Below are 50,808 nucleotides of genomic sequence, written 5' to 3'. Positions count from 1 at the left end.
GCTCGTCGGCGGCGATCTTGTAGGCGGAGATGTCGAACGCCTGCGCCATGATCCGGTCGTCGACGCTGAGATGGGGATCATTCAGGCCGTCGAGGGCGGTGAGCCGGTCGAGGAGCTCGTCGGTGAGCCCGCGGATGACCCGGACGTCGATTCCCTCCACGCGGGCGTGCAGCCCGCAGAAGGTGCTGAGGCCCCCCATCGTGCCGGCACCGCCCAGGAACCCGTACCGCTCGATGAGGAGCGTCGAGCGTCCCGCCTTCGCCGCGGCGGTCGCGGCGAACATGCCGGCGGGGCCACCGCCGACGACGACCACCTCGTACTCCCCGATCACCGGGATCTCGGTTTCGGGCAGGGTCAGCGTCGTGCCGGTCATGCGTCCTCCCCGGAGGCGGTGGTGGCGAGTGCGGATTCGCGCGTGCACAGGCCCGCGCCGGGGCGGGCGCAGAGCACCGCGCCACAGCCGAGCGGCTGCACGAGCTGTTCGTACTGGTCGAGCATCCCGCCACCGGTGTTCCGGTCGGTGGGGGCGCGGTATGCGGGCCGGGTGGCGAGCTCGTCCGGCGAGACGAGCAGGTCGACGCGCCCCTCGGACAGATCGATGTCGATGAGGTCGCCGTCCTGCACTCGCCCGAGCGGGCCGTCCTCGGCAGCCTCCGGGGAGACCTCGCCGATTGAGATGCCCTGGTTGACGAGCCCGCTGAACTGGCCGTCCGTGACGAGGGCGACCTCATCGGCGAGACCGCGCGCATGCAGCGCGAAGATGAACGCCGAGGTGAGACCCATGCCGGGGGCACCGCGGACCCCGATGCCGCGGATCACGGCGACGTCGCCGGAGCGCAGCCGGCCGTCGCCGATCGCGCCGATCGCCTCATCCCGGTTGCCGAACACGCGGGCAGGGCCCCGGAAACGGTGGGGCCCGGGGTCGGGGACCGGCCGCTTGGCCACGGCGCCACCGGGGGCGAGTGAGCCCCGGAGCACCGAGATGGCGGGATCCGTGCCGAACGGGTCGGAGAGCGGCCGGATGATCACGCCGTCGGCGGGGCGCGCGGCGGCGGCGTTCTCGGCGACCGTGGTGCCGGCGACCGTCAGCCGGTCGCCATGCAGCAGCGGCAGCAGCTCGCGCAGGATCGTGGCGCCGCCGCCCGCATCCTCGAACTCCTCGATGAGGGCCGGGCCGTTGGGGCGGACGGAGGCGAGGAGCGGCGTCTGACGGCCGAGGGTGCGGAAAAGCTCCCACACATCGACGTCGACCCCGGCCTCCACCGCGATCGCCTGCAGGTGCTTGATGGTGTTCATCGAGCCGCCGACGGCCAGCATCGCCCGGACGGCATCGGCGATCGCCTCGGCCGTGATGATCTGACGCGGCCGGATGTCGCGCTCGAGCAGGTCCGCGAGGGCGACCGCGGAGCGGCGCACGCTGTCCCACATCGGTTCGCTGTTGGCGCGCACCGGCGCTGACCCGGGAACGGCCATGCCGAGCGCTTCGGCGACGATGTGCATCGAGTTCGCCGTGGCCATGCCGGCGCAGACGCCCGGGCCGAGGATCGCATCGTCGGCGAGGTCGATGAGGTTGTCGGTGGAGGCGCCCGTGACGGCGGCCTGCGCGGCGAGGAGGAAGACCTCCTCGACATCGGCCTCGCGCCCCTCCGCCTTCCCGGAGTGCTGGTAGCCACAGGGGATCACGACGGTCGGTACGTTGAGCCGGCCGGCGGCCATGAGGTGACCTGGGGTGGTCTTGTCGCACGAGCTCAGGCAGATCATGCCGTCGAGCAGTGCCCCCTCGACCGCGGTCTCGATGTCGTTCACGATGAGATCGCGACTCGGCAGGATGTACCGGCCCGCCCGGCCCGCGCTGGTGACGAAGTCCGACGGCGCCGCGGTGCGGATCTCGAACGGCAGCAGGCCCTGCCCGCGCAACTCGGCCTTCAATACCGTGACGATGTCGTCGAGGTGCGCGAAGCACGCCGCCAGGTCGGACGAGGTGTTCACGATCGCGACCTTGGGTTTCGCCAGGTCCTCCGCGGGGATGCCGAGGGAGCGCCACTGGGCCCGGCGCGCGATCCCCAGCGCCGAGGTGGGGGAGAGATTACTGCGGAACGTGGACATCGCCGTCTTCCCTGTCGTCATCGACCGTGTCCCTGAAGTGTACGCATTGCGATCAAATGAACGCAATGCGTACACTCGGGGGAATGCGAAAGCGCACCAGATGAGGTCGTCGCGCGGTCTGACCCCGGGCCTCATCGTCGTGCTCGGTTCGCTCATGACGGTCAACCCGCTCGCCGCGCACCTGTATCTGCCAGCCCTTGGCGCCCTGGTCGCCGACCTCCACACCACGGTCGCGGGCGGGCAGCTGGTGTACACCGGCTTCCTCATCGGCGTCGCCGGCGGTCAGCTGATCGTCGGCATGCTCTCCGACGTCGTGGGGCGCCGCCCGGTGTTGCTCTGCGGCCTCGTTCTCGTGACCCTCGCGTCGCTCCTCGCCGCCTTCGCTCCCACGATCGGCACGCTCGTGGCGACCCGCGTGGCGCAGGGACTGGGGGCGGCCGCGGTCGTCGTCGTGGCACGGGCGGTGGTGGCCGACACCGCCACCGGGCGGACCGCGGCGCGCGCGTACAGCATCCTCATGGGTCTCCTCGCCGCCGGCCCGTTCGCCGCACCGCTCCTCGGGACCCTCGCATTCACGGTCGGCGGCTGGCGGGCAGGCTTCGTGCTGCTCACCGTGCTGTGCACTGCCGGCCTCGTCGTCGCGTGGGCGCTCGTGCCCGAGACCCTCGCCCCCGACCGGCGCTCGGCCGCCCGGATCGGCACGATGGTGGGGAACTACGGGCGACTGCTGCGCGATCCCGCCTACATCGGCAACGCGCTCGCGATGTCGTTCGGTTATGCGGCGCTGGCGGTGCACTCGGCGGCGTCGTCATTCGTGGCGCAGGACATCCTGCACACCGGCCCGTGGGGCTACGCGGCCATCTATACCGGGTACGCTGCGGCGGTCCTGGTCGGCAGCATGGGCAACGCCTTCTTCGCCGGCCGGGTGGGGGCGGCCCGGATGATGGCGGTCGCGCAGTCGATCGCGCTGGCGGCGACCCTCACCCTCCTCGCGTTCACGCTGTGGGGGCCCTTCACGATCGCGAGCTTCCTGCCCACGGTGCTGGTCGGGGGTGCCGCGGCCTCGGCGATCCTCTCGAACGCGAGCGCGTTGACCCTGGCACGCGCCGGATTCGCCGCCGCCTCGGGGGCGGCGCTCATGGGGTCGGTGCAGTACGCGGTCGCGGCGGCGGTCGTGCCGGTCGGCGGGATCCTCGGCTCCGGCACGGCGGCGCCGATGGCGGCGGGGATGGTCGGCTGCCTGGTGCTGAGCGCCGGGTGCGCCTGGTTCGGGCACCGCGCGGCGCGTCGGCGCAGCAGCGGAGGCCCGGATGCCGCGGGGGCGATATCGCGCCGCGGCGACGCGCGCAACCGAAACAGGCCCGCAATACCCGGTGGCTAGGGTTTGGGGCATGGGAGACCTCTTCGACGGCTACGGCTCCACTCTCGCGCCGCGGAAGACGCCACAAGGACTCCCGCCTTTCGACGAGATGTTCGGCCAACCCGCGCATCCCGGGGACACCGCGCAGTCCCGTGACGCCTACCGGGAGCTGTACCAGGCGCTCGCGCGGATGACGCAGGAGGAACTCCGGGGCCGCACCGAGTCGCTCGCCAGCTCCTACCTCGCCCAGGGCGTCACGTTCGACTTCGCCGGCGAGGAGCGTCCGTTCCCGCTGGATGCGGTGCCGCGCATCATCGACTACGCGGAGTGGAGCGAGATCGAAGCCGGCGTCAAGCAGCGCGTGCGCGCGCTCGAGGCTTTCCTCGATGACACCTACGGCCGGCAGAACTGCGTGCGCGACGGGGTGATCCCGGCGCAGCTGATCGCGTCGAGTCAGTACTTCTACCGCCAGGCTGCCGGGATCCATCCCGCCAACGGCGTCCGCATCCAGGTCTCCGGCATCGATCTGATCCGCGACGAGCACGGCAAGATGCGCGTGCTCGAGGACAACGTGCGGGTGCCCTCGGGGGTCAGCTACGTCATCTCCAACCGTCGCGTGATGGCGCAGACCCTGCCGGAGCTGTTCGTGTCCATGCGGGTGCGCCCGGTCGGCGACTATCCCAACAAGCTGCTGGCCGCGCTCCGTGCATCCGCCCCGCCCGGCATCGACGATCCGAACGTCGTCGTGCTCACCCCGGGTGTGTTCAACTCGGCCTACTTCGAGCACACGCTGCTCGCCCGTCTCATGGGGGTCGAACTCGTGGAGGGGCGCGACCTCGTCTGCGCCGGTGGCAAGGTCTTCATGCGCACAACCCGCGGCCCGAAGCGGGTCGACGTCATCTACCGCCGCGTGGACGACGACTACCTCGACCCGCTGCAGTTCCGCGCCGACTCGATGCTGGGCGCCCCGGGGCTCATGCTCGCCGCCCGCATGGGCAACGTCACGATCGCCAACGCGGTCGGAAACGGCGTCGCCGACGACAAGCTGCTCTACACGTACACGCCCGACCTCATCCGGTACTACCTGTCCGAGGAGCCGATCCTCCCGATCGTCGACACCTGGCGGCTGGAGGAGCCGGAGGCGCTCGAAGAGGTACTCGACCGGCTCGACGAGCTCGTCGTGAAACCCGTCGACGGCTCCGGCGGCAAGGGCCTGGTGGTGGGGCCGGACGCGTCCCGCGCGGAACTCGATGCCCTTCGCACCAAGCTCCGCGCCGACCCGCGCGGGTGGATCGCGCAGCCGGTCGTCATGCTCTCCACCATCCCCACCCTCGTCGAAGACGGGATGCGGCCGCGCCACGCGGATCTGCGGCCCTTCGCCGTGAACGACGGCGACGACATCTGGGTGCTCCCTGGTGGTCTCACCCGGGTGGCGCTGCCGGAGGGGCAGCTGGTGGTCAACTCCAGCCAGGGCGGCGGGTCGAAGGACACCTGGGTCGTCGGAGGCGCCGCACCCGGGCACGTCGAGTACGGGCAGGGGCACGGCCTCGCCGGGCTGGTCGCCGACCAGGCCTCGACCGTCACGCAGGCGATCCCGATCATCTCGGCGGAGGATGCGGCCGCCGCGGGCGAGTCGCCCGAGGTCAGCCACTCCCCGCAGGACCGTCCGCGCACCCGGTCGGAACAGCAGGAGCAACAGCAACAGCAACGGGACGGGGGTGCGTCATGCTCCTGAGTCGCATCGCCGAATCCCTGTTCTGGATCGGCCGGTACATCGAACGCAGCGACGGCACCGCCCGCATCCTCGATGTGCACCTGCAGCTGCTGCTCGAAGACCCGTGGATCGACGAGGACACCGCGTGCCGGTCGCTCCTCGCGGTCATGGGCTCTGCCCCGCTCGACGACGCCGGCACGGTGTCGCGGGAGGACGTGCTGGCCCGGCTCGCCGTCGACCGGGCGAACCCGTCGAGCATCGTCTACTCGCTCACCGCCTCGCGGGAGAACGCCCGCCGGGCGCGGGAGATCGTCTCCACGGAGCTCTGGGAGTGCCTGAACACCACGAATGCACGGATGCCGCGCCGGCTGCAGCTGGAGAAGGTGCACGAGTTCTTCCAGTGGGTGCGCGAACGCGCAGCGCTCGCCGTGGGCATCGTCGACTCCTCCACGAGCCGCGATGAGGCGTGGCAGCTCGGGTCCCAGCTGGATCACGATCCTCCGCTCCTGCGGCGCGTACGAGGCGTACGTCCGCACCTACCGGGGCATGCCGAGTGCGAAGAACGCCGCCGAGTTCCTGCTGCTCGACCGCCTCTTCCCGCGGTCGATCATCTATTCGATCTCGCGGGCGGAGGAGTGCATCAGCGCGATCGACCCGACCGTCGACCGGGTGGGGCACTCCAACCAGGTGCTGCGTGCGCTCGGCCGCATCCGCAACGACCTGGAGTACCGGCCGACGAACGAGATCCTCGAGGAGCTTCCCCGGCACATGCTGCGCGTGCAGAAGGTGACCCGGGAGGCGTCGGATGCGATCCGGCAGCGGTTCTTCCCCACGCAGGCCGAGCCCAGCTGGATCGGAGAGATCTCATGAAGCGCCTGCGCATCGAGCACGAAACCGGGTTCGTATACGAGGGCGACGTGTCGGCCTCGTATAACGAAGCGCGGATGCTGCCGGGCACGACCGACAGCCAATTCGTGCTGAGTTCGTCGCTCGAGATCGAGCCCTCCACCGCCGTCAACAGCTTCGTCGACTACTTCGGGACGCGGGTGAGCTCGTTCGACGTGCTCTCCCCGCACCGGGGCCTGCGGATCACGGCGCGCTCGCTGGTCGAGGTGCGCCCCCGTCCGATCGAGCACAGCGGTCTCACCTGGGAGCGGCTGGCCACCGAGGCTGCCCGGTCCATCACCACTGTGGAGCAGCTGTCGCAGACGCCGCGGACGCAGCCGCATCCCGAGGTCGTCGAGATCGCCCGCTCCATCGCGGAGCGGTACGACGACCCCGGGCGTGCCGCGCACGAGGTGTGCATGGCCATCGGCTACGCGGTCGAGTACGTCTACGGCGTCACCGGGGTGCACTCCACCGCCGCCGAGGCCTGGGAAGCCAGGAAGGGCGTGTGCCAGGACATGGCGCACATCGCGATCGGGGCGCTCCGGGCCATCGGCATCCCCGCCCGGTACGTATCCGGCTACCTGCACCCGCAGGCGCAGGCCGAGATCGGGGTACCGGTGGAGGGCGAGTCCCACGCGTGGGTGGAGTGGTTCGCCGGTGAGTGGACCGGCTTCGACCCCACCAACAACACCGAGATCGGCGACCGGCACGTGCTCGTCGGCCGAGGCCGCGACTACAACGACGTGCCGCCGCTGCGCGGTGTGTACGGCGGTCACTACAAGGCCGAGCTCGGCGTGAAGGTCACGATCACCCGCGAGGCGTGACCCGCCGCGGCGGCCGATGTGTGACACCGGATGACGGGCGGTTCCGCGGAAGCGGCGGCGTGGCCCTAGCGTCGGTGGCATGAGCACGATCGCCGAGTCCGTCATCCCCGCCGTCACCGCCGAAGAGCGAGCCACCCGCCTCACCGAGGCAGGTGCTGCCTGGAGTGAGCGCATCGACGCGAACCGTGCGTCGGCGCACCTGACCTACCTCGTGAAGGGGCACTCGGAGGGCTCGGTGGCCACCCGTCTCACCGCCGGCCGCCACACCATCCTCGTCGACGAGCCCGCCCCGCTCGCCGGCGACGACGTCGCTGCGTCTCCCGTCGAGGTGGCGCTCGCCGCCCTGATCTCCTGCCAGGTCGTCGTCTACCGCCTGTACGCGCAGGCGCTCGGCATCCAGATCGACGACCTGCAGGTCACGGCCGAGGGCGACCTGGATGCGGCACGCCTGTTCGGCAAGGACGACACCGTGCGCGCCGGCTTCACCGACGTGCGCCTGCGCATCGAGATCGCCGGCCCCGAGTCGGCCGAGCGCTACGAGGAGCTGCGCCGCACCGTCGACGCGCACTGCCCGGTCCTCGACCTGTTCCAGAACCCCACGCCCGTCACCACCACCGTCGTCGTCCGCTGAGGCGGGACCGCTGACAGGGCCGCCGCGAGCGCGGCGGCCCGACGGCGGCTCCGCCTTAGCCCGCCGTGTCGCCGGCCGGGTCGCTCGATGCGGCGGCCTTCGGCGGGTGCGGGACGGGCGGACCGGGCTTCGGCGCCGGCGGCAGGGTCTCGCCCTCCCCGGCGGCGAGGTGCGTCTGCTCCTCGGCGTTCACGCGTCGCCCTGCTCGTCGGATTCCTGCGCCCGCGCGGCGGCGTGCTCGTCAGCGTCCGCTTTGGGTCCTGCCTCGGAGTCGGCATCCGAGGTGGTGTCCGTCGCGGCCGAGCGCACCTCGTCGGTCACGGCATCGGTGGGAGCTGCGTCGTCGGCGTGCGCGTTGTCGGAGTGGCGAGTCGGGATGTTGTCGCTCATGGGATTCCTTTCGTCTTCCCCAGACTCACCGTTCCGGCCGTGCCGGCCAACCCCTGGACACGCGCGTGCCGGACGGTCCGTGGATCGGGGCCACCGGGTTCAGGACGTGCGGCGGGCCGCATCCTCGACCGGTAACGGACTCGTCGCCGCAGCGATCTCGTCGCTGAACTCCTCCGGGGATGCGGTCACCACCCGCACCGGGACCGTCTCGTCGACGGCGAGGCGGAACCGGCTCGCCGGGTGCCGGTGCACGCGGCCGCTCGCGAGCACCCAGACCCCGCCGATGGTGCAGGCGAGGAGCCCCGCGACACCGCCGATGACGATGGCGGTGCGCGGCCCGTAGGCGTTCGCGACCCAGCCGGCGATCGGCGCCCCGATGGGCGTGGAGCCCATGATCACGGCCATGTACAGCGCGAGCACCCGCCCGCGCAGCGCCGGGTCCGTCGTCGTCTGCACGTAGCCGTTCGCCGTCGTCAGCATCGTCACGGTGCAGAACCCGACGAACACGAGCAGCACGGCGTAGAGCGCATAGGTCGGCATGACTGCCGAGACGAGCGAGGCGACGCCGAATCCGCCGGTGGCGATCATCACGACCCGGAGCCTCGCCCGATCCCGCCGCGCGGACAGCAGGGCGCCGGCGAGCGAGCCGATCGCGAGCACCGAGCTGAGCAGGCCGTACCCGTCGGCCTGCTGGCCGAACTCCAGCGCCATGGTCGACGCGAAGATCGGGAAGTTCATGCCGAATGCGCCGACGAGGAACACCATCACGAAGGTGACGATGAGGTCGGGGCGCCGGGCGACGTAGCGGAACCCGTCGGCCAGTCGCGCGGCGCCGGGTGTGCGCACCCGCGGCACCAGTTCGTCGCGATGCATGAGACGCAGCGCCACGAGCATCGCGAGGAAGGTCGCCGCATTGATGACGAACACCCAGCCGGTGCCGACGACGACGATGAGGATGCCGCCGATCGCGGGGCCGAGGAGCCGCGCGGTGTTGAACGACGCGGAGTTCAGGGCGACCGCGTTCGAGGCATCCTTCTGGCTCACCACATCCGTGACGAACGCCTGACGCGCGGGGGAATCGAACGCGTTCCCGACGCCGAAGGCCGCGGCGAAGCACAGCATGATCGTCAGCGTCATGACGCCGGTCAGCAGCAGGATGCCGGCCGTCACGGCGAGCAGCATGAGGAACGTCTGCGTCACCATGAGCAGCTTCCGCCGGTCGAAGCGGTCGGCCACCCATCCGGTGACGCTCACGAGGATCAGCGGCGGCCCGAACTGCAGCGCCATGGTGACGCCCATGGCGGTGGCGTCGTTGTTCGTCAGCTCGGTGAGGACGACCCAGTCCTGGGCGGTCGACTGCATCCAGCCGCCGATGTTGGAGACCAGTGCACCGAGGAACCAGATGCGGTAGTTGTACAGCGACAGCGAGCGGAACATGCCTCCGCCCCCGCGCCGTGCGGGGGCGGAGGTCATCGGTCGGCCACCTGGCGCAGGATCGGCACCGCCGCGGCGAGGGCGGCGCGCTCTGCGGGGGAGAGGTCGGCGAGGGCGTCCTCCAGCCAGGCGTCGCGGCGGCGCTGGGTCTCCAGGATCAGGGTGCGCCCCGCATCCGTGATCTCGATGATCACCTTTCGGCGGTCCTGCACGTCGGGGGTGCGGGTGAGGTAGCCGGCCTCTTCGAGGGCGTTGACGGTGCGGTTCATCGACGGCGGTGTGACCCGCTCGGCCTCGGCGAGCTCACCGAGCGTGCGGGGGCCGCGCTGCAGTGTGGCGAGGACGACCAGGTGCCCATCGGGCATCGAGTCGACGGCGCGCTGGGCCCGGAGCCGCCGGGTCAGGCGGAAGGCCGCCATGCGGAGCTCGGCTGCGAGGTCGGGGGATTCCTGGTGGGACGCCATTTCGATACTTAGCCTAGCTCATTAGCCATGCTAAGTAAATGTCCGCGGGGGGACCGGCGGTTTAGAGGCGGGACCAGGCCTCGGTCAGCACGCCCCGCAGGATCTGCTCGATCTGCGTGAACTCCGCAGGACCCACGGTGAGCGGCGGGGCGAGCTGGATGACAGGGTCGCCGCGGTCGTCGGCGCGGCAGTACAGCCCCGCCTCGAACAGGCCTTTCGAGAGGAAGCCGCGCAGTAGCCGCTCGGCCTCGTCGTCGTCGAAGGTCTCCTTGGTGTCCTTGTCCTTGACCAGCTCGATGCCGAAGAAGTAGCCGTCGCCGCGCACATCGCCGACGATCGGCAGGTCGGTGAGCTTCTCGAGTTCCGCACGGAAGAGCGGCGAGTTCTCCCGCACGCGCTCGTTGAGCTTCTCTTCCTCGAAGATGTCGAGGTTGGCCAGGGCGACCGCGGCCGAGACCGGATGACCGCCGAAGGTGTACCCGTGGTAAAAGGTCGTATCGCCGGTGCGGAACGGCTCATAGATGCGGTCGCTGACGATCGTCGCGCCGATCGGTGAGTAGCCACTGGTCATACCCTTGGCGCATGTGATCATGTCGGGCACATAGCCGTAGGCGTCGCACGCGAACATGTGGCCGATCCGGCCGAAGGCGCAGATGACCTCGTCCGACACGAGCAGCACGTCGTATCGGTCGCAGATCTCGCGCACCCGCTGGAAGTACCCGGGCGGGGGCGGGAAGCATCCGCCGGAGTTCTGCACCGGCTCGAGGAAGACCGCGGCGACCGTGTCGGGCCCCTCGAACTGGATCATCTCCTCGATGCGGTCCGCGGCCCAGACCCCGAACTGCTCGATGTCGTCGGCGGGCGCGCCCATCTCGGCGGCACGGTAGAAGTTCGTGTTGGGGACCCGGAACCCGCCGGGGGTGACAGGTTCGAACATCGCCTTCATCGCCGGGATGCCGGTGATCGCCAGGGCGCCCTGCGGCGTGCCGTGGTAGGCCACCGCGCGGGAGATCACCTTGTGCTTGGTGGGCTTGCCCTGCAGCTTCCAGTAGTACTTGGCGAGTTTGAAGGCGGTCTCGACCGCCTCACCGCCGCCGGTGGAGAAGAACACCTTGTTCAGGTCGCCGGGGGCGTAACCCGCCAGCCGGTCGGCGAGCTCGATGGCCGAGGGATGCGCGTACGACCAGATGGGGAAGAACGCCAGCTGCTCGGCCTGCGTCGCGGCGACCTCGGCGAGGCGGCGGCGGCCGTGGCCGGCGTTGACGACGAACAACCCCGCGAGCCCGTCGAGATACTCGCGCCCGTGGTCGTCCCAGATCGTGTGGCCCTTGCCACGCACGATGATCGGGACGCCGTCCCGCTCCATCGCCGACTGGCGGGAGAAGTGCATCCACAGGTGCTCGCGCGCCTTGGTCTGCAGGTCCTGGTGGTCATAGGTCGGCTCGGTCATCGCTCTCACCCCTTCGCGCCCGACATTACTCCAGCCCGGACCGTTACTGCACCGTCCGGACGGTGCGCGGGCGGGGCGTTCGCCCTCGCCGATCCGGCGCCGGCCGGGGCTCAAGATCCGAAAGGGTGTCGTGGCGGAGTCGTCGAGCTGACCGTCACCGTCTGACGATCCCGGCTTCCGCCTGGGTCGCGGCGCGTTGCGGGTGCGCGTCGCGAGGATCCGTGCATCGGCGCAGCTGAGCCGCCGTCAGCCGAGAGCGGTTGGATCGGAGAGGAGCGGCTCGAAGGCGAGCTCCGCGGCCCCGACGAGGAGCCGGTCGTCGGCGAGCGAGGCCGACCGGATCTCCAGGCGCTCGGCGCAGGCCGGCATCGCCTGGGCGCGCACCGCCGCGAGGAACCCCTCCGCATCCTGTTCGGCGAGCATCGCGAGGAATCCGCCGAGCACGACGACCGAGGGGTTCAGCACGTTCACCGCGTTCGCGAGCGCCGTCGCGAGGATCCGCCGCTGCCGGGCCGTCTCCTCGGTCACGGCCGCATCCGCCGTGTCGTGCAGCGCGGCGGCGAGCTCGCGGTCGTCGGCCGCGGCGAGGCCGACGACGCGGAGGAGCCGCGCCCGGTTCACCTCGTCCTCCAGCACGCCGCCGGGTGCGCGACGGTCCGCGGCGTCTTCGATCCCCGGGCGGTTCTGACCGAATTCGCCGGCATAGCCGCCCGCGCCGCCCACCGGGACGCCGCCGACGATGAGGCCGCCGCCGATCCCGCTGGCCCCGCCGTTGAGGTAGACGATGTCGTCGGCGTCCTGCGCCGTGCCGAACAGGTGCTCCGCGCGGGCACCGAGACTCGCATCGTTGCCGACGGCCGCGGGGAGCCCGGTGGCAGTCTGCACGATCTCGCGCAGCGGGATGTCACGCCAGCGCAGGTGCGGGGCGTCGCGCACCAGGCCGTCTCCGGCGCGGACGAGGCCGGGTACCGCGAGGCCCACCCCGACCAGCCGCGCGTCCGACAGCTCGCCGTCACGCCACGCCGTCACCTGCGCGGCGAGGGCGGCCACCGCTTCCGCCGGGGAGGGGGGCTCGTCGAACCGGATGCGGGCGCGCTCCCGCACCGAGCGGTCGAGCCCCACCGCCGCCACCGTCAGCGCGTCGACCTCCGGGTTCGCCGCGATCGCCACCACGCCGGCTGCGCCGTGCACGGTCGGTGAGGGGCGCCCGACCCGCCGCGCGGGATCGGGCTCCGCCTGTCCGACCAGGCCCGCCCGTTCCAGCTCGCCGACGAGATCGGCGACGGTGGAGCGGTTGAGCCCCGTGCGCTCGGTCAGCGCCGCGCGCGGCAGTGGGCCCTCGTGGTGGACGAGACCCAGGATGCGGGACAGGTTGTGCCGGCGGATCCCGCCTCGATCGTCCGCATCTCTCGCGTTCATGATCACATCGTAGTATGTTGGCGCTCGCAACATATTCATCCGCGAAGGAGCGACCCGCCATGCCCACCCCCACTCCCGCCGACAAGTTCTCGTTCGGACTCTGGACCGTCGGTTACAACGGCACCGATCCGTTCGGCGGACCCACCCGGCCCGCGCTCGATGTCGTGCACGCCGTCGAGAAGCTGGCCGAGCTCGGTGCGTACGGGCTCACCTTCCACGACGACGACCTGTTCGCATTCGGGTCCACCGACGCGGAGCGCCAGACCCAGATCGACCGGCTGAAGGGCGCGCTGGCCGACACCGGCCTCATCGTGCCGATGGTCACCACCAACCTCTTCTCGGCACCGGTCTTCAAGGACGGCGGTTTCACCTCCAATGACCGTCAGGTGCGCCGCTTCGCGCTGCGGAAGGTGCTGCGCAACCTCGACCTCGCCGCCGAACTCGGCGCGAAGACCTTCGTCATGTGGGGCGGCCGCGAGGGCGCCGAGTACGACGCCGCGAAGGACATCCGCTCCGCCCTCGAGCGCTACCGCGAGGCCGTCAACCTCCTCGGCGACTACGTCACCGACAAGGGCTACGACATCCGGTTCGCAATCGAGCCCAAGCCGAACGAGCCCCGCGGCGACATCCTGCTGCCCACGCTCGGCCATGCGCTCGCCTTCATCGACTCGCTCGAGCGTCCCGAACTCGTGGGCCTCAACCCCGAGGTCGGGCACGAGCAGATGGCGGGCCTGAACTTCGCCGCCGGCATCGCCCAGGCGCTCTACCACGGCAAGCTGTTCCACATCGACCTCAACGGTCAGCGCGGCATCAAGTACGACCAGGACCTCGTGTTCGGTCACGGCGACCTACACAACGCGTTCGCGCTGGTCGACCTGCTCGAGAACGGCGGACTGAACGGCGGCCCCGCCTACGAGGGTCCCCGTCACTTCGACTACAAGCCCTCGCGCACCGAGGACGAGACCGGGGTCTGGGACTCCGCCGCCGCGAACATGCGCACCTACCTGCTGCTCAAGGAGCGCGCCGCGGCCTTCCGTGCCGACCCGGAGGTGCACGCGGCGCTCGAGGCCTCGAAGGTGCTCGAGCTGTCGCAGCCGACCCTCGGCGAGGGCGAGAGCTACGACGACCTGCTCGCCGACCGCTCCGCATACGAGGACTTCGACCCGGCCGCCTACTTCGGCGGTCACGGCTTCGGTTTCGTGAGTCGACTCGTCGACGCAGTCGTGCAAGGTCGTCATCGTCGACGCCGAGACCGGGCAGATCGTCCGGCAGGGGCGGGCGCCGCATCCGGACGGCACCGAGGTCGATCCGGCAGCATGGTGGCAGGCGCTGCAGGCCGCGATCGCGGACGCCGGCGGCCTCGACGACGTCACCGCGTGGGCGGTCGGCGGTCAGCAGCACGGGATGGTGGTGCTCGACCAGGAGGGACGAGTCATCCGTCCCGCGCTGCTGTGGAACGACACGCGCTCCGCCGGGGCCGCACGCGACCTCATCGCCGAGTTCGGCGCCGCGCAGCTGGCCGAGCGCACCGGCCTCGTGCCGGTGGCGTCGTTCACCCTCACGAAGCTGCGGTGGCTCCGCGATCACGAGCCGCACAACGCCGCTCGGGTCGCGGCCGTGGCCCTGCCGCACGACTGGCTCACCTGGCGGCTACGCGGGTACGGCCCGGCGGGGGAGTCGGATCGCGGGCCGGTGCTCGACGAGCTCGCCACCGACCGGTCCGACGCGTCCGGCACCGGGTACTGGCGTCCCGATACCGGCGGCTACGACCGGGAGCTGCTCATCGCCGCGCTCGGGCACGACGCGATCCTGCCGCGGGTGCTGGGTCCGGCGGAGGGGACGACGGATGCGGCCGGGCGCCGCGTCGGACCGGGCGCCGGCGACAACGCGGGCGCGGCCCTCGGGGTCGGCGCGGGGCCGGGGGATGTCGTGATGTCCATCGGCACGAGCGGCACCGTCTTCGCCGTCAGCACGGAGCGCACCATCGACGACACCGGCACGGTCGCCGGCTTCGCCGACGCCTCCGGCCACTTCCTCCCGCTGGTCGCGACCCTGAACGCCGCGCGGGTGCTCGATGTGATCGCCCGCCTCCTCGGTGTGGATCATGCCGAGCTCAGCCGGCTCGCGCTCGCCGCCGACGCAGGCGCGGGCGGACTCACCCTGGTGCCGTACTTCGAGGGCGAACGCACCCCGAACCTGCCCGACGCCACCGCGTCGCTCCTCGGCATGACCCTCGCCGCCACGACCCGGGAGAACCTCGCCCGTGCGGCGGTGGAGGGGATGCTGTCGGGTCTCGGCGCCGGCCTCGACGCCGTCCGCGGTCTCGGCGTGCCGCTCCGGCGGGCGCTGCTGATCGGCGGTGCCGCGCAGTCCGAGGCGGTGCAGCAGATCGCGCCGCTCGTGCTGGGGCTGCCGGTCGAGGTGCCGGCGCCCGGGGAGTACGTCGCGCTCGGTGCCGCCCGGCAGGCTGCCGGCGTGCTCTGACGAACGCTCCTCTCACAGCATCCGCGTAGGGGGTCGTCGTACATTCGGACCATGACGCGCCCCGTCGATGATGTGCCGATCAGCCTGTCCGTCGCGGAGATGCGGACGGCACGCGACGAGATCCAACGGTTCCTGCTGGAGTACCGGTTCGGGATGCAGGAGATCGAGACGAAGATCTCGATCCTGCGCGAAGAGTTCCGCAGCATGCACGACTACAACCCGATCGAGCACGTCACCAGCCGGGTGAAGTCGCCCGACAGCCTGGTCGACAAGGTCGCCAGGAAGGGCATCGACCCGGACTTCGACTCGATCAGAACGCACATCACCGACATCGCCGGCGTCCGCGTCACCTGCAGCTTCACCGCCGACGCCTACCGGCTGTACGACCTGCTCACGCAACAGGCAGACATCACGGTCCGCGTCGTGAAGGACTACATCGCCGAGCCGAAGCCCAACGGCTACAAGAGCCTGCACGTCATCGTCGAGGTCCCCGTGTTCCTCTCCACCGGTCCGGTCTCCGTCCCGGTCGAGGTCCAGTTCCGCACCATTGCGATGGACTTCTGGGCGAGCCTCGAGCACAAGATCCACTACAAGTACGACGGTGCCGTCCCGGCCGACCTCGTGGCGAGTCTGAAGGATGCGGCGGTGACCGCGGCCGCGCTGGACGACCGGATGGAGCGGCTTCACCGCGAACTCCACGGGCCGCACCCGTACGGGGCGTCGCTGCGGGTGTGATCGCCCCGCGGGCGTGCCCGTGCTACAAAGGGGCCTCAGCCATCGGGAGGCGCCATGCTCATTGCGGGACTCGTGTTCCCCGGCATCGCCGCGCTGATCCACGTCTACATCTTCGTGCTGGAGTCGGTGCTGTGGACCGGCGCCCGCGCCCGGGCGATCTTCGGGGTGCGCACCATCGAGGAGGCGGAGCTCACCCGGCCGCTCGCCTTCAACCAGGGCTTCTACAACCTGTTCCTGACGATCGTCACGGTCGGCGGCATCGTGTTCTTCGCCGCCGGCGCCGCCGAGATCGGGGCGACGCTGGTCTTCGTGGGCACCGGGTCGATGCTCGCCGCCGGCCTCGTCTTGCTCCTGTCGAGCCCGTCGAAGGCACGGTCCGCGCTTATCCAGCTGGTCCCGCCGCTCATCGCCGTCGTGCTCGTGGCGGTCGGCCTCACCGTGTGACCTGCGCGGCCGGAGTCGGCGCGCGTCAGGACTCGATCGGGTGGGGCGTGTCCAGCTGCTCGGGGACGAGCATGATGCCGCCGGATGAATTCGCGGAACTCGCTAGCTCCTCGATCCACTGCCGGTCGAGGACCGTGGGCTCGGGGTCGTCGAACACGAACCGCAGCGGGATCGACGGGTGCAGCCACACCGTGCTGCGCCCGCGAGGCTGGTCGTCGGTGTGACGCCACGAGAGGGTGAAGCTCTCGCCGCGGCGGAGCTTGGTGGCGATGACCACTTTCAGGTGCGCGAGAGCGCGATCGTCGATGTTGATGGGAGAGCTCGTGCCGCCGTAATAGATCGTGCCCATGTGCCCCACCATAACCCGATGCCCGTCCGGGCACTTCGGGCCTGTGGATGACCGCCGTATGCTCGAACCATGGGGCGATTCATCTACGACACCAATTCGAACGCGGTCGACATCGAAGACCGCACGCTGGCGCATCTGCGCATCGTCGTCATGAACAAGCTCCGCCGCGGCGAGCCGTTCATGTTCGACGTGGAGATCGGTGACGGTAGTGGCCGCCGCAGCTTCTGGGTGCACCCGTCCGTGCCGATGCAGTTCCACTTCTACGGCAGCCGCCAACCGCGCATCAACCGCGCCTGGGTGGAGGAGCTGATGCTCGCCGCATCCGGCCCCAACGGCCTCACGATCGTGCCCGAGCCGGACGACGACCTCCCGCCCGCCACCGCCTGAGCGGAATACGGGCCGCTCGGCCGGCTGTCAAGGGCCGCCTTGGTGCACCGTGCGCGGGACATCCTGGAGGCCAAGCTTCAGGAGGTGGTCCGCTGTGCGACCCCAGCCGAACGAATCCGTCCCCGAGGACGGCGATGAGCCCGAGCTGACCTTCGAACAGGTGCCCGGGATCGATGTCGTGGACGGAGAACTGCTTCCCCGCCGCGACTGAGCGTGCCTTAACCTTACGGGCATGCCCGAGTTCGTCGATGCACACGGCGTCACCATCGTCTACGACCTCCATCCCGCCCGGACCCGAGCGCGGGCAGTCGTGCAGCTGCTCCACGGCGTCGGCGAGCACGCCGGCAGGTACCCCGCGCTGATCGCGGCGCTCACCGCGGACGGCTACACGGTGTATGCCGACGATCACCGCGGGCACGGTCGCACCGGCATGCGACAGTGGGGCGATCCGGCACGGCTCGGGCGCCTCGGCGCGGGCGGGCACGAGGCGGCGGTCGGCGCGCTGTGGCAGCTCACCGAGATCATCCGCGCGGAGAACCCCGACCTGCCGCTGGTGATCCTCGGTCATTCCTGGGGCTCGTTCCTCGCGCAGATCCTCGTCAACCGGCATCCGGATGCGTATGACGGCATCGTGCTGTCCGGGTCGGCGCTGCGGATGCCCGGCGCGCTGAACGCCGGCGACCTGAACGCGCCGTGGAAGGCCCCGGACGCGACGGGCACCGAGTGGCTCTCCAGCGACCTCGCCGTGGGACGGGCGTTCCTCGAGGACGAGCTGACCACCTCGGTGCCGCTGATGAAACTGTTCGGGGTGCGTGAGGCGGCGCGGATCTTCGGCCGCCCGCGGAAGGACATCGGCGTCGACATTCCGACCTTGCTCATGGTGGGCCGGGAGGACACCGTCGGCGGCCCCCGCAGCGTCCACCGGCTGGCCGCCGCCTACCGTGAGCGGTCCGGCTTCACCGACGTCACCACGCTCGTCTATCCGGGCGCGCGCCACGAGATCTTCAACGAGGTGACGCAGGCGGAGGTCCGTGCCGACCTCCTCGCCTGGCTCGACGCGCGCTTCCCTGCCCGCGACTGAGCGGGAGGCGCCCCCGCGCGCCTAGGCTGGGAGGATGCACGGCGAATTCAAGGTGCCCGGCGGCAAGCTCGTGGTCGTGGACCTCGAGGTCCGCGACGGCCGGATCGTGGACTTCCACCTGGCCGGCGACTTCTTCCTCGAGCCCGACGACGCCCTGGCGGACATCGACGCGGCCATCGAGGGGCTGCCGGTGGAGACGGATGCGGCCGGTATCGCCGCCGCCGTTCGTCAGGCGCTGCCCGCCGGCGCGCAGCTGCTCGGCTTCACGCCGGAGTCGGTGGGCACCGCGGTGCGCCGGGCGCTCGTGACCGCACCGGGGTGGAAGGAGTTCTCCTGGGAGGTCGTCCACGAGCCGCCCGTGTCGGCGCGCATGAACCTCGCCCTCGACGAGGTGCTCACGACCCGCGTCGGCGACGGTCGCCGGAACCCGACGCTCCGCCTGTGGGAGTGGAACGAGTCCGCCGTCGTGATCGGTTCGTTCCAGTCGTACCGGAACGAGGTCGACCCCGAGGGTGCGGCACGGCACGGCTTCGACGTCGTCCGGCGCATCTCCGGCGGTGGCGCCATGCTCATGGCCGCGAACTCGATCGTCACCTACTCGCTGTACGTGCCCGCCTCCCTCGTCGCCGGGATGACCTTCGCCGACTCCTACGCGTTCCTCGACGACTGGGTGCTGCAGGCGCTGCGCTCCCTCGGCATCGACGCGGTGTACCAGCCGCTCAACGACATCACCGGCCCCCACGGCAAGATCGGCGGCGCCGCGCAGAAGCGGCTCGCCAACGGCGGGGTGCTGCACCACGCCACCCTCAGCTACGACATGGACGGTCAGGTGATGACCGAGGTGCTGCGCATCGGCCGCGAGAAGCTGAGCGACAAGGGCACCGCATCCGCGGCCAAGCGCGTCGACCCGCTCCGAAGCCAGACCGGTCTTCCCCGCGAGGCGATCATCGACCGGTTCATCGACACGTTCACCACGCTGTACGGCGCCGTGCCCGGTCGCATCACCGACGAGGAGTACGCGGAGGCCGAGGCGCTGGTGGCCTCGAAGTTCGCCACTGACGCGTGGCTGCACCGCGTCCCGTGACCGCCCCCACCCCACCGGCACCGGCCCCTGCCCCGGCACAGCCGCACGGCGGCGTCCGCATCCATCACGGTGAGAACCTGGAGGTCGCCGCGACCCTCCCTGACGGCGCATTCACGCTCATCTACCTCGACCCGCCGTTCAACACCGGCCGGACGCAGGGACGTGCGGTCGAGACGGCGCGCACGGCGGCGGCAGCTACGGATGCAGCGCGGCTGAGTTCGATGTCGGGTTCGGTGGTGGGTTCGGTGGTGGGTTCGGTGTCGGGGGAGGTCAAGCGCGGCTTCCGGGGGACCAGCTACGAGCGGCTCCGCGGGGACCTCCGCACGTACGACGACCGATTCGACGACTACTGGGGCTACCTGGAGCCGCGGCTGGCGGAGGCCTGGCGGCTGCTCGCCGACGACGGCACGCTGTACCTGCACCTGGACTACCGCGAGGCGCACTACGCCAAGGTCATGATGGACGCGCTGTTCGGACGCGACCGGTTCCTCAACGAGCTCATCTGGGCGTACGACTACGGGGCGAAATCCCGCCGGCGCTGGCCCACGAAGCACGACACCATCCTCGTGTACGTGAAAGACCCGGCCGGCTACTGGTTCGACTCCGAGTCCGTCGACCGGGAGCCGTACATGGCGCCGGGACTGGTGACCCCGGAGAAGGCCGCCCGCGGCAAGCTTCCCACCGACGTGTGGTGGCACACCATCGTCCCGACCAGCGGGCGGGAGAAGACCGGTTACCCGACGCAGAAGCCGGAGGGGATCCTGCGGCGCATCGTGCAGGCCTCGAGTCGGCCGGGCGACAGCGTCCTCGACCTCTTCGCGGGCTCCGGCACCACCGGAGCGGTCGCCTCTGCGCTCGGCCGCAACGCCGTGCTCGTCGACCGGAACCCCGAGGCGATCCAGATCATGCGCACCCGCATCCCCCACGCGGAGATCGTTGCGTCCTAGGCTGGGCGAATGCGCTTCGGAACCTTCATCCCTCAAGGCTGGCGACACGATCTGGTCGGCATCGACCCTGCCGACCACTGGCGGGTGATGCGCACTCTCGCGCAGCGCGCCGATGAAGGCCCCTGGGAATCGCTGTGGGTCTACGACCACTTCCACACCGTGCCGGTGCCGAGCGAGGAGGCGACGCACGAGGCGTGGACGCTGATGGCGGCGTTTGCGGCGTCGACCGACCGCATCCGGCTCGGGCAGATGTGCACCTGCATCGGGTACCGTAACCCGGCCTACCTCGCCAAGGTCGCCGCGACCGTGGACGCGATCTCCGGCGGCCGGGTCGAGATGGGCATCGGCGCCGGCTGGTACGAGCACGAGTGGCGCGCCTACGGCTACGGTTTCCCGCGGATCGGTGAGCGGCTCGGGATGCTGCGCGAGGGCGTCGAGATCATGCGGCAGGCGTGGACGAGCGGCTCGGTCACCCTCGACGGCGAGCACTACTCGATGAGCGGCGCGACGGTGCGTCCGCTGCCGCTGCAGCAGGGCGGTATCCCGCTGTGGATCGCGGGCGGCGGTGAGAAGAAGACGCTGCGGCTGGTCGCGGAGTACGGCGACTACGCGAACGTGGCCCCGGCGGACTTCGCCCACAAGCGCGACGTGCTGCGCGCCCACTGCGCCGAGATCGGCCGCGACCCGGGCGAGATCACCCTGAGCGCGAACTTCAATACCGTCATCGGCGCCACCGAGGCCGAGGTGACCGAGCGGCTCGAGGCGATCGAGGCGCGTGTCGCACCGTACCTCGGCGATGCGACCGCGCAGTACATGGCCGACTATGGCTCCTCGGGCAACGCGCTCGTCGGTACCCCGGCGCAGGTCGTCGAACGACTCACCGCGCTGCAGGATGAGGGGCTGGCATACGCCATCCACTACTTCCCCGAGCATGCCTACGACCGCACCGGCGTCGACCTGTTCGAACGTGAGGTGATTCCGGCGCTCCGCTGAGCGGGCGCCCGAGTCCCTTTTCGCCGAGACCACATCCGTTCGCCGAGGCGACATCCGATCGGGTGTGGTCTCGGCGAACGGATGTGGTCTCGGCGCGGGCCGGTCGGGGGAGACGTGGCGGTCAGTACAGCGCGGCCACCGAGGCGTAGCCGTCCGGCAGCACGTCGGGGGCGGATGCGGGTCCGCCGAACACCCGCGTTGACCCCGGTGCCGCAGACCACGCGCGCCAGCCGGGATCCTGCGTGCGCGCGAACGCGACGGCCGCGCCGTGCACTGCGGTGGCGAGCGCCCGCGGCGGAGCATCCCCCAGCAGCGCCGTGGTGCCTTCGGCGCCGAGGGCGTCGAAGAAGAACGGCACGTCCAGGCAGTGGCAGGCCCAGCGCTTGGTCGGTGACGGCCACGAGAACCGGTACACCCAGGTCGGCGCCGCCTCCGGCGCGTGCGAGCGGGAGCGGGCCGTCGCGACGCGGGCGACGAGCGAGCGGAACACCCGGTCGGTCACGAACCGGCCGAGGATCGCGGCGGTGCCGGCGCGCCGGCGGTCCGTGTTCGCGCGCAGGTACTCGGCCCGCACGGGTCCTGGCACGCCCAGCCGGCCCAGCGCGAACCCCGCCGGGACGACGGCGAGGATGCGGCGAAGCGGGTCGAGCACCATCGTGAACTCGTCGTCCGTCGCCCCGATGACGAGGGGCTTGCCGGCGCCGACGCCCTCGCGGAGCGCCTCCACCGGCGGGAGCGGGATGAGGTCGCCGTCGACCATCGGCGCCCAGGATGGGCCGTCGTCGATCATGTCCCGCACCGGAGCGAGCCGGTCGCGGGTCTCCGCGTGCGCCGCCCTGTTCAGCAGCCCCTGCAGCTTCTCCTCGGGCACCGAGGCGAAGCCGGTGCGGTCTGCCGTGACCCCGGCGAGGGCCGCCAGCCGGGTCGCGCGCTCCCGCGCCGCGTCCTCGGACACGTCGCCGAGCGCCGCCGACATCACCCACGCGGCGTGGAAGAGGTGCTGCGCGCGGGGCATCGACAGCAGGGTCAGCACCGCACCGCCGCCGGCGGACTGTCCCGCAAGGGTCACGCGGGCCGGGTCGCCGCCGAATGCGGCGATGTTCCGCTGCACCCATTCCAGCGCCGCGAGCCAGTCGCGAACGCCCCGGTTGTGCGGCGCGCCGTCGATGTATCCGAACCCGTCGAATCCGAGCCGGTACGAGATCGTCACGGTGACCACGCCGTCGCGGGTGAACGCGGCGCCGTCGTACCACGGGCTCGCGGGGGAGCCGGCGGTGTACCCGCCGCCGTGGATGTACACGAGCACCGGCAGTGCCGCATCCGCGTTCTGCGGGAAGGGGGCGAACACGTTGACGTTGAGGGTGGAGTCGCCCGGGATGGCCGGCTCCGGGATGATCGTGTTCCCCGGGTCGGTGCGTAGCGCCGTCGCACCGTACTCGGTCGCGTCGCGGACCCCCTGCCACGGTTCGACCGGGACGGGGGCCGCGAACCGCAGGTCGCCCACGGGCGGCTGCGCGAACGGGATGCCGAGGTATGCGGCCGAGCCCGCCCGCCACACACCGCGCACGGCACCGGAGTCGATGGACACGACGGGGATGTCGGGAAGGGTCATACTGCTCCTCGCGAGTGGATGCGTGCAGTCATGAGGATATGTGGGCACGAACCTCGCAGGATGCGACGAACCTCGCAGGATTCTGGCCGGATGCGGCGAACTTTGCGCGATTCTGCGGAGTTCGTGCGGCGCTCAGGGCGCGAGGAAGTCCAGGATCGCGGCGTTGACCTCGTCGCCGTGCGTCCCCAGCAGCCCGTGCGGCGCACCCTCGATCTCGACGTAGGTGGCCTCCGGCAGCGGCTCGGTGAAGCGGCGGCCGGTCTTGTCGATCGGCAGGATGTTGTCGGCGGTGCCGTGCACGATGAGCGCCGGCACGTCGACGGCCGGGATGTCGGCGCGGAAATCGGTCGGCCAGGTCAGGGGAGCGGCCGCGATGGCGGCGTTCCCCGCCTGGTTCGCCACCGCCACACTCGCCTGCAGTGCCTCCGGCGAGAGGCGGCTGCCGAGGGTGTCGTCGAGGTTGTAGAAGTCGTGGAAGAAGCCGGTGAGGAACGCATACCGGTCGGCGGCGACCGCGGCCGCGGTGCCGTCGAAGAACGCCTGATCCCCCGCCCCGTCCGGGTTGTCGTCGGTGATGAGCAGGTACGGCTCGAGCGAGCCGAGGAACGCCACCTTCGCGATCTTCGCGCTGCCGTAACGGCTGAGGTACCGGGCGATCTCACCGGTTCCCATCGAGAAACCGATGAGCACCGCATCCGTCAGCTCCAGGGTGTCGATGAGCGCGTGCAGGTCGGCGGCGTACGTGTCGTAGTCGTGCCCGAGCGCGGTCTTGGTGGACGCACCGAACCCGCGGCGGTCGTACGCGATCACCCGGTACCCGGCCTCGAGGAGCGCCCTCTGCTGCTTGTTCCAGGACTCGCCGTTCAGGGGGAAGCCGTGGATCAGCACCACCGGCTGCCCGCTGCCCTGATCGGTGTAGAACAGCTCGACGTCGACGGAGTTCTCGGTCCCGACGGTCACGAAAGCCACGGTGTTCTCCTTCCGGACGCAGCCGGATGCCGCGTGCCACGTCATCGACGTTACGACGGCGGCGACCCGTGAGCCAGGGCGGATCCCGCTCAGACGCCGGCGGACTCCCGCTGGCGCAGACGCCGCAGGATCGCTTCGAGCGCGGGGGCCGCCGCAGCGAGGGTCGCCACCTCCGCAGGGGTGAGCTCGGCGATCGCGGTCTGCACCGGCGCCGACCAGTCGGCGGAGATCTCCTGGTGCTCGGTGATCCCGAGATCCGTGGCGAACACGGCGGCGGTGCGTCGATCGGTCTCGGACTGACGCCGGTCGACGAAGCCGCGCTGGATGAGCGAGCGCAGTGAGGCGCTCACATTGGGCTGGCGCAGGCCCAGGCTCTGCGCGAGATCCCCGACCGTGGAACCCGGATTGTCGATGATCTGCTTGAGCAGCGCGATCTCGGTCGTCGGGATGGGGCCGACGCCGGCGCGTTCCGGCGCCTGCCGGTGGATCGCCCAGGCGAGCTCACGCAGCGACACCGCCAATTCGGTGCGGACCGCGCCGTCATCCTCGCTCACAAGGGCGAGTCTAACCGCGGTGCGGCCGCCCTCCACCGCCGCTGCAGCTCAGGCGCGGCCGGCACCCGCGGCCGGCGTCACGGTGAAGATGTGCGGCGCGCGGTAACCGGCGTCCGCGAACGCCTGCTCGACGGCGGCGGTCACGGGTGAGACGAGCCCGCGGTCCACCACCGCGATGGCCGCCCCGCCGAAACCCCCGCCGGTCATCCGGGCGCCCACCGCGCCCGCAGCCATGGCGGTCGCCACCGCGGTGTCGAGCTCGGGAACCGAGATCTCGAAGTCGTCGCGCATCGACGCGTGCGAGGCGAGCAGCAGTGCGCCGATCGCGAGCGGGCCCTCCTCGCCGAGGGTGCGGACGGTGTCGAGCACCCGCTGATCCTCGGTGACGATGTGGCGCACCCGCCGGAAGGTGACGTCGTCGAGTAGCTCCTGCGCCCGGGGCAGATCGTCGACCCCGAGGTCGCGGAGCGCCGGCACGCCCATGAGGCGGGCGCCGAGCTCGCACGAGGCGCGGCGTTCCCGGTAGCCGCCGGTGGAGTGGGCGTGCGAGACCCGGGTGTCGATGACGAGCACCTCCAGGCCCGCCTCCGCGAAACCGAGCGGCACCGCGCGGGCCTTCAGCGAGCGGCAGTCGAGGAAGATCGCCGCATCCGCCTCGCCGTGCATGGACGCCATCTGGTCCATAACGCCCGTCGGCGCTCCCACGGCCTCGTTCTCGGCGCGCCGGCCCGCGAGCGCCAGGGCGCTCCGGTCGAGGCCGAGCGCCCACAGCTCGTCGACGGCCACCGCCACCGCGCATTCGATCGCGGCCGATGACGACAGTCCGGCACCGACCGGCACGGCCGACGCGATCGCGATGTCGAAGCCGGTGGCGTCGGATGCGGCGTGCCCCTGCAGCGCCCACACCACCCCCAGCGGGTAGCGTGCCCACTCCGCGATCTCGTCTCGTCGGGCGGGGAAGAGGTCGTCGAGGTCGCCGAGCGGCACCTCCACCGCATCCGGGGCGAACGTCGACGCCACGCGCACCACGCGGTCGCTGCGGGGCGAGACGGCCGCGACCGTGCGGTGCGTGATCGCGAACGGCAGCACGAAGCCGTCGTTGTAGTCGGTGTGTTCGCCGATGAGGTTCACCCGGCCCGGCGCCGACCAGAGACCGGCCGGCGCCGCGCCGGTCAGTGCGGTGAACAGCTCGCGGGCGGCGGTGGCCGCATCCGTCGTCGTCACAGGGTCACTCCTTCTAGGGCGTCGCGCAGCCGCGCGGCCGAGGTCTCCGGCGGGATGTCGCCGATCCAGGCGCCCATGGCTGCCTCGGATCCGGCCAGGTACTTGAGCTTGTCTGCGGCACGCCGCGGGCTCGTGAGCTCGAGGTGCAGGCGCGCGCCCGCGCGTCCCACGTGCACCGGAGCCTGATGCCATGCCGCGATGTAGGGGGTGGGTGTCGGATACAGCGCGTCGATGCCGCGGAGCAGCCGCAGGTAGAGCGGGGCGAGCTCGTCGCGCTCGGCGGCGGTCGTCTCGGCGAAGTCGGCGGCATGCCGGTGCGGGACGAGGTGCACCTCGAGCGGCCACCGCGCCGCGAACGGGACGAACGCGGTCCAGTGCTCGCCCTCGAGCACGATGCGCTCGTGCGCGCCCCGCTCGAAATCGAGGATGCGGTCGAACAGGTCGTCGCCGAGCTGCCCGATGCCGTGCAGCAGGCGCTGGGTGCGCGGCGTGACGTACGGGTAGGCGTAGATCTGGCCGTGCGGATGCGCGAGAGTGACGCCGATCTCCTGGCCGCGGTTCTCGAACGGGAACACCTGCGCGATGCCCGGCAGGGCCGACAGGGTGGCGGTGCGGTCGGCCCAGGCCTCGATGACCGTGCGGGCGCGCACCACCGTCTGCGTGCCGAACGAGCCCGCATGCTCGGGGCTGAAACAGACCACCTCGGTGCGGCCGACGGAGGTGCGGGTGCGACCGAGGCCGTAGGCCGCCAGATCGTCGAGCCCCTGTGGCGGATCGACGGCCGCGGGGGCATCACCGGTGGCACGGGCGAGGGCGGGGCCGAAGGACGGTGATTTGTTCTCGAACACCGCGACGTCGTAGCGGGACGGGATCTCGGACGGGTTCGTCGGCGTCTGCGGCGCGAGCGGGTCGAGTTCGGCGGGCGGCAGGAAGGCGCGGTTCTGCCGGGCCGCGGCGATCGAGATCCAGTCGCCGGTGAGCACGTCGAGTCGCATGTTCGCGGTCTCCGGACGCGGCGCCAGGTCGCGAGCGTCGAGGGCGCGCTCGGCGCCGAGCGCGGTGCCGGGGTCGTCGTAGTAGATCAGGTCGCGACCGTCGGCGAGCCGGGTGGGGCGCTTCACCACGCCGGCGCCCAGGAGGACGCCGTCGGGGGTGCCGGGGGAGATTCCGGGTGTGTTCACGATAACACGCTACGTCGCTGCCGTGATATCGTCAACACGGGAGGGCCGATGACCGCGAAACGTCCGTCCATGGGCGATGTCGCCGCGCTCGCCGGCGTCTCCGCGCAGACCGTCTCCCGTGTGGTCAACGCCAGCCCGCGGGTGGACCCGTCGACACGTGCGCGCGTCGAGGCGGCCATGGCGCAGAGCGGGTACCGCATCCATCGCGCGGCCAGGGCCCTCCGCACCGGCCGCACCGGCACGATCGGCGCGGTCGTGGCGACCCTCGCGACCGCGGGCAACTCGCTCATGCTCGAGGCGGTGACGGATGCGGCCGCGGCCCGCGGCTACGACGTCGCCGTCGTCACGATCGGCAGCGAGCCCGTGGTCGCCGCGTTCGAGCGCCTCCGCGACCAGGGCGTCGACGGCGTGGTCGTGATCAACGAGGCGGCGGCACTCGCCCGTGCGGCAGCGCTGCCCGGTGGCCTGCGCTTCGTTGTGGTCGATTCGCCGCCCGACGACCGCTACCTCGGGGTCGAGACCGACCATGTCGGCGGTGCGGTCGCCGCGACCCGGCACCTGCTCGACCTCGGCCACAGCGACATCGCGCACCTCGCCGGGCCCGCATCCTCCTATGCCGCCGCGGAACGCGAGCGCGGCTGGCGCGAGACGCTCGTGCAGGCCGGGGTGCCGGTGAGCGAGCCGGTCCGCGGACGGTGGACGTCCGCATCCGGGTACGACGCGGCGCTCGAGCTCTGCGAGCGGGACCCGCGGCCCACCGCGGTGGTCGTCGCGAACGATCAGATGGCGCTCGGCGCCCTCCGGGCACTTTCGGAACGGGGGCTCCGTGTACCCGAGGACGTCAGCGTCGTCGGCTTCGACGATGTGGCGGATGCGGCCAACTACCGGCCGCCGCTGACGACGGTGCGCCAGCACTTCGACCGCCTCGGCGAACAGGCCGTCGCGGCGCTCCTCGACGGCGGCGGATCCGCGGCCGCGCACCGCACGGTGATCCCGGCGACCCTCGTGGTGCGCGCGAGCACCGCCGCCCCGCCCCGCTGAGTCGCGCTCCGGCGCAGCCGCGGTCAGGGCGGGTCAGCTCGCGTTGCGGCGAGCGTCCCAGCCGCTGCGGACCATCTCGTCCACCGTGTACCGGTTGACCCACCCCAGATCCCGCGCGGCGAGCTCGCCGGTGGCGACGATGCGGTCGGGGTCGCCGGCGCGGCGCGGGCCGATCTCGGGCGTGAAGGCGATGCCGGTGACCCGGGCCATGGCGTCCATGATCTCCCGCACGCTCAGGCCGTTCTGCGAGCCCAGGTTGTAGGCGGCCTCGACCGGAAGGCCCGCCGCCAGGCGCTGCGCCGCGACGACGTGCGCGGCGGCGATGTCGGCGACATGGACGTAGTCGCGGACGTTCGTGCCGTCCGGGGTGTCGTAGTCGTCGCCGTTGATCCGCGGTGTCTCGCCGGCCAGCAGCTTCTCGAACACGATCGGGAACAGGTTGTGCGGGCTCGAGTCGTACACGCTCTCATCGCCGGAGCCCACCACGTTGAAGTAGCGGAGCGAGGTGTGACGGAGCGGATGCGGGGAGCCGGCCGTGGCGACCGCCTGGTCGCGGATGAGCCACTCGCCGATGAGCTTCGACTCGCCGTACGGCGATGCCGGGCGCTTGGGGAGGTCCTCGGTGACGAGGGGCACATCGGGGGTGCCGTACACGGCGGCGGAGGAGGAGAACACCAGGTTCTGCACGTCGGCATCGGCCATCGCGGCCAGCACGATGCGGGTCCCCTCGACGTTCTGTTCGTAGGTGTGGAGCGGGCGCTGCACCGAGACCCCGGCGTACTTGAAGCCCGCGACGTGGATGACTCCGGTCACTTCGTGCGCGCGCAGCGTCCGTTCGACCAGGTCGCGATCGAGGATGGTGCCCCGCACGAACGGAACGCCCTCGGGGACGAAGTCCTCGTGGCCGCTGGAGAGATCGTCGATCACGACGGGGGACAGTCCCGCCGCGGCGAGCGCCCGGACGACGTGGGCACCGATGTAGCCGGCACCGCCGGTGACAAGCCAAGACATGTCTCCATCCTTTCAGGTGCGCGGTCGCGTTGTGTCTCCGGCCCGCGCCGACTGGTCGAAGAGTCCGTCGCGTCTCGGCCGGGTCTACCCTCGGGGCATGAGCCGCGTCGTCATCGCGCCCGACAGTTTCAAGGGGTCGCTTCGTGCGACGGCGGTGGCGCGGGCGATCGCCGCCGGATGGCGGGACGTGGACCCGGATGCGGAGATCCTGCTGCGCCCGATGGCAGATGGCGGCGAGGGCACCCTCGACGCGTTCGCCGCGGCGGTGCCGGGCGCCGAGCGCATGGCGGTATCGGTCGTCGCACCCGCCGGGAGCATGGGCGAACGCATCGGCGCCACCTGGCTGCTGCTGCCGGGCACACCGGCCGCGCCGGAGGGCACCGCGGTCGTAGAACTCGCGAGTACCTGCGGCATCGAGCTGTATCGCAGCCGGCGGGAGCCGTGGCGGGCGTCGACGCGCGCCTTCGGTGAGGCCATCGCCGACGCCCTCGCGCACGGCGTCTCCCGCCTGTTGCTCGCCGTCGGATCGAGCGCCTCCACCGACGGCGGGGCCGGGATGCTCCGAGCCCTCGGCGCCCGCATCATCACGACGGACGGTCGCGCGCCGGCGGACGGCGCGGAAGGGCTACGAGACCTTGCCGCCGTGGACCTCGACCGGATGCGGCCGCTGCCGCCGGGCGGGGCACTCGTGCTCACCGACGTCACCGCCCCGCTGACCGGCGCCACCGGCGCCGCGGCGATGTTCGGCCCGCAGAAGGGCTTCGGTGCCGACGAATTGCGCCTCGTGGACACCGCCCTCGCCCGGTATGCCGCGCAGTTCGACGTCGACCCGGAGACCGCCGGTGCGGGCGCCGCCGGTGGCACCGGGTTCGCGCTGCTCGCCTGGGGCGCGCGGCTCGCCCCCGGCGCGGCGGAAGTGGCGGGACTCCTCGGCCTCGCGGACGCGGTGGGCACCGCATCCGTCGTCGTGACGGGTGAGGGTGCCTACGACGCGCAGTCCGCGGCGGGCAAGGCGCCGGCGCATGTGGCCGCTCTCGCGGCCGACGCCGGGGCACCCGTGGCCCTGGTCGCCGGCCGGATCGACCCGGATGCGGACACCTCGGCGTTCGCCGAGACCCTGTCGCTCACGCGCCTCGCCGGGTCCGGCGCTGCCGCGCTCGCCGACCCTGCACGGTGGCTGCGCGACGCCGGCGCGACGCTGGCCCGCGCCCTCTGGTGACCGCAGCGCGAGACCACATCCGTTCGCCGAGACCACATGCGATCGGATATGGTCTCGCGAATCGGGTGTGGTCTCGGCGCCAATGATTACGCGTCGCCGAGGGCCTCGGAGACGACCGCGCGGGCCTCCTCCTGCACCTGGCGCAGGTGCCCCTCACCGCGGAGCGACTCGGCGTACAGCTTGTACACGTCCTCGGTGCCGGACGGACGGGCGGCGAACCACGCGTCCGCGGTCACGACCTTGAGGCCGCCGATCGCCGCCCCGTTGCCGGGGGCGTGCGAGAGCTTGGCGGTGATCTCCTCACCGGCGAGCTCGGTCGCGGTGACCGCGTCGGGCGAGAGCTTCGCGAGCGCCGCCTTCTGCGCGGGGGTCGCCGGGGCGTCCACCCGCTGATACACCGACGCGCCGTACGTCTCCTCGAGCTCCGCATAGCGCTGCGACGGCGTCTTGCCGGTCACCGCGAGGATCTCTGCGGCGAGCAGGCACAGCAGGATGCCGTCCTTGTCGGTGGTCCACACCGAGCCGTCCATCCGGAGGAACGATGCCCCCGCCGATTCCTCGCCGCCGAAGGCGACGGAGCCGTCGAGGAGGCCCGGAACGAACCACTTGAAGCCCACCGGCACCTCATACAGGGTGCGGCCGAGCGCCTCGACGACCCGGTCGATGATCATCGACGACACCAGCGTCTTGCCGACCGCCGCATCCGCCGGCCACCCCTCGCGGTGCGAGAACAGGTAGTCGATCGCGACGGCCAGGTAGTGGTTCGGGTTCATCAGTCCGGCGTCGGGCGTGACGATGCCGTGCCGATCGGCGTCCGCGTCGTTGCCGGTGAGGATGTCGTACTCGTCGCGGCGGGCGACGAGCGCCGCCATGGCCGACGGCGACGACGGGTCCATCCGGATCTTCTCGTCCCAGTCGAGTGTCATGAACCGCCAGGTCGGGTCGACCTCGGGGTTGACCACGGTGAGATCGAGCCCGTAGTGCTCGCCGATCAGGGCCCAGTACTCGACCGAGGCGCCGCCGAGCGGGTCGGCTCCGATCCGCACGCCCGCCTTCTTGATCGCCTCCATGTCGATGATCGCGTCGAGATCCCGCACGTACGCCTCACGGAAGTCGTACTCGCCGAGTGCGTCGGAGTCGATATCGGCGTACCGGGTGCGCTTCACCCCGGTAAGGCCCGCGGCGATGAGCTCGTTCGCGCGGTCGGCGATCCAGCCGGTGGCGTCGGTGTCAGCGGGGCCGCCGTTCGGCGGGTTGTACTTGAAGCCCCCGTCGCGCGGCGGGTTGTGGCTCGGGGTCACGACGATGCCGTCGGACCGGCCCGGGTCATCCGTCGCCCGGTCGCGGTTGTAGGCGAGGATCGCGTGGCTGAGCGCGGGTGTCGGCACCCACGAATCGCGGGAGTCGACACGCACGTCGACTCCGTTCGCCACGAGCACCTCGATCGCGGTGCGCTCGGCGGGCAGCGACAATCCGTGCGTGTCCCGGCCGAGGAAGAGCGGGCCGGTGATGCCCTCCCGCGTGCGGTAGTCCACGATCGCCTGGGTGGTGGCGAGGATGTGGTCCTCGTTGAAGCTCGTCGACAGGCTCGACCCCCGGTGGCCGCTGGTACCGAACGCGACGCGCTGCGCCGGCACGCCGGCGTCGGGCTTGCGATCGTAGTAGGCGGCGATCAGTTCGTCGATGTCGATGAGGTCGGTTGCTACGGCGGGCTGTCCTGCGCGGCTCATGTGCCTAGTCTGCCCTGCACGACGCCCGGTGGCATCCTCTTGACGGACACTGCCCTCGGCCCGGAACACCTGCGCCATACTCGACAGGGACGCCGGGGGATGGGGGAGCAGGATGACGGATGCGGCGCGCATCGCCATCGTCGATGACCATGAGCTGATGGCGCTCGCCGTGCAGGGCGTGGTCGCCGCCGCCGAGGGGCTCACGTTCGCCCGTCACGCCCCGACCGTCGACGGGATCGTGCGGCACATCCTCGATGCCGACCTCGTGCTGCTGGATCTCAGCCTCCGCGACGGCACCGAGCCGGGACGAAACGTCGCCGCCCTCCGCGACTGGGGTGCCGAGGTTCTCGTTCTCACGTCCGCCGAGAACCCGTATCTGGTGCGGGAGGCCTCCCGCACCGAGGCGCTCGGGATCGTCCGCAAGTCCGCGCCGCAGGACGTCCTGGTCGCCGCGATCACCGCCGCCACTCGCGGCGAGCACGTGCCCAGCACCGAGTGGGCCTCCGCCCTCGACACCGATCCGCTGCTCCGGGCAGCGCCCCTCACCGCACGCGAACGCGAGGTCCTCGCGCTGTACGCCTCCGGGCTCGGCGCGAAGGAGGTCGGGGCGACGCTGTTCGTCAGCGAGAACACGGTCAACGACCATCTGCGCCGCATCCGCTCGGTGTACCACCAGCTTGGTCGCCCCGCGGCGACCAAGGTCGAGCTGTACCAGCGCGGCATCGAAGACGGGTACATGCCCGCCCCCCGACGTGACTGAGGCGCGCGTCGTCGCCACCGGTGACGACGCGGGGCGCACCGAGCTCGCTGCCCGGCGCATGGTGATGCTCAGCGCCGGCGTCGTTGCCGTGACGACCGCAGCCATCGCGGCGGTCCTCCTCCACCGCGACGGCGACCGGTCGCTGCCCGCCTGGTTCCTGATGGGCGCCATCGCCGTCGCAGCGCTCTATGCCGGGCTCGGAATCCTCTCGCCGGGGCTGTCGGCCGGAGGGTTGCGCCGCGGCGGAGCGGTCGCGGTCGCGGCGTACCTCGTGCTGCTGGTGGCCTTCCTCCCTGCGCAGGCCGCAACCCCGGATCTGGACCGCATCCCCTGGTTCATGACGGCGTCAGGGGCGGTCGTGATCGCCGCGCTCCTCGCCGGCGGCTCCCGCCTGGCCTGGATCGTGCTGGCGGTGACGATCGCCGCTACCACCGGATACCGGTACCTCGTCGGCGGCATGGATCTCGACGGGGTCGTCAACGACGCGCAGGCCGCGCTGACCGGGTCGGTCATCTGCGTGATCGGCGGGTTCCTCCTCACGACCAGTCGGGAGTTGGATCTGGCGGCGGACGCCGCGACGGAGGCGTCCGCCCTCGCCGCCGCGGAACACGGGCGACTCGCCGCGCGAACGCGGGCCGCCGCCCTGGTGCACGACGAGGTACTCGCCACCCTCACCCTGGCCGGCGCCGACCTCCCGCTACCTCCCGGCCGGCTCGCGGAGCAGGCAGTGGGGGCAGCCGGGATGGTCTCTTCCCTCGCCCGTGACCACGGCGCGCCGATCGTCCCGCTCCGCGACGCGCTCGCGCAGGAGGGTGCACGGTTCTGCGTCCCGGTCACGATCCGGGGGAACGGCGAGCCCGCCCTCGACCCGACGGTCAGGGACGCCCTCGTCGGCGCCACCCGGCAGGCACTGGAGAACAGCGTGCGTCACGCCGGTGCGGGCGTGCCGCGAGCACTGTCGGCCGACCTCGACGACGACCGCATCCTCATCGAGGTCACCGACGACGGCATCGGTTTCGATCCCGGCACCATCCCGCCCGACCGGATGGGCGTGCGGCTGAGCATCGTCGGCCGGATGCGGGACGTCGCCGGTGGCGCCGCGCACGTGGCGTCCGTTCCCGGCGGCGGCACCCGCATCCGGCTCGTGTGGGAACCGCCGGCCCCGACCGACTTGGCCGCTGCGGGCCGGGACGACCTCTCGCTCACTCGCGGGCTCGCCCTCATCGCGGGGGTCTTCGTCGTGGGGCAGACCCTCTCGGCGATCGGGTCCGCCCTGACGACGTCCCCGTGGTGGGCGCCGGTGCTCATCCTGCTCGGCATTCTCGTGGCCGCCGAGGTGCTGCGCCGGGATCCCTCCCCGTTGCCGGGGATCGCGCGTGTGGCCTTCTTCCTCGCCATCACCGTCGGGGTCGTCGTGTGGGGGATCGCGCTGGTGCCGTACTCCTACGGGACCATCTGGTTCGGCTCGGCGGCCGGGTTCCTCCTCGTGGCGCTGGCCCTCCGCGGCCGTACCGGGATGGCCCTCCTCGGTCTCGCATCGATCGTGTTGGTCCTCGCTGCCGCCGGCATCTCCGCAGGCGCGGCGCTGATCGAGCTCGGCTGGGTCGTCACGCGGCCCGTGATCCTCGTCGGCCTGGCCGTGCTGCTCCTGCAGGCGGTCACCCGGATGCAACGGCGTGCGGCCGCGCTCCACCGTCGTGCGCAGGAGGCGGCGCAGCGTGCCGCGTGGGATGCGGCGGCTCACGCCGAGTCCGCCCTGCGCGCCGCCGACCTCGATGAGCGGGTGGTGCCGCTCCTCGACCGGATCGGGCAGGCGCGTCCTTTGTCGCCCGAGGAGAAGCGTGCCTGCGTCGCGCTCGAGGGCGAGCTGCGCGACGAATACCGAGCCGGGGTGCTCGCCCGCGAACCGCTCGTGGCAGCGGTGGCCGCCGCGCGTCGACGTGGCGTCGACGTGGTGCTCTTCGACGATCGCGGCGGGGCGCTCGACGAGGCCACGCTGGACGCCGTCGCCGGGTGGATGGCCGACGCGTTGCCGCGCGCCCGGGTCCGGGTCGTCGGGCGGCTCCTCCCCGAGGGCCGTGCGGGCGTCGCGACGATCGCGGTGGACGGGGAAACCACCGATTTCGGTGGCTGACGGCCGTCGGAGGCGCGGGGGGCTCCACCTAGCGTGAGAGTTCGTCGAGCCGGAAGGGCGTCCATGGAGTGGGTGTGGATCATCGTCGCCTCTCTCGTGATCGGCGGGTGGCTGCTCGTGGCAGCCTTCGCTCTGCTGCGCGGTGCGGTGCGGGACGTCGAGCGCGACTCCGAGCCGGAGGATGATGAGTCAGGTCTAGGCTGAGTGGCCGTGACCACCGACAGTGCACCCGATGCCGCCCGCCGCACCTACAGCTATCTGGGGCCGGCAGGGACATTCACCGAGGCGGCGCTCTCGCAGGTGCCCGAGGCGCGCAACCAGATCTGGAAGCCGGTGCGCAACGTCGCCGAGGCGCTGGATGATGTCGTGCAGGGGCGGTCGGATGCGGCGATGATCGCGATCGAGAACTCGGTCGACGGCGGCGTGTCCACGGCGCAGGATGCGCTGGCCACCATGCCGGGGATACGGATCGTGGGCGAGTACCTGGTACCGGTCAGTTTCGTGCTCGTCGCCCGCCCGGGGACCTCTCTCGCGGATGTGTCGCTCGTCGCCGCCCACCCCGTCGCCTACGCGCAGTGCCTGATCTGGCTCGGCCGCGAGCTTCCCGCGCACGCGCACCTGCCCGCATCCAGCAACGTCGCGAGCGCCCTCGGCCTCATCGACGGATCGAGCGACGCGGATGCGGCGATCGCCCCTCCCGGGATCCTCGAGCACCACGACCTGCAGCTGCTCGCCGAGGACATCGGTGACAACAGGCAGGCCGTGACCCGGTTCGTGCTGGTGCAGCGCACCGTGACGCCGCCGCCCCCCACCGGAGCCGACAAGACCTCGCTCATCGTGGAACTGCCGCAGGAGTACCCCGGCGCGCTGATGGAGATGCTGGAGCAGTTCGCCACCCGCGGGATCAACCTCAGCCTCCTGGCGTCGCGGCCGGTCGGTGATGCCCTCGGGCGCTACCGGTTCGTCATCGACGCGGACGGGCACATCCAGGACGAACGGATGGCGGACGCCCTGATGGGGCTGCGCCGGTTCAGCCCGAAGGTGATCTTCCTCGGGTCGTACCCCCGTGCCGACCGGGTGATCAACCGCTACCCGGACCGCTACTCGGACGACGTGTTCGTCGAGGCGCGGGACTGGCTGCGCTCCCTCGTCGCCGGCGAGCCCGAGGCATGACCGCCGAGATCCTCCGGTACGCAGCGTTCACCGACCCGGCCCAGCCGGGCGGTGGCAACCCCGCCGGGATCGTGCCGGACGCGACCGGTCTCGACGACGCACGGATGCAGGAGATCGCCGCCGAGGTCGGTTACGCCGAGACCGCGTTCGTGCGGCCCGCGGTCGACGGCCGCATCCCGCTGCGCTTCTTCTCCCCGGTCGCGGAGGTGCCCTTCTGCGGGCACGCCACGGTCGCCACGGCCGTGGCGCTCGCCGAGCGCGACGGCGTCGGGACGCTCCGCTTCGCCACCCCGGTCGGCGAGGTCCTCATCGAGACGGAGGAATCCGGCGGAGCGATTCGTGCCACCTTCACGAGCGTCGACCCGGTGGTGTCGGAGCTGCCCGACGCGGTCCGGGAGACGTTGCTGGGGCTTCTCGGCCTCGCCGACGCACACCTCGACCCACGCTTCCCGCCGCGGATCGCTTACGCCGGCAACCGGCATCCGGTGCTCGTCATCGGCGAGCAGCACCGGTTCGACGGGTTCACGTTCGACCCCGACGCGGTGCGTGCGCTGATGGATGCGGAGGGCTGGACCGGCACGGTCACCGTCGCCCATCCGTCCCGTGATGGCGCGGGCGCGGAGCCCGGCATCGGCGTGTGGGAGGCGCGGAACATCTTCCCCGTCGGCACGATGGACGAGGATCCGGCCACCGGGTCGGCGGCCGCGTCGTTCGGCGGATATCTGCGGGAGCTCGGCCTCGTGCCCGAGTCGGGCCGCATCCGCATCCTGCAGGGGCGACACGTGGGCCGGCCGAGCCTTCTCGAGGTCGAGATCCCGCCGACCGGCGGCATCCGTGTCACCGGGACCGCATCCCCGATCTGATCCCGCATACATGTCCCACTTTCTGCCGTTATGAGACAGCCATTCCGGCAGAAAGTGGGACATGTTCTGTAGGAAACGGGACATGCCCGGGGTCGGCCGGTCGAAGCGGGACACGCCCAGGGGTGAGGGTGCCTCGGAGCGAAACGGGTCAGGCGGCGGTCAGCGCGCCGTGGATGAGCTCAAGGGTCTGCGCGCGGCCCACCGCGGAATCCATCGGCTCGTCGTCGTAGGACCCGGCGACGGGGGAGAGCATGACCTCGTCGACGCCGTGGCGTTCGGCGAAGGCGCGAAGCTCCGCGGCCGCTTCGTCCGGGGTGCCGACGATCCAGCGCGTGCGGGCCCAGTCCGCGAACGGCGCACCGAGCGCATCCACCGCCTCGGCGTCGCGCGCCTGCTCCACGGTCTCCAGCGGGATGAGGGGACGGTTGCCGCGCAGGCGCGCCATCATGCGGATCTGCGGCAGCGCCCGCGCCTCGGCCTCCTCGCGGGTGGGAGCGACGACGGCGTTCGTGGTGAGGAAGGTCACCGGTGTCGGGTGCGCCTCGCTCGGCCGGTACTGCTCGCGGTAGAGCGCGAGGGCCCGGTCGACGCCCTCGCCGGAGAAGTGGTTGGCGAACACGTACGGCAGACCCAGGGATGCGGCCAGCTGGGCCGAGTAGTCGCTCGAGCCGAGCAGCCACAGCTCGGGCGTCTCGGACGCCGACGGCGTCGCGTGCACCGTGTAGGTGCCGCCGGAGGTGAACTGCAGGGTGGCGCCATCCGCGGAGCTGAGCGCAAGGATGTCGCGGATGTGGTCGGGGAACCGGTCCACATCGCTCGTGGCACCGGCGCGGTGCAGGAGCTGCGTGATGACGGGGTCGCTGCCGGGCGCGCGCCCGATGCCGAGGTCGATGCGGCCGGGGGCGATGGCCTCCAGGGCGGCGAACTGCTCGGCGACGATCAGCGGAGCGTGGTTCGGCAGCATCACGCCGCCCGAGCCCACCCGGATGCGGTGCGTCCGGGACGTCGCGGCGGCGATCAGCACGGGAGGGGTGGTCGAGGCGACCGCGGGCATGTTGTGGTGCTCGGCGAACCAGTACCGGCGGTAGCCGAGTTCGTCGGCGCGCTCGGCGAGCGTCAGCGACGACGCCACCGCCTGGGCGCTGGTCTGTCCGGTGCGCACCGGAACGAGGTCGAGGACGGAGAGGGCGGGAACGGTACTCATCCCTGGATGTAACCGTCGGCGGATCCGGGTATTCCGCTCAGCGGGCGCGCTTCACCTGCTCGTACGCCGCGAGGGCTGCCCGCCGGGAGGCGGCGAGGTCGACGATCGGCGGGATGCCCGCCGCATCCGGGGCCCACTTCGTGCTGTACCGCCCCTGCGCGTCGAACTTCTCCTGCTGCAGGTGCGGGTTGAAGACGCGGAAGTAGGGTGCGGCGTCGGCTCCGGATCCTGCCACCCACTGCCAGTTGAACGGGTTGCTGGCCGCATCCGCGTCGACCAGGGTGTCCCAGAACCACTCCTCGCCGCGCCGCCAGTCGATCAGCAGGTTCTTCACCAGGAAGGATGCGGTGACCATTCGCACCCGATTGTGCATGTGGCCGGTGTGCCAGAGCTCCCGCATCCCGGCGTCGACGAGCCGGTACCCGGTGCGGCCGTGCTGCCAGGCGCGGAGCTTCGCCGCATCGGGGGGCGGCCAGGGGAACGCGTCGAACTCGCGGCGGAGGTTCGCCGTCGCAAGATCCGGGTGGTGGAACAGCACGTGCCAGGCGAATTCTCGCCAGCCGAGCTCGGTGAGGAATCGCCCCGCGTCGACATCGGCCGACAGGGCAGCGTGCCAGACGGTATGCGGGCTCAGCTCACCCCACCGCAGGCGCGGCGACAGCATCGACGTCGCGCCGGCGGCCGGCTCGTCGCGGGCGGTCTCGTACCCGGCCGCGTCCTCGTCGAGGAAACGCCGGAGGCGCTCCTGCGCCGCGGGTTCCCCGGGCTCCCAGGTCTCCCGCAAGCCCTCCGCCCAGTCCGGCCGGGTGGGGACCAGGCCCCAGTCATCCAGCGCATCGGATGCGGGCGCCCGGACGGGGCCGGGGATCTCGGCCGGCTCCGGGAACGGGATGCGCGGGGACGGCAGGTGCAGGCAGGCGCGCCAGAACGGGGTGAATACGGAGAACGGGGTACCGGCCCCGGTGCTCACCGTCCACGGTTCGAACAGCAGCGACGCCGCGAACGACCGCACCTCGACGCCGTCGGCGCGCAGCCGGTCCTTCAGCGCGCGGTCGACGTCGCGCTCGGCCGCGCCGTAGCGGCGGTTCCATGCCACGGCGGTGGCCCCCGCATCCTGCACCGCCTCCGGCACGACCCGAGCCGCGGGTCCGCGACGCAGCAGCAGCATCGAGCCACGCTCGCGCAGGCGCTCGCCGAGGGAGGCGAGCGACTGGTGCAGCCACCAGCGGGCGGCGCCGCCGAGCGCCCGGAAGCCGGGTGATTCTTCGTCCAGTACGTAGAGGCCGGTGACCGGCTCGTCACGGTCCAGCGCCGCCCGGAGCGCGGGGTTGTCGGCGAGCCGCAGATCGTCGCGGAACCAGACGAGCGTGCTCATGCCTCGACGCTACGTCGCACCCCGGCGGACCCGCCAGGGTTGACGGCGAGCGGGCCCCGTGCCAGGGACCCCACGCGCGAGACCACATCCGTTCGCCGAGACCACACCGGATCGGATGTGGTCTCGCGCGGGGGATATGGTCTCGCGGGGAAAGCGCGGTCAGAGGTTGCTGGCCGGATGACCGGTGGGCAGGGCGACGAGGAGTCCCCCCGCAACCACGCGGCAACTCAGCCTCGTGGCCTGGCCGAACTCGTCGCCGTCCAGCTGCACCGCCTGCGCCGGGCTCGCGCCCGCCTCCGCCGCGGTGCCCTGCAGATAGTGCACGGACTGGTCGCGTCGACGTTCCAGCACGAGCCGGCCGGCCTTGAACCGCCGCAGCACCGAGTTGTCCCACCACACCCGCCGCCACACCGCGAGCCAGCCCCACCAGCCGCGAGGCCGGATGAGGACCACGTCGAGCGCCCCGTCGACGATCGAGGCGTCCGGGATGAGGGCGATGCCCGCCGGGAGAGCGCCGCAGTTGGCGAACAGGACGCTGTACACGCGGGCGGTGTGCATCCGGTCACCGTCGACCTGGTACATCAGCCGGAAGGGTTTCGCCTGCGGCAGGGAGCGGGCCGCGCCGTCGACGTACGCGACCCAGCCGACCGCCTTCTTCAGCTTCGGCCGGGTGTTAGCGATCATCGCCGCATCCAGGCCCATTCCGGCCATGACCACGAACGCGGCCTCGGTCTGGGTGCCGTCGGGGCGGGAGATCTGCGCGATGCCGATGTCAACCGGGCGATGCTCCCCGGTGAAGGTGGCGGCGATCACGCGGTCGGGGCTGTCGAGCGGGAGGCCGAGATTCCGGGCGAGGAGGTTGCCCGTGCCGCTGGGGACGATCGTGAGCGGCACCCCGGTGCCGGTCAGTGCCTCGGAGACCGCACGGACGGTGCCGTCGCCGCCGGCGACCAGCACCGCCGCGGCGCCCTGTGCGAGCGCTTCGCGCACGCATCCCTGGCCGAGATCCGCCACCGTGGTCTCGAAGAACAGGGGCGGCGCCCACCCCGCCTGCGCGGAATGGTGGATGACCTGCCCGCGCAGTTGCGCGGCGTCGACCTTGGTCGGGTTGTAGACGAGGGCGGCGCGGCGGGAATCGGCCGCATCCGTCGTCATGGTCACACGATAGCCGCCGCACGGCTCAGTAGACTTGCCGGATGATCGATCCGACACTTCTCCGCGAGAATCCCGAGCTTGTCACGCGCTCGCAGGTGGCGCGGGGGGAGTCGCCCGACACCGTGACCGCGGCACTGGCCGCCGACCGCGCGCGCCGCGTCGCCATCACGACGTTCGAAGAGCTCCGGGCGGAGCAGAACGCCCACGGCAAGCGGGTCGCCCAGGCGCCTAAGGACGAGAAGGCCGCGCTCGTGGCCGAGGCCAAGGATCTCAGCGAGCGGGTCAAGGCCGCGCAGCAGGCCGCCGCCGCCGCCGAGGAGGCCGCATCCGAGGCGCTCGGGGCGATCGAGAACATCGTCATCGACGGGGTCCCCGCCGGCGGTGAGGAGGACTTCATCACCCTCCGCACGCACGGTGAGGTGCCCGCGTTCGACTTCACCCCGCGCGACCACCTCGAGATCGGCGAGCTGCTCGGCGCGATCGACATGGAACGCGGAACCAAGGTCTCCGGCAGCCGGTTCTACTTCCTCACTGGCATCGGCGCGCGCCTCGAGCTCGCCATCATGACGCTGGGTCTCGACCGGGCGCTCCAGGCCGGGTTCACGCCGATGATCCCGCCGACGCTGGTGCGCCCCGAGGTCATGCACGGCACCGGGTTCCTCGGCAAGCACTCCGCCGAGGTCTATCACCTGGAGGACCAGGACCTTTACCTGGTCGGCACAAGCGAGGTGCCGCTCGCCGGGTACCACATGGGTGAGATCCTCGACCTCTCGCGCAGCCCCAAACGCTACGCCGGCTGGTCCACCTGCTACCGCAGCGAAGCGGGCTCGTACGGCAAGGACACCCGTGGCATCATCCGGGTGCACCAGTTCAACAAGCTGGAGATGTTCGTCTACGCCGACCCCGCCGACGCCGAGGCCGAGCACGAGCGGCTCGTCGCGCTGCAGGAGGGGATGCTGCAGGACCTGGGCCTCGCCTACCGGGTGATCGACGTCGCCGCCGGCGACCTCGGTTCCTCCGCCGCACGCAAGTACGACGTCGAGGCGTGGGTGCCGACCCAGAACGCGTACCGGGAGCTCACCAGCACCTCGAACTGCACCACGTACCAGGCGCGCCGGCTCGACATCCGCCACCGTCCCGACGGCGGCAAGACGCAGCACGTCGCGACCCTCAACGGCACCCTGGCCACCACCCGCTGGATCGTGGCGCTCCTGGAAACCCACCAGCGCGCCGACGGGTCGGTCACTGTGCCCGAGGTACTGCGCCCGTACCTGGGCGGCCTCGAGGTCCTGGAGCCGATCGCGTGAACGACGCTCGGCTGCCGGACCCCGGCGACGTCGACGTCGAGTCCTCGCAGGACGCGGCGGACCTCGTCGAAGAGATCGCGACGGGGGGCGAGGCCGCACGGGGCGTCGTCTCGCCGATGCTCATCGTGCTCGACATCGACGGCACGGTGCTGCTGGAGGACGAGTCCGCCAGCCCCGGGATCGTGGAGGCCGTGACCGACGCGGAGCGCGCGGGTCACCGGGTGATGCTCGCCACCGGGCGCAGTTGGGAGGCCACGCGCGGCGTTCACGAGGTGCTCGAGATCGCGCCGGACTACGCGATCTGCTCCAACGGCGCCGTCATCATGAAGCGCGTCGAGGATGCGGACGGTGCGCCGCAGTACGAGCGGTTCCACACCGAGACCTTCGATGCCACCCACGTGCTGACGTTGCTGCGTGAGCACCTGCCGCAGGCGCACTACCTCGTCGAGCTGCCCGATGGGCGCCGCGAATACACCGACTACATGGACGACTGGAACCTCGACCGCGCCGACCGGGTGGCGTTCGAGGAGCTCGCCCGGCAGCCGGTCACGCGCGTGGTCGTCGTCTCGCCGGAGCATGCCGAGCAGGACTTCGTCGAGCTCGTCGAGCGCGTCGGTCTCAACCAGGTCTCCTACGCCGTCGGCTGGACGGCGTGGCTCGACATCGCACCCAAGGGCGTCGACAAGGGCAGTGCGCTCGCGCTGGTGCAGGAGTGGCTCGACATCGACCCGTCGCGGGTGCTCGTGATGGGCGATGGCCGCAACGATGTGGGCATGTTCGAGTGGGCCCGCTCGCACGGCGGTCGCGCGGTCGCCATGGGTCAGGGCCCGCAGGAGGTGCGGGATGCGGCCGGTGAGGTCACCGCATCCGTCACCGACGGCGGCGTGGCCGCGGTCCTGCGCACCCTCTGATCGGCGTCGCACTCCCGATAGACTCGCGGAGGTGACGGATGCTGCGGCATCCGCGCTGGAGGGTTGTCCGAGCGGCCGATGGACCTGGTCTTGAAAACCAGTGGGCAGTGATGTCCCGTGGGTTCGAATCCCACACCCTCCGCCAGAACCACTTCGTTTCCGACCCACCCCGTTGCGTTCGACCCACCCCTTTTCGGACAGCGCGCCGCATCCTCACTCGGTGATGACGCGCCAGGGGGAACTGTCGCGGTTGAACAGTCCGACGTCGGGGCGCTGACTCTGCGACCACCACCGTGCCTCGTAGCCGGTGCCGTCGTAGAGCACCCGGTCGCCCACGTCGTAGATCTCGGTCTCCGACCACTCCGGGTACGTGCCCGGCGGCAGGAGGGGGAGAGCGTACGGCTTGTCGGTCGGGAGGACGGGCCCGAGATACATCCACGCGGAGGACATCTGGTCGAGGGTCGGGTCGTCGGGCTGGATGCTGTTCTGCACCCACCATTTCGAGACGTAGACGCCGCCGTGCCACACCACCGTCACCCCGGCGGAGTAGTACAGGTCGGACGCCCACACCGGGAAGGTGCTCGTCTTCGGGTCGTCCACGGTCACGGCGGGGTGCGAGGGGATGATCCGCTGCGCCGGCTCGTAGCCGTCGGAGAGGGCGTCGGCGAAGAACTCACCGGCCTGCTCGATGCCGCTGCACTCGTTCGACACCAGCGACTGGTTGGCGTAGTTGGAGCCGCAGGTGCGGTCGCGGTTGAGCGACCACATCGATAGCCGCGCGAGTGACCGTTTCTGCGCGAACTCGTTGAGCATCACCGCGTCGTCCAGGGTGAAGATCTCACCGTCGATGTCGTTGCGGCCGATCATGGGTGTCGCGCCGAGAAGCGACCACACCCCGGAGGGCGGCAGCGCCACCTTTTGCGCCGCGTAGACGTCGGCGACCTGTGGCGCGGTCGCCGTCAGCGCGTCGATCGCCGCCTCGCCCATGGACCTGCCGCCGAGATCGGTGCCGTAGTCCATGGTCATGACGTTCACGCCGGAGAGGTCGACCCCGCCGTCGAGCAGCGCCGCGATCGCCGCGGTGCCCTCGTCGGTCAGCCCGGTGTCGGCGGACACGGGCAGGGTGACCCAGACCTCCAGCTCGTCGCCGTCGTCGCGGCGCTCCCGCTGCAGTTGGGCGACGGCGTGCGCGCGGCGCTCGGCGGCGGCGGTGTCGTGCAGGCTCTCGCCCTCCAGGTCGATGTCCATGATGTCCACGCCATACCGGTCGAGCACGTCGCCGTAGGCCTGGCGGAGGGTGCGGGTGTCCGCGCAGGCCAGCGCGAGCTCGGTGTTGATCGCGCCGCCGAACGAGACCGCCACCTCCTGGCCGTTCCGCCGCAGCAGTTCGACGCGGCGATCGAGCTGCAGGTCGGTGGCCGCCGCATCCAGATCGTAGGCGACGCCCCAGCCGGGGGTGCAGTCGTCGGATGCGGCCGCGACGACGAAGCTCAGCACCGGCGTGCCACCGGCCCCGGCGAGGCTGTTCGCGGCCAGACGCTCGCCGGATTCGAGGGTGACGTCGTAGTACGCGCCGAACCAGCGGGTCTCGGTCTGCGGGCTGGTCAGCGAGGCGATCCACGCCGGGGTGGTGGATGCGGCGGCGACCCCCAGCGTGCACACGACCGCTGCGGCGGCGACGCTGACGGCGACCCGCCACAGCGAGAGGCGTTTGCCTGGCCGGGGTGCGCCCTTTCGTCCGCTCAGAGGACTCATGGCGACGTCACCTCCGCCGTCGCGTGGCGGGTGCGGCCGCGCCGCGCCGGTCGCTGCGGGGCCTCCGCGGGGCCGTCGTCGAGCATGGCCCGCCAGTCCGGGGCGGTGGCCGCGGGGGCGGGATCGCGGGGGCGCTCGTCGACCCAGATCCAGTTCAGCCAGCCGGCCCAGATGTCGCCCAGCGTGTTGCCGAAGCCGATCAGGCGGAACGACGCCCAGAGCGCGCACAGCAGATTCAGGAGGCTGAAGCCGAGGGTGCCCCACGCCCCGTTGACGACGGCGATCACGGCGACCCACAGCGAGAACCCGGCGATGGCGTACGGGGCGATCACGTAGAGCGCGGGCGAGACGGTGCGGTTCTCGACCTTCGGGGTCCGGGCGAAGCGCGACCGTTGCCCGGTGACCGCCTGGGCGAGGGAACCGACGACACCGGCGATGTTGACCGCCAGCAGGAGCAGGTTGATGCCGTAGACGCCGACGACGTCGCGGCGGTGATACCCGCTGTACCGCAGGTCGGAGGCCATCGAGATGAAGTAGGGCACCGCGACGAGCGCCAGCAATGGGTTCACCAGCAGGCCGTTGAACGGGAAACTGACCATCAGCAGCAGCATCCCGAAGCTCGACCAGGCGATGGACGCCAGGTAGTTGGCACGCAGCAGTGACGCCCGCAGCGGTACCGGGCGACGTTCCCGGCGCCGTCGCCGGATGAGGCCGAACAGCTTCGGCAGGATGAGCAGCCCACCGTTCGCCCAGCGGCGGCGTTGCACCACGAGCGAGCCGAAGTCGCGCGGCGTCGTCGAGTAGCTCAGTCGCTCCGGGTAGTTCACGAGCGACCAGTCGTGTGCCATCAGGTCGATGCTGGACTCGGTGTCCTCGATCACGGTCCGGTCCTGCACGTACCGGGGTACCTCGCGGCCGTCGACCCGCTCGACGACGACGATGTCGTCGAGTGCGGTGCGCCGGATCACCGCATTCGCGCCCACCCAGAACGTGGCGTCGAACGCGGTGAGGCCCTGGTGGACGATGTGCTGGACGTCGGTCGTGGCGCTCGCGAACCGCTCGATCCGGGTCACCGCGCCGCGGAACGAGGAGTACGGGGTCTGCGCCACGGCGACCCGCTGGTTCTCCGGCTGGTCCATCAGGTGCACGAGCCGCACCGCGTATTCCGGCAGCAGCATGGAGTCGGCATCCAGCGTCAGCACGTACTGGGCCGCGGGCGCATCCACGGCGAACGGCTCATCCTCGGCGACGGGCACGAGCTCGAGGCCCTCCCGCCCGTTCGTCTCCCGGTACCGTCCACCCATGAGGCTGAGGTACGCGTTGAGGTTCATCGCCTTGTTCGGCTCGTGGGAGAGCGACGCGTAGCGCTTCCGCTCGCACGACTGCATCCGAGCGGAGAAGATCCGCTCCAGCCGCTGCAGCAGCTCGCGGAGCCGGGCGACGGGCAGGGTCTCGTCGTCGGGCGCGGCGTTGAGGGCGTCGGCGGTGGCGCGCAGCAGGCGGGCCAGCCCTCCGATGACCTGATCGGCGAAGAACACGCCGATGTGATCGGTGCGGGGCTCGGCCTCCGCCGACGCCGCCAACCAGGACGCGGCGTGGTCGTATTCGCGGGCCACCTCGGCGATGCCGATGGTCGCCCCGCTATCGAGGTCGGCGAGCACCTGCGCGACCCGCATCCGCTCGGATTCGAGTGCGGCGGCGATCTCGTCCACGAGCAGACGGGTGCGGTCGAGGCGCTCGGCGTCGGCCACATCGCTCGGATGCGGGGTGTCGTCGATGAGGAGGACGACCTCCAACGCCGGATGCTCCTGCAGCGCGGCCGACCACAGTGCCTGCCGCACCAGCTCGGGCTCCTCGGCGTAGGAGGGGATGAGGAGCGTCAGTCCACCGCGTGGGGCGGACATGTAGTGGTCGAGCTCACTCCGGGACGTGCGGTGATGGGAGGCGAATCGTTCGAAGGCGCCGAGCCGGGCGACGAGGTACATCAGGGCGGAGAAGGCGAGCACGGTCACGACGGCGAGGTAGCCGATCGTCCCCACCAGGTCCCACACGTCGACGAAGGCGCCGCCCTGGGCGATGGCGAGCAGTGCCGTGAGGATGTACAGGGACCACAGGGCCACGGTGATCCAGATGGCCAGGCGTGACCAGACGAGTTTCCGCAGTGTCGGGCGCGGGTGCTGCGACGGCAGCGGCGACATCGAGCGCTCGGTGCCGCGCTGACGGTGGCGGGTGCCCGATGTCGATCGCGTCGGGGCGGATCGTGCCATGGTCGGCCTCCTTCCGAACGCCCAACCCCGGGTACGGCGGGCGCGATTCGGATCTCAGAGCCTCATCCTGCTGGCTCGGGCGGGGCCGGATCGGTGGCTTGGACCACCAGTACTGGTGGTTTCCCCGGGGCGGCGGGGAGGCGAACCGCAGCGAGTTCGCAGGCTCTCCACACGCTGTCTGGCTACACTTTGGCCAGGTGTGCGTGCGCACCCGACCGAGAGGACCCGAGTGAGCCCGACCCGAAGCGGGCGCCGCCAGACGGTGGCGCGTCACGGACAGCTGCGTTCGCCGCATCCGGTCTCGCAGTTCTTCAAGATCCTCGCGGTGTCGCTGGCGGTGGTGCTGGTCGCGGGGCTGGGGGTCGTCGGGTACAACACCTGGAACCTGTTCTCGACGCTGTCGAGTAACGCCGTCGAGCTCGAGGGTCAGACCGCCGCGCCACCGAACATCGGTGAGCTGGAGGGCGGTTTCAATCTGCTGCTGGTCGGCACCGACGCCTGCGAGGACGAGTACAAGCAGTACTTTCCCGGGCGCTGCACGGGCAAGGATGCGGGTGGCGAGCTCAACGACGTCAACATCCTGCTGCACGTCTCGGACAACCCCCGGCGGGTGACGGCGATCTCGTTCCCGCGCGACCTCATGCTGCCGATCCCCTCCTGCACGCGGGAGAACGGCTCGAGCTCGTCGGCGATGAGCAAGCAGCCGCTCAACGACTCGTACTCGTACGGCGGCCTGTCGTGCGTCGCCAAGACCATCTCGGCCCTGACCGGCGAGAACATCGACTACGCCGCGAAGATCACCTGGGGCGGCGTAATCGAGATCACGAACGCGATCGGTGGCGTGGAGGTGTGCGTCGCCAACGGGATCAACGACCCGCAGTACACCGGGCTCGTGCTCGAACCGGGCATGCATACGCTGCAGGGCGTCGAGGCGCTGGAATTTCTGCGTACCCGTCACGGTGTCGGCGACGGGTCCGACCTCAGCCGCATCTCGAACCAGCAGCAGTACATGTCGCGGCTGGTGAAGAAGATCGTCAGCGAAGACACCCTCTCCGATGTCGGCACGGTGTACTCACTGGCCACCACGGTCGTCGACAACGTCACGCCCAGCTCGAATCTGACCAATCCGCTGACGCTCGTGCAGCTGGCTCTGACGATGAAGGGCGTCTCGTTCGAGGACATCGTGTTCGTGCAGTATCCGACGGCGACCGACCCCGACAACGCCAACAAGGTGGTCGCGAACACGTCGGCGGCGAAGGCGCTGTTCGATGCGCTGGCCGCCAACCAGCAGCTGATTCTCACCGGCGACGTCGCGACCAACGGCGGCGTCGTCACGGCGGACCCGACCGAGGAGCCCGCCGTCCCCGCCGACCCGACCACCCCCGCGACGGATGTGCCGACGGATGCGGTCGAGCTGCCCTCCAGCATCACCGGACAGACCGCCGCGCAGGAGACCTGCTCGAACGGCAACGGCTGAGCCGGGCGTTCGGCATCCGGCCGGTCACCCGTTATGATGGACGAACGTGTGCGTCCCGGCGTGCATGGGGAGACGTCGCATAGTCCGGCCGAGTGCACCACCCTGCTAAGGTGGAGACCCCTTTAAGGGGTCCGAGGGTTCAAATCCCTCCGTCTCCGCAGAGCGAACTGCCCCGACTTCCCCGCAATCACGCGGGAGTCGGGGCCTTTCTCATTCTCCGCTAGTGACCCGTGGCAACAGAATGTGACCCGTGGCAACAGAATGGCAACACTCCGCGCTGCAATCGCCTGATCGAGGCGGTCCGTGAGCGCTTCGCGGTCGTCGTCGAACAGGTCCGCGTAGATGTCCAGCGTCATGGCGGCGGACGCGTGGCCAAGCATCCGCTGCACGGCCTTCACATTCGCACCAGACGACACCGCGAGCGATGCCGCAGTGTGGCGGAGGTCGTGGAGCACGAGCGGCTCGGCGCCCGCCGTTGTCAGCGAGATGGGGTTGAACCGGGCGCGAGAAATGCCCCTATGGGTGCGGTCGGAGCCTTCTCGCGACACCGCCACGTGGGGGTGCTGAGGTTCCGATCATTCGGGCGCACAGCACCGCACGTCCCTGGTCTCCGCTAACGTGTGCGCATGCCGATTGAGCTGTTGACCGCGGTCATCGCTGCGGCATCCGTCCTCGCGGGAAGCCTGCTCACCGCGCTTGTGACCGCTTTGACCACTAGATCCGCTGATCGTCGCGCCGACGCGCGTGAAAGAGCACGCGCAGAGCGCGAAGAGCACGAGCACCAGCGTCGCCTCGCGGACGAGGTAGCGGACGCATTCCGGGACGAGCTCATGACCATCCGTCGGCACGTGCAGCGCGACGAAGACGAGGGCATGCCGTTCGACGAGGTATATGCGGATGCCTGGTTCGCCGGCATCGAGATGGGTCTCAGACAGCGGGTAGACCGGCTGAGCAACCGCACCCTGCGCCGCCGGCTACTTGTCGTCCTCGACTGCATCATCGACAACCGCGTTCGCGCGGACACCGGTCAGTCCTGGGAGCGGCACGTCGAAGTGCTCTTGGACCTCGGGCGTGACCTCGCAATGGCAGAGGTTCGGGGGCAAGAGCCCGAGTCTGACCTCGTCCGCGACGTCGGCGAGTACGAGCAACGACTGAGTGTCGCCGATCGGCAGCGCGAGATAGAACGCGCCGCTGAAGTCACTGCCCGCGCCGCCCCAAGCACCCACATCGGGTCGAAACGATCCACACCGCGCCCCAGGTAGGAAGGAAAGTTGAGGGCCCCGGACTTCGTTGTCACGGGGCCCTTTAAGCACTCGGCGGGATTTGAACCCGCGACCTCCCACTTAGCAGGCGGGCGCTCTTCCAACTGAGCTACGAGCGGTCTGCAGACGAACCTAGTGGCATCGGGAGTCGCGTGTCCATTAGAAGAGGCAAGGTTGTGGCCCACTGTCGCCGGGCGGTGCTACCGTGTCCTCATGACGGGTCCGCAGGGGAACGTCATCTGCCTGGGGCCCCGCAGAGCGGGGCCTTCAGTGCGTTAGGGGGTCCACACGTGCTCGCCGCGCAGGATCGGCCGGACGATGTCGCTCATCTTCGCCGCTTGGTGCGCTAGGCGCTCGTTGTTGGGAACGAACCGCTTTCGCAGGTATAGGAACGTGAGCATGTCCGACGCCTGCAGGCATCGGTGTGTGCGGGAGTCGACCCAGTCGATAGGGAACGTAATCCGACTCAGCGTTCGGGGTTTCCATCCAGGCGTGCCGCCGTTCGCATGGAACTGTCGCATCCGGGCTTCGTGGTGCGCTTGGTCCTGAACCTGGTCGGCGATCACGGTCACCTGTTGGTCGAGGGCGTCAGCGTACTCGTCGACCATCTCGAGCGTGTACTGCAGCGCGATCTGATGAGGCGGCCACGGCTCTACGTAGCGCCCTTCCAGCCGGTCGATGCGACGCACCCCGCCCACGAACCACGCTCCCTGTGCCTGGGCGACGTGATGCAGAGCGCGTCTGTATACGGCGAATGCAACATCGGTCTTCTGACGAAGACACTTCCATTCCTCGGACCGCTGGAAGAGATTCTGCCCGTGCAGTTCAGCTGTGAGCGGCACCTCAGGGTGAGAGCGGTTGGTCTTCCAGATCACCTCATCCAGTGACATTCGCAGCCGGTCGACCTGGCGGGTGTCCAACACAAGTGCCCCGATCAGGTGGACGCTGCCGGTGATGTAGGACTCGTCGACGAACGCGTACAACACGGGCTCAGCCTAGGCGTCGGCGGAGACACCCCAAGCGCTTCGGAACGCTGGCGGGCGAAACGGTCGGCTTATAGGTCGGGTTCGACCTCGATCAGAAGTTTGCACACGGAACCCCCCTCGCGAATACATGGGGACCCCTAAACTCCTCCGCGTCAGCCGCCCGGCGGGCGGCCATTCACCACCACGAGGCAATCATGCGCCGCCCTACCTCGCGCCCCCCAACCCCCCACGTGCTCTATTGCGAGAACGGCCGCCACACGTTCCGTTATCGAGGAACGGTCACGGACCGGTCCAAGCCTCGCAACTGTCCGCAGGTCAAGTCCCGTCTTGTGGTGTCACTGCGGTTGTTCCTTGATGGGTGATGGTCAGGCGGTCAGGAGCAGCTCGGGACGAGCGGGTTCGGTGTGGTCGTGGAGGATGTGGACGAGTTTGCGCATGGAGACGTCGGAGAAGT

45 protein-coding genes, 3 tRNA genes and 3 pseudogenes are annotated in these 50,808 nt (G+C 70.9%); 27 read left to right on the top strand and 24 right to left on the bottom strand.

Annotated elements, in window-relative coordinates:
• The coding region (locus tag NT132_RS06390; RefSeq protein ID WP_297786538.1) for an FAD-dependent oxidoreductase at positions 1–373 on the bottom strand (373 nt) is incomplete at its 3' end.
• Positions 370–2,127, bottom strand: a complete 1,758-nt coding sequence (ilvD, locus tag NT132_RS06385; RefSeq protein ID WP_297786535.1) for a dihydroxy-acid dehydratase — start codon at positions 2,125–2,127, stop codon at positions 370–372. The genes ilvD and NT132_RS06390, both read right to left, overlap by 4 nt.
• A gap of 79 nt (positions 2,128–2,206) precedes the next feature.
• Between ilvD and NT132_RS06380 the strand changes: the two genes are divergently transcribed.
• The 5 genes and pseudogenes from NT132_RS06380 to NT132_RS06360 all read left to right on the top strand — a co-directional run bounded on the left by NT132_RS06380 (position 2,207) and on the right by NT132_RS06360 (position 7,523).
• The gene (locus NT132_RS06380) at positions 2,207–3,487 is read left to right on the top strand and encodes a Bcr/CflA family efflux MFS transporter (RefSeq protein WP_297786532.1); all 1,281 of its coding nucleotides are present in this window, start codon (positions 2,207–2,209) and stop codon (positions 3,485–3,487) included.
• A 10-nt stretch (positions 3,488–3,497) separates the two neighbouring features.
• Complete coding sequence (locus tag NT132_RS06375) at positions 3,498–5,201, top strand: circularly permuted type 2 ATP-grasp protein (RefSeq protein WP_297786527.1); 1,704 nt, start codon at positions 3,498–3,500, stop codon at positions 5,199–5,201.
• A pseudogene (locus NT132_RS06370) lies at positions 5,192–6,050 on the top strand (alpha-E domain-containing protein). The gene NT132_RS06375 and the pseudogene NT132_RS06370 overlap by 10 nt, the downstream one beginning before the upstream one ends.
• Complete coding sequence (locus tag NT132_RS06365; protein WP_297786524.1) at positions 6,047–6,892, top strand: transglutaminase family protein; 846 nt, start codon at positions 6,047–6,049, stop codon at positions 6,890–6,892. Before NT132_RS06370 ends, NT132_RS06365 begins: the two are co-directional and overlap by 4 nt.
• Before the next feature lie 79 nt (positions 6,893–6,971).
• Complete coding sequence (locus NT132_RS06360) at positions 6,972–7,523, top strand: OsmC family protein (protein ID WP_297786519.1); 552 nt, start codon at positions 6,972–6,974, stop codon at positions 7,521–7,523.
• 55 nt (positions 7,524–7,578) lie between these two features.
• Here NT132_RS06360 and NT132_RS06355 read toward each other — a convergent pair whose 3' ends face one another.
• The 6 genes from NT132_RS06355 to NT132_RS06330 all read right to left on the bottom strand — a co-directional run bounded on the left by NT132_RS06355 (position 7,579) and on the right by NT132_RS06330 (position 12,680).
• Positions 7,579–7,716: a hypothetical protein gene (locus NT132_RS06355; protein WP_297786515.1), complete on the bottom strand. Its 138-nt coding sequence runs from the start codon at positions 7,714–7,716 to the stop codon at positions 7,579–7,581.
• Positions 7,713–7,913: a hypothetical protein gene (locus NT132_RS06350; protein ID WP_297786512.1), complete on the bottom strand. Its 201-nt coding sequence runs from the start codon at positions 7,911–7,913 to the stop codon at positions 7,713–7,715. The genes NT132_RS06355 and NT132_RS06350 overlap by 4 nt, the downstream gene beginning before the upstream one ends.
• Before the next feature lie 99 nt (positions 7,914–8,012).
• Positions 8,013–9,386 (bottom strand): MFS transporter, encoded by a 1,374-nt coding sequence (locus tag NT132_RS06345; RefSeq protein WP_297786509.1) that lies wholly within the window; start codon positions 9,384–9,386, stop codon positions 8,013–8,015.
• The gene (locus tag NT132_RS06340; protein ID WP_297786506.1) at positions 9,383–9,811 is read right to left on the bottom strand and encodes a MarR family transcriptional regulator; all 429 of its coding nucleotides are present in this window, start codon (positions 9,809–9,811) and stop codon (positions 9,383–9,385) included. The genes NT132_RS06345 and NT132_RS06340 overlap by 4 nt, the downstream gene beginning before the upstream one ends.
• Before the next feature lie 61 nt (positions 9,812–9,872).
• A complete protein-coding gene (locus NT132_RS06335; RefSeq protein ID WP_297786503.1) occupies positions 9,873–11,261 on the bottom strand; it encodes an aspartate aminotransferase family protein in 1,389 nt (462 codons plus the stop codon).
• 246 nt (positions 11,262–11,507) lie between these two features.
• Positions 11,508–12,680: an ROK family transcriptional regulator gene (locus NT132_RS06330; RefSeq protein ID WP_297786500.1), complete on the bottom strand. Its 1,173-nt coding sequence runs from the start codon at positions 12,678–12,680 to the stop codon at positions 11,508–11,510.
• 59 nt (positions 12,681–12,739) lie between these two features.
• Here NT132_RS06330 and xylA point away from each other — a divergent pair.
• From xylA to NT132_RS06310, 4 genes and pseudogenes are all read left to right on the top strand, one after another.
• A pseudogene (gene xylA, locus NT132_RS06325) lies at positions 12,740–13,882 on the top strand (xylose isomerase); the annotation flags it as partial.
• 34 nt (positions 13,883–13,916) lie between these two features.
• On the top strand, positions 13,917–15,164 hold the full coding sequence (locus NT132_RS06320; protein WP_297786541.1) for an FGGY family carbohydrate kinase: 1,248 nt from the start codon (positions 13,917–13,919) through the stop codon (positions 15,162–15,164).
• Positions 15,165–15,215: 51 nt separating this feature from the next.
• Entirely contained in the window at positions 15,216–15,899 is a 684-nt protein-coding gene (locus NT132_RS06315) for a GTP pyrophosphokinase family protein (RefSeq protein WP_297786497.1), read from the top strand.
• A 54-nt stretch (positions 15,900–15,953) separates the two neighbouring features.
• Complete coding sequence (locus NT132_RS06310; RefSeq protein WP_297786494.1) at positions 15,954–16,343, top strand: DUF1304 domain-containing protein; 390 nt, start codon at positions 15,954–15,956, stop codon at positions 16,341–16,343.
• A gap of 25 nt (positions 16,344–16,368) precedes the next feature.
• Here the strand turns inward: NT132_RS06310 and NT132_RS06305 are convergent, their stop codons facing one another.
• The gene (locus NT132_RS06305; protein WP_297786491.1) at positions 16,369–16,692 is read right to left on the bottom strand and encodes a hypothetical protein; all 324 of its coding nucleotides are present in this window, start codon (positions 16,690–16,692) and stop codon (positions 16,369–16,371) included.
• A 69-nt stretch (positions 16,693–16,761) separates the two neighbouring features.
• Here NT132_RS06305 and NT132_RS06300 point away from each other — a divergent pair, with 69 nt between their 5' ends.
• The 5 genes from NT132_RS06300 (at position 16,762) to NT132_RS06280 (ending at position 21,184) form a co-directional block, all read left to right on the top strand.
• On the top strand, positions 16,762–17,079 hold the full coding sequence (locus tag NT132_RS06300) for an ATP-dependent DNA ligase (RefSeq protein ID WP_297786488.1): 318 nt from the start codon (positions 16,762–16,764) through the stop codon (positions 17,077–17,079).
• Positions 17,080–17,311: 232 nt separating this feature from the next.
• On the top strand, positions 17,312–18,160 hold the full coding sequence (locus NT132_RS06295; RefSeq protein ID WP_297786485.1) for an alpha/beta hydrolase: 849 nt from the start codon (positions 17,312–17,314) through the stop codon (positions 18,158–18,160).
• A gap of 34 nt (positions 18,161–18,194) precedes the next feature.
• On the top strand, positions 18,195–19,244 hold the full coding sequence (locus NT132_RS06290) for a biotin/lipoate A/B protein ligase family protein (RefSeq protein ID WP_297786482.1): 1,050 nt from the start codon (positions 18,195–18,197) through the stop codon (positions 19,242–19,244).
• Positions 19,241–20,191: a site-specific DNA-methyltransferase gene (locus NT132_RS06285; protein ID WP_297786478.1), complete on the top strand. Its 951-nt coding sequence runs from the start codon at positions 19,241–19,243 to the stop codon at positions 20,189–20,191. Before NT132_RS06290 ends, NT132_RS06285 begins: the two co-directional genes overlap by 4 nt.
• Positions 20,192–20,200: 9 nt before the next feature.
• A complete protein-coding gene (locus NT132_RS06280) occupies positions 20,201–21,184 on the top strand; it encodes an LLM class F420-dependent oxidoreductase (RefSeq protein ID WP_297786475.1) in 984 nt (327 codons plus the stop codon).
• 121 nt (positions 21,185–21,305) lie between these two features.
• Here NT132_RS06280 and NT132_RS06275 read toward each other — a convergent pair whose 3' ends face one another.
• From NT132_RS06275 to galT, 5 genes are all read right to left on the bottom strand, one after another.
• Positions 21,306–22,796, bottom strand: a complete 1,491-nt coding sequence (locus NT132_RS06275) for a carboxylesterase family protein (protein ID WP_297786472.1) — start codon at positions 22,794–22,796, stop codon at positions 21,306–21,308.
• A gap of 132 nt (positions 22,797–22,928) precedes the next feature.
• Positions 22,929–23,765: an alpha/beta hydrolase gene (locus NT132_RS06270; RefSeq protein WP_297786469.1), complete on the bottom strand. Its 837-nt coding sequence runs from the start codon at positions 23,763–23,765 to the stop codon at positions 22,929–22,931.
• 89 nt (positions 23,766–23,854) lie between these two features.
• Positions 23,855–24,319, bottom strand: coding sequence for a MarR family transcriptional regulator (locus NT132_RS06265; protein ID WP_297786466.1), 465 nt, complete (start codon positions 24,317–24,319; stop codon positions 23,855–23,857).
• A gap of 48 nt (positions 24,320–24,367) precedes the next feature.
• Complete coding sequence (gene galK / locus NT132_RS06260) at positions 24,368–25,543, bottom strand: galactokinase (RefSeq protein WP_297786463.1); 1,176 nt, start codon at positions 25,541–25,543, stop codon at positions 24,368–24,370.
• Positions 25,540–26,724, bottom strand: a complete 1,185-nt coding sequence (galT, locus tag NT132_RS06255) for a galactose-1-phosphate uridylyltransferase (protein WP_297786460.1) — start codon at positions 26,722–26,724, stop codon at positions 25,540–25,542. Before galT ends, galK begins: the two co-directional genes overlap by 4 nt.
• Before the next feature lie 48 nt (positions 26,725–26,772).
• On the opposite strand from galT, the gene NT132_RS06250 reads away from it, so the two are divergent.
• Complete coding sequence (locus tag NT132_RS06250; RefSeq protein WP_297786457.1) at positions 26,773–27,765, top strand: LacI family DNA-binding transcriptional regulator; 993 nt, start codon at positions 26,773–26,775, stop codon at positions 27,763–27,765.
• A gap of 33 nt (positions 27,766–27,798) precedes the next feature.
• On the opposite strand, the gene galE is transcribed toward NT132_RS06250, so the two are convergent.
• Positions 27,799–28,776 (bottom strand): UDP-glucose 4-epimerase GalE, encoded by a 978-nt coding sequence (galE, locus tag NT132_RS06245; RefSeq protein WP_297786454.1) that lies wholly within the window; start codon positions 28,774–28,776, stop codon positions 27,799–27,801.
• Positions 28,777–28,873: 97 nt separating this feature from the next.
• Here galE and NT132_RS06240 point away from each other — a divergent pair, with 97 nt between their 5' ends.
• Positions 28,874–29,995, top strand: a complete 1,122-nt coding sequence (locus tag NT132_RS06240; RefSeq protein WP_297786451.1) for a glycerate kinase — start codon at positions 28,874–28,876, stop codon at positions 29,993–29,995.
• A gap of 86 nt (positions 29,996–30,081) precedes the next feature.
• Here the strand turns inward: NT132_RS06240 and pgm are convergent, their stop codons facing one another.
• Positions 30,082–31,725 carry a phosphoglucomutase (alpha-D-glucose-1,6-bisphosphate-dependent) gene (gene pgm, locus NT132_RS06235; RefSeq protein ID WP_297786448.1) on the bottom strand — a complete coding sequence of 548 codons (1,644 nt, stop codon included), beginning with the start codon at positions 31,723–31,725 and terminating at the stop codon, positions 30,082–30,084.
• Positions 31,726–31,837: 112 nt separating this feature from the next.
• Between pgm and NT132_RS06230 the strand changes: the two genes are divergently transcribed.
• The 5 genes from NT132_RS06230 to NT132_RS06210 all read left to right on the top strand — a co-directional run bounded on the left by NT132_RS06230 (position 31,838) and on the right by NT132_RS06210 (position 36,655).
• Positions 31,838–32,485 (top strand): response regulator transcription factor, encoded by a 648-nt coding sequence (locus tag NT132_RS06230; RefSeq protein WP_297786445.1) that lies wholly within the window; start codon positions 31,838–31,840, stop codon positions 32,483–32,485.
• Positions 32,478–34,619, top strand: coding sequence for an ATP-binding protein (locus NT132_RS06225; RefSeq protein ID WP_297786443.1), 2,142 nt, complete (start codon positions 32,478–32,480; stop codon positions 34,617–34,619). Before NT132_RS06230 ends, NT132_RS06225 begins: the two co-directional genes overlap by 8 nt.
• 63 nt (positions 34,620–34,682) lie before the next feature.
• The gene (locus tag NT132_RS06220; RefSeq protein WP_297786440.1) at positions 34,683–34,823 is read left to right on the top strand and encodes a hypothetical protein; all 141 of its coding nucleotides are present in this window, start codon (positions 34,683–34,685) and stop codon (positions 34,821–34,823) included.
• A 6-nt stretch (positions 34,824–34,829) separates the two neighbouring features.
• Positions 34,830–35,792, top strand: coding sequence for a prephenate dehydratase (gene pheA / locus NT132_RS06215; protein ID WP_297786437.1), 963 nt, complete (start codon positions 34,830–34,832; stop codon positions 35,790–35,792).
• Positions 35,789–36,655, top strand: a complete 867-nt coding sequence (locus tag NT132_RS06210; RefSeq protein ID WP_297786434.1) for a PhzF family phenazine biosynthesis isomerase — start codon at positions 35,789–35,791, stop codon at positions 36,653–36,655. Before pheA ends, NT132_RS06210 begins: the two co-directional genes overlap by 4 nt.
• 148 nt (positions 36,656–36,803) lie before the next feature.
• On the opposite strand, the gene NT132_RS06205 is transcribed toward NT132_RS06210, so the two are convergent.
• The 3 genes from NT132_RS06205 to NT132_RS06195 form a co-directional block, all read right to left on the bottom strand.
• The gene (locus tag NT132_RS06205; protein ID WP_297786432.1) at positions 36,804–37,859 is read right to left on the bottom strand and encodes an LLM class flavin-dependent oxidoreductase; all 1,056 of its coding nucleotides are present in this window, start codon (positions 37,857–37,859) and stop codon (positions 36,804–36,806) included.
• Positions 37,860–37,896: 37 nt separating this feature from the next.
• Entirely contained in the window at positions 37,897–39,234 is a 1,338-nt protein-coding gene (locus NT132_RS06200; protein ID WP_297786429.1) for a deoxyribodipyrimidine photo-lyase, read from the bottom strand.
• A gap of 159 nt (positions 39,235–39,393) precedes the next feature.
• Positions 39,394–40,389, bottom strand: a complete 996-nt coding sequence (locus NT132_RS06195) for a diacylglycerol kinase family protein (RefSeq protein ID WP_297786426.1) — start codon at positions 40,387–40,389, stop codon at positions 39,394–39,396.
• A 41-nt stretch (positions 40,390–40,430) separates the two neighbouring features.
• Between NT132_RS06195 and serS the strand changes: the two genes are divergently transcribed.
• From serS to NT132_RS06180, 3 genes are all read left to right on the top strand, one after another.
• Complete coding sequence (gene serS, locus NT132_RS06190) at positions 40,431–41,696, top strand: serine--tRNA ligase (protein WP_297786423.1); 1,266 nt, start codon at positions 40,431–40,433, stop codon at positions 41,694–41,696.
• Entirely contained in the window at positions 41,693–42,607 is a 915-nt protein-coding gene (locus tag NT132_RS06185; RefSeq protein WP_297786419.1) for an HAD family hydrolase, read from the top strand. Before serS ends, NT132_RS06185 begins: the two co-directional genes overlap by 4 nt.
• 57 nt (positions 42,608–42,664) lie before the next feature.
• A tRNA-Ser gene (locus NT132_RS06180) sits at positions 42,665–42,752 on the top strand.
• Between the two features lie 68 nt (positions 42,753–42,820).
• On the opposite strand, the gene NT132_RS06175 is transcribed toward NT132_RS06180, so the two are convergent.
• On the bottom strand, positions 42,821–44,362 hold the full coding sequence (locus NT132_RS06175) for a carbohydrate-binding protein (protein ID WP_297786416.1): 1,542 nt from the start codon (positions 44,360–44,362) through the stop codon (positions 42,821–42,823).
• Positions 44,359–46,629 carry a glycosyltransferase family 2 protein gene (locus NT132_RS06170; RefSeq protein ID WP_297786413.1) on the bottom strand — a complete coding sequence of 757 codons (2,271 nt, stop codon included), beginning with the start codon at positions 46,627–46,629 and terminating at the stop codon, positions 44,359–44,361. Before NT132_RS06170 ends, NT132_RS06175 begins: the two co-directional genes overlap by 4 nt.
• A gap of 229 nt (positions 46,630–46,858) precedes the next feature.
• Between NT132_RS06170 and NT132_RS06165 the strand changes: the two genes are divergently transcribed.
• Together NT132_RS06165 and NT132_RS06160 are read left to right on the top strand one after the other, a co-directional pair.
• Positions 46,859–48,106, top strand: coding sequence for an LCP family protein (locus NT132_RS06165; protein ID WP_297786410.1), 1,248 nt, complete (start codon positions 46,859–46,861; stop codon positions 48,104–48,106).
• Positions 48,107–48,174: 68 nt separating this feature from the next.
• Positions 48,175–48,264 (top strand) — tRNA-Ser (locus NT132_RS06160).
• A gap of 129 nt (positions 48,265–48,393) precedes the next feature.
• Here NT132_RS06160 and NT132_RS06155 read toward each other — a convergent pair.
• A pseudogene (locus NT132_RS06155) lies at positions 48,394–48,654 on the bottom strand (tyrosine-type recombinase/integrase); the annotation flags it as partial.
• Between the two features lie 78 nt (positions 48,655–48,732).
• On the opposite strand from NT132_RS06155, the gene NT132_RS06150 reads away from it, so the two are divergent.
• Positions 48,733–49,368, top strand: coding sequence for a hypothetical protein (locus NT132_RS06150; RefSeq protein ID WP_297786407.1), 636 nt, complete (start codon positions 48,733–48,735; stop codon positions 49,366–49,368).
• Between the two features lie 46 nt (positions 49,369–49,414).
• Here the strand turns inward: NT132_RS06150 and NT132_RS06145 are convergent.
• Together NT132_RS06145 and NT132_RS06140 are read right to left on the bottom strand one after the other, a co-directional pair.
• Positions 49,415–49,486 (bottom strand) — tRNA-Ser (locus tag NT132_RS06145).
• Between the two features lie 157 nt (positions 49,487–49,643).
• On the bottom strand, positions 49,644–50,351 hold the full coding sequence (locus tag NT132_RS06140) for a DUF3800 domain-containing protein (protein WP_297786404.1): 708 nt from the start codon (positions 50,349–50,351) through the stop codon (positions 49,644–49,646).
• Positions 50,352–50,808 lie beyond the last annotated feature (457 nt).

Source organism: Microbacterium sp., assembly GCF_026393345.1.
Lineage (GTDB): Bacteria > Actinomycetota > Actinomycetes > Actinomycetales > Microbacteriaceae > Microbacterium.
Note: the sequence above shows the minus strand (reverse complement) of the source record. Positions and strands in the feature narration are given on the sequence as shown.

Excerpts from the sequence above, each read along its gene's own strand:
- ilvD (WP_297786535.1), bottom strand. The coding sequence starts at position 2,127 with ATGACGACAGGGAAGACGGCGATGTCCACGTTCCGCAGTAATCTCTCC.
- NT132_RS06380 (WP_297786532.1), top strand. The coding sequence starts at position 2,207 with ATGAGGTCGTCGCGCGGTCTGACCCCGGGCCTCATCGTCGTGCTCGGT.
- NT132_RS06375 (WP_297786527.1), top strand. The coding sequence starts at position 3,498 with ATGGGAGACCTCTTCGACGGCTACGGCTCCACTCTCGCGCCGCGGAAG.
- NT132_RS06365 (WP_297786524.1), top strand. The coding sequence starts at position 6,047 with ATGAAGCGCCTGCGCATCGAGCACGAAACCGGGTTCGTATACGAGGGC.
- NT132_RS06360 (WP_297786519.1), top strand. The coding sequence starts at position 6,972 with ATGAGCACGATCGCCGAGTCCGTCATCCCCGCCGTCACCGCCGAAGAG.
- NT132_RS06350 (WP_297786512.1), bottom strand. The coding sequence starts at position 7,913 with ATGAGCGACAACATCCCGACTCGCCACTCCGACAACGCGCACGCCGAC.
- NT132_RS06345 (WP_297786509.1), bottom strand. The coding sequence starts at position 9,386 with ATGACCTCCGCCCCCGCACGGCGCGGGGGCGGAGGCATGTTCCGCTCG.
- NT132_RS06340 (WP_297786506.1), bottom strand. The coding sequence starts at position 9,811 with ATGGCGTCCCACCAGGAATCCCCCGACCTCGCAGCCGAGCTCCGCATG.
- NT132_RS06335 (WP_297786503.1), bottom strand. The coding sequence starts at position 11,261 with ATGACCGAGCCGACCTATGACCACCAGGACCTGCAGACCAAGGCGCGC.
- NT132_RS06330 (WP_297786500.1), bottom strand. The coding sequence starts at position 12,680 with ATGAACGCGAGAGATGCGGACGATCGAGGCGGGATCCGCCGGCACAAC.
- NT132_RS06315 (WP_297786497.1), top strand. The coding sequence starts at position 15,216 with ATGACGCGCCCCGTCGATGATGTGCCGATCAGCCTGTCCGTCGCGGAG.
- NT132_RS06310 (WP_297786494.1), top strand. The coding sequence starts at position 15,954 with ATGCTCATTGCGGGACTCGTGTTCCCCGGCATCGCCGCGCTGATCCAC.
- NT132_RS06305 (WP_297786491.1), bottom strand. The coding sequence starts at position 16,692 with ATGGGCACGATCTATTACGGCGGCACGAGCTCTCCCATCAACATCGAC.
- NT132_RS06300 (WP_297786488.1), top strand. The coding sequence starts at position 16,762 with ATGGGGCGATTCATCTACGACACCAATTCGAACGCGGTCGACATCGAA.
- NT132_RS06295 (WP_297786485.1), top strand. The coding sequence starts at position 17,312 with ATGCCCGAGTTCGTCGATGCACACGGCGTCACCATCGTCTACGACCTC.
- NT132_RS06290 (WP_297786482.1), top strand. The coding sequence starts at position 18,195 with ATGCACGGCGAATTCAAGGTGCCCGGCGGCAAGCTCGTGGTCGTGGAC.
- NT132_RS06280 (WP_297786475.1), top strand. The coding sequence starts at position 20,201 with ATGCGCTTCGGAACCTTCATCCCTCAAGGCTGGCGACACGATCTGGTC.
- NT132_RS06275 (WP_297786472.1), bottom strand. The coding sequence starts at position 22,796 with ATGACCCTTCCCGACATCCCCGTCGTGTCCATCGACTCCGGTGCCGTG.
- NT132_RS06250 (WP_297786457.1), top strand. The coding sequence starts at position 26,773 with ATGACCGCGAAACGTCCGTCCATGGGCGATGTCGCCGCGCTCGCCGGC.
- galE (WP_297786454.1), bottom strand. The coding sequence starts at position 28,776 with ATGTCTTGGCTTGTCACCGGCGGTGCCGGCTACATCGGTGCCCACGTC.
- NT132_RS06240 (WP_297786451.1), top strand. The coding sequence starts at position 28,874 with ATGAGCCGCGTCGTCATCGCGCCCGACAGTTTCAAGGGGTCGCTTCGT.
- pgm (WP_297786448.1), bottom strand. The coding sequence starts at position 31,725 with ATGAGCCGCGCAGGACAGCCCGCCGTAGCAACCGACCTCATCGACATC.
- NT132_RS06230 (WP_297786445.1), top strand. The coding sequence starts at position 31,838 with ATGACGGATGCGGCGCGCATCGCCATCGTCGATGACCATGAGCTGATG.
- NT132_RS06220 (WP_297786440.1), top strand. The coding sequence starts at position 34,683 with ATGGAGTGGGTGTGGATCATCGTCGCCTCTCTCGTGATCGGCGGGTGG.
- NT132_RS06210 (WP_297786434.1), top strand. The coding sequence starts at position 35,789 with ATGACCGCCGAGATCCTCCGGTACGCAGCGTTCACCGACCCGGCCCAG.
- NT132_RS06205 (WP_297786432.1), bottom strand. The coding sequence starts at position 37,859 with ATGAGTACCGTTCCCGCCCTCTCCGTCCTCGACCTCGTTCCGGTGCGC.
- NT132_RS06200 (WP_297786429.1), bottom strand. The coding sequence starts at position 39,234 with ATGAGCACGCTCGTCTGGTTCCGCGACGATCTGCGGCTCGCCGACAAC.
- NT132_RS06195 (WP_297786426.1), bottom strand. The coding sequence starts at position 40,389 with ATGACGACGGATGCGGCCGATTCCCGCCGCGCCGCCCTCGTCTACAAC.
- serS (WP_297786423.1), top strand. The coding sequence starts at position 40,431 with ATGATCGATCCGACACTTCTCCGCGAGAATCCCGAGCTTGTCACGCGC.
- NT132_RS06175 (WP_297786416.1), bottom strand. The coding sequence starts at position 44,362 with ATGAGTCCTCTGAGCGGACGAAAGGGCGCACCCCGGCCAGGCAAACGC.
- NT132_RS06170 (WP_297786413.1), bottom strand. The coding sequence starts at position 46,629 with ATGGCACGATCCGCCCCGACGCGATCGACATCGGGCACCCGCCACCGT.
- NT132_RS06150 (WP_297786407.1), top strand. The coding sequence starts at position 48,733 with ATGCCGATTGAGCTGTTGACCGCGGTCATCGCTGCGGCATCCGTCCTC.